63 protein-coding genes and 3 pseudogenes (2 of these 66 only partly in view) are annotated in these 54,791 nt (G+C 60.1%); 32 read left to right on the forward strand and 34 right to left on the reverse strand.

Annotated elements, in window-relative coordinates; genetic code table 11:
* A protein-coding gene (gene ureC, locus AMS69_RS08875) for an urease subunit alpha (protein ID WP_053967695.1) crosses the window boundary here: on the reverse strand, window positions 1–57 show its start. The gene continues 1,650 nt to the left of window position 1, outside the view; the window shows 57 of its 1,707 coding nt (coding positions 1–57); its start codon is at window positions 55–57; its stop codon lies off the left edge, out of view.
* The gene (locus tag AMS69_RS08880) at window positions 54–455 is read right to left on the reverse strand and encodes an urease subunit beta (RefSeq protein ID WP_053967696.1); all 402 of its coding nucleotides are present in this window, start codon (window positions 453–455) and stop codon (window positions 54–56) included. The genes ureC and AMS69_RS08880 overlap by 4 nt, the downstream gene beginning before the upstream one ends.
* Before the next feature lie 632 nt (window positions 456–1,087).
* Between AMS69_RS08880 and AMS69_RS08885 the strand changes: the two genes are divergently transcribed.
* The 6 genes from AMS69_RS08885 (at window position 1,088) to AMS69_RS08910 (ending at window position 7,584) form a co-directional block, all read left to right on the forward strand.
* The gene (locus AMS69_RS08885; protein WP_053967697.1) at window positions 1,088–2,395 is read left to right on the forward strand and encodes an urea ABC transporter substrate-binding protein; all 1,308 of its coding nucleotides are present in this window, start codon (window positions 1,088–1,090) and stop codon (window positions 2,393–2,395) included.
* A 2-nt stretch (window positions 2,396–2,397) separates the two neighbouring features.
* Window positions 2,398–3,336 (forward strand): urea ABC transporter, permease protein UrtB, encoded by a 939-nt coding sequence (gene urtB, locus AMS69_RS08890; RefSeq protein ID WP_053967698.1) that lies wholly within the window; start codon window positions 2,398–2,400, stop codon window positions 3,334–3,336.
* On the forward strand, window positions 3,337–4,491 hold the full coding sequence (gene urtC / locus AMS69_RS08895; RefSeq protein ID WP_053967699.1) for an urea ABC transporter, permease protein UrtC: 1,155 nt from the start codon (window positions 3,337–3,339) through the stop codon (window positions 4,489–4,491).
* Window positions 4,491–5,297, forward strand: a complete 807-nt coding sequence (locus tag AMS69_RS08900; RefSeq protein WP_053967700.1) for an ABC transporter ATP-binding protein — start codon at window positions 4,491–4,493, stop codon at window positions 5,295–5,297. Before urtC ends, AMS69_RS08900 begins: the two co-directional genes overlap by 1 nt.
* Window positions 5,297–5,995 carry an ABC transporter ATP-binding protein gene (locus AMS69_RS08905; protein ID WP_053967701.1) on the forward strand — a complete coding sequence of 233 codons (699 nt, stop codon included), beginning with the start codon at window positions 5,297–5,299 and terminating at the stop codon, window positions 5,993–5,995. Before AMS69_RS08900 ends, AMS69_RS08905 begins: the two co-directional genes overlap by 1 nt.
* Before the next feature lie 173 nt (window positions 5,996–6,168).
* Window positions 6,169–7,584, forward strand: a complete 1,416-nt coding sequence (locus AMS69_RS08910) for a sodium-dependent transporter (protein WP_053967702.1) — start codon at window positions 6,169–6,171, stop codon at window positions 7,582–7,584.
* A 342-nt stretch (window positions 7,585–7,926) separates the two neighbouring features.
* On the opposite strand, the gene AMS69_RS08915 is transcribed toward AMS69_RS08910, so the two are convergent.
* On the reverse strand, window positions 7,927–8,628 hold the full coding sequence (locus tag AMS69_RS08915; protein WP_053967703.1) for an endonuclease III domain-containing protein: 702 nt from the start codon (window positions 8,626–8,628) through the stop codon (window positions 7,927–7,929).
* Window positions 8,629–8,929: 301 nt separating this feature from the next.
* Here AMS69_RS08915 and AMS69_RS08920 point away from each other — a divergent pair, with 301 nt between their 5' ends.
* Window positions 8,930–9,694, forward strand: a complete 765-nt coding sequence (locus AMS69_RS08920) for a DUF7093 family protein (protein ID WP_053967704.1) — start codon at window positions 8,930–8,932, stop codon at window positions 9,692–9,694.
* Between the two features lie 68 nt (window positions 9,695–9,762).
* Here the strand turns inward: AMS69_RS08920 and AMS69_RS08925 are convergent, their stop codons facing one another.
* Complete coding sequence (locus AMS69_RS08925; protein ID WP_238378365.1) at window positions 9,763–10,452, reverse strand: hypothetical protein; 690 nt, start codon at window positions 10,450–10,452, stop codon at window positions 9,763–9,765.
* A 93-nt stretch (window positions 10,453–10,545) separates the two neighbouring features.
* Here AMS69_RS08925 and AMS69_RS08930 point away from each other — a divergent pair, with 93 nt between their 5' ends.
* Window positions 10,546–11,019, forward strand: coding sequence for a hypothetical protein (locus tag AMS69_RS08930; protein WP_053967706.1), 474 nt, complete (start codon window positions 10,546–10,548; stop codon window positions 11,017–11,019).
* A gap of 88 nt (window positions 11,020–11,107) precedes the next feature.
* Here AMS69_RS08930 and AMS69_RS08935 read toward each other — a convergent pair whose 3' ends face one another.
* The 3 genes from AMS69_RS08935 to AMS69_RS08945 all read right to left on the reverse strand — a co-directional run bounded on the left by AMS69_RS08935 (window position 11,108) and on the right by AMS69_RS08945 (window position 13,522).
* Window positions 11,108–12,136, reverse strand: coding sequence for a hypothetical protein (locus AMS69_RS08935; RefSeq protein ID WP_053967707.1), 1,029 nt, complete (start codon window positions 12,134–12,136; stop codon window positions 11,108–11,110).
* 166 nt (window positions 12,137–12,302) lie between these two features.
* Complete coding sequence (locus AMS69_RS08940; RefSeq protein WP_053967708.1) at window positions 12,303–13,211, reverse strand: DUF7139 domain-containing protein; 909 nt, start codon at window positions 13,209–13,211, stop codon at window positions 12,303–12,305.
* 92 nt (window positions 13,212–13,303) lie between these two features.
* Entirely contained in the window at window positions 13,304–13,522 is a 219-nt protein-coding gene (locus tag AMS69_RS08945) for a hypothetical protein (RefSeq protein WP_053967709.1), read from the reverse strand.
* A gap of 401 nt (window positions 13,523–13,923) precedes the next feature.
* Between AMS69_RS08945 and AMS69_RS08950 the strand changes: the two genes are divergently transcribed.
* On the forward strand, window positions 13,924–14,190 hold the full coding sequence (locus AMS69_RS08950) for a hypothetical protein (protein WP_053967710.1): 267 nt from the start codon (window positions 13,924–13,926) through the stop codon (window positions 14,188–14,190).
* Between the two features lie 245 nt (window positions 14,191–14,435).
* Here AMS69_RS08950 and AMS69_RS20840 read toward each other — a convergent pair.
* From AMS69_RS20840 to AMS69_RS20595, 8 genes and pseudogenes are all read right to left on the reverse strand, one after another.
* Window positions 14,436–14,615: pseudogene (locus tag AMS69_RS20840) on the reverse strand (RNA-guided endonuclease TnpB family protein); the annotation flags it as partial.
* A pseudogene (locus tag AMS69_RS21205) lies at window positions 14,615–14,742 on the reverse strand (ABC transporter permease); the annotation flags it as partial. The pseudogenes AMS69_RS20840 and AMS69_RS21205, both read right to left, overlap by 1 nt.
* Before the next feature lie 270 nt (window positions 14,743–15,012).
* A complete protein-coding gene (locus AMS69_RS08955; protein ID WP_053967711.1) occupies window positions 15,013–15,897 on the reverse strand; it encodes a DUF6498-containing protein in 885 nt (294 codons plus the stop codon).
* A 437-nt stretch (window positions 15,898–16,334) separates the two neighbouring features.
* Complete coding sequence (locus AMS69_RS08960) at window positions 16,335–17,171, reverse strand: DUF4870 domain-containing protein (protein WP_053967712.1); 837 nt, start codon at window positions 17,169–17,171, stop codon at window positions 16,335–16,337.
* 51 nt (window positions 17,172–17,222) lie between these two features.
* Window positions 17,223–17,813: a hypothetical protein gene (locus AMS69_RS08965; protein WP_053967866.1), complete on the reverse strand. Its 591-nt coding sequence runs from the start codon at window positions 17,811–17,813 to the stop codon at window positions 17,223–17,225.
* Window positions 17,814–18,573: 760 nt separating this feature from the next.
* On the reverse strand, window positions 18,574–18,861 hold the full coding sequence (locus AMS69_RS08970) for an amphi-Trp domain-containing protein (RefSeq protein WP_053967713.1): 288 nt from the start codon (window positions 18,859–18,861) through the stop codon (window positions 18,574–18,576).
* A 177-nt stretch (window positions 18,862–19,038) separates the two neighbouring features.
* Window positions 19,039–20,067 carry a sulfite exporter TauE/SafE family protein gene (locus AMS69_RS08975; RefSeq protein ID WP_053967714.1) on the reverse strand — a complete coding sequence of 343 codons (1,029 nt, stop codon included), beginning with the start codon at window positions 20,065–20,067 and terminating at the stop codon, window positions 19,039–19,041.
* A gap of 3 nt (window positions 20,068–20,070) precedes the next feature.
* Complete coding sequence (locus tag AMS69_RS20595) at window positions 20,071–20,232, reverse strand: DUF7512 family protein (protein ID WP_170084266.1); 162 nt, start codon at window positions 20,230–20,232, stop codon at window positions 20,071–20,073.
* A gap of 368 nt (window positions 20,233–20,600) precedes the next feature.
* Here AMS69_RS20595 and AMS69_RS08980 point away from each other — a divergent pair, with 368 nt between their 5' ends.
* Window positions 20,601–21,440 carry a universal stress protein gene (locus AMS69_RS08980; protein ID WP_053967715.1) on the forward strand — a complete coding sequence of 280 codons (840 nt, stop codon included), beginning with the start codon at window positions 20,601–20,603 and terminating at the stop codon, window positions 21,438–21,440.
* A 9-nt stretch (window positions 21,441–21,449) separates the two neighbouring features.
* Here AMS69_RS08980 and AMS69_RS08985 read toward each other — a convergent pair whose 3' ends face one another.
* The 4 genes from AMS69_RS08985 to AMS69_RS09000 are packed head-to-tail and all read right to left on the reverse strand — an operon-like array spanning window position 21,450 to window position 24,814.
* Window positions 21,450–22,631 carry an inorganic phosphate transporter gene (locus AMS69_RS08985; protein ID WP_053967716.1) on the reverse strand — a complete coding sequence of 394 codons (1,182 nt, stop codon included), beginning with the start codon at window positions 22,629–22,631 and terminating at the stop codon, window positions 21,450–21,452.
* 21 nt (window positions 22,632–22,652) lie between these two features.
* Window positions 22,653–23,090, reverse strand: coding sequence for a YeeE/YedE family protein (locus AMS69_RS08990; RefSeq protein ID WP_053967867.1), 438 nt, complete (start codon window positions 23,088–23,090; stop codon window positions 22,653–22,655).
* 32 nt (window positions 23,091–23,122) lie between these two features.
* Window positions 23,123–23,614, reverse strand: coding sequence for a YeeE/YedE family protein (locus AMS69_RS08995; RefSeq protein ID WP_053967717.1), 492 nt, complete (start codon window positions 23,612–23,614; stop codon window positions 23,123–23,125).
* 6 nt (window positions 23,615–23,620) lie between these two features.
* Window positions 23,621–24,814 carry an MBL fold metallo-hydrolase gene (locus AMS69_RS09000; protein WP_053967718.1) on the reverse strand — a complete coding sequence of 398 codons (1,194 nt, stop codon included), beginning with the start codon at window positions 24,812–24,814 and terminating at the stop codon, window positions 23,621–23,623.
* A gap of 248 nt (window positions 24,815–25,062) precedes the next feature.
* Between AMS69_RS09000 and AMS69_RS09005 the strand changes: the two genes are divergently transcribed.
* The 6 genes from AMS69_RS09005 (at window position 25,063) to AMS69_RS09030 (ending at window position 28,706) form a co-directional block, all read left to right on the forward strand.
* On the forward strand, window positions 25,063–25,308 hold the full coding sequence (locus AMS69_RS09005; RefSeq protein WP_053967719.1) for a sulfurtransferase TusA family protein: 246 nt from the start codon (window positions 25,063–25,065) through the stop codon (window positions 25,306–25,308).
* A 1-nt stretch (window position 25,309) separates the two neighbouring features.
* Window positions 25,310–25,882, forward strand: coding sequence for a DsrE/DsrF/DrsH-like family protein (locus AMS69_RS09010; protein ID WP_053967720.1), 573 nt, complete (start codon window positions 25,310–25,312; stop codon window positions 25,880–25,882).
* Window positions 25,883–25,924: 42 nt separating this feature from the next.
* Complete coding sequence (locus AMS69_RS09015) at window positions 25,925–26,635, forward strand: type 1 glutamine amidotransferase (protein WP_053967721.1); 711 nt, start codon at window positions 25,925–25,927, stop codon at window positions 26,633–26,635.
* A gap of 270 nt (window positions 26,636–26,905) precedes the next feature.
* Window positions 26,906–27,154: a sulfurtransferase TusA family protein gene (locus tag AMS69_RS09020; protein WP_053967722.1), complete on the forward strand. Its 249-nt coding sequence runs from the start codon at window positions 26,906–26,908 to the stop codon at window positions 27,152–27,154.
* Window positions 27,151–28,296, forward strand: coding sequence for an NAD(P)/FAD-dependent oxidoreductase (locus AMS69_RS09025; protein WP_053967723.1), 1,146 nt, complete (start codon window positions 27,151–27,153; stop codon window positions 28,294–28,296). The genes AMS69_RS09020 and AMS69_RS09025 overlap by 4 nt, the downstream gene beginning before the upstream one ends.
* 11 nt (window positions 28,297–28,307) lie before the next feature.
* Window positions 28,308–28,706, forward strand: coding sequence for a hypothetical protein (locus tag AMS69_RS09030; protein WP_053967724.1), 399 nt, complete (start codon window positions 28,308–28,310; stop codon window positions 28,704–28,706).
* Window positions 28,707–28,803: 97 nt separating this feature from the next.
* Here the strand turns inward: AMS69_RS09030 and AMS69_RS09035 are convergent, their stop codons facing one another.
* The 9 genes and pseudogenes from AMS69_RS09035 to AMS69_RS21075 form a co-directional block, all read right to left on the reverse strand.
* Complete coding sequence (locus tag AMS69_RS09035) at window positions 28,804–29,028, reverse strand: YgaP family membrane protein (RefSeq protein WP_053967725.1); 225 nt, start codon at window positions 29,026–29,028, stop codon at window positions 28,804–28,806.
* A gap of 217 nt (window positions 29,029–29,245) precedes the next feature.
* Window positions 29,246–29,656 (reverse strand): thioredoxin, encoded by a 411-nt coding sequence (gene trxA, locus AMS69_RS09040; RefSeq protein ID WP_053967726.1) that lies wholly within the window; start codon window positions 29,654–29,656, stop codon window positions 29,246–29,248.
* Between the two features lie 319 nt (window positions 29,657–29,975).
* Window positions 29,976–31,724 (reverse strand): b(o/a)3-type cytochrome-c oxidase subunit 1, encoded by a 1,749-nt coding sequence (locus AMS69_RS09045; protein ID WP_155119942.1) that lies wholly within the window; start codon window positions 31,722–31,724, stop codon window positions 29,976–29,978.
* Window position 31,725: 1 nt separating this feature from the next.
* Window positions 31,726–32,241, reverse strand: coding sequence for a cytochrome c oxidase subunit II (locus AMS69_RS09050; RefSeq protein ID WP_053967727.1), 516 nt, complete (start codon window positions 32,239–32,241; stop codon window positions 31,726–31,728).
* A 1-nt stretch (window position 32,242) separates the two neighbouring features.
* Window positions 32,243–32,413 (reverse strand): hypothetical protein, encoded by a 171-nt coding sequence (locus tag AMS69_RS20845; RefSeq protein WP_053967728.1) that lies wholly within the window; start codon window positions 32,411–32,413, stop codon window positions 32,243–32,245.
* 481 nt (window positions 32,414–32,894) lie between these two features.
* Window positions 32,895–33,674, reverse strand: a pseudogene (locus AMS69_RS09060) (sulfite exporter TauE/SafE family protein).
* Window positions 33,671–33,868, reverse strand: a complete 198-nt coding sequence (locus AMS69_RS09065) for a hypothetical protein (RefSeq protein ID WP_053967729.1) — start codon at window positions 33,866–33,868, stop codon at window positions 33,671–33,673. The pseudogene AMS69_RS09060 and the gene AMS69_RS09065 overlap by 4 nt, the downstream one beginning before the upstream one ends.
* A gap of 86 nt (window positions 33,869–33,954) precedes the next feature.
* Window positions 33,955–34,830, reverse strand: coding sequence for a sulfurtransferase (locus AMS69_RS09070; RefSeq protein WP_053967730.1), 876 nt, complete (start codon window positions 34,828–34,830; stop codon window positions 33,955–33,957).
* A gap of 144 nt (window positions 34,831–34,974) precedes the next feature.
* Entirely contained in the window at window positions 34,975–35,097 is a 123-nt protein-coding gene (locus tag AMS69_RS21075; RefSeq protein ID WP_255410218.1) for a hypothetical protein, read from the reverse strand.
* Window positions 35,098–35,258: 161 nt separating this feature from the next.
* On the opposite strand from AMS69_RS21075, the gene AMS69_RS09075 reads away from it, so the two are divergent.
* Together AMS69_RS09075 and AMS69_RS20130 are read left to right on the forward strand one after the other, a co-directional pair.
* Window positions 35,259–35,975 carry a helix-turn-helix domain-containing protein gene (locus tag AMS69_RS09075; RefSeq protein WP_053967731.1) on the forward strand — a complete coding sequence of 239 codons (717 nt, stop codon included), beginning with the start codon at window positions 35,259–35,261 and terminating at the stop codon, window positions 35,973–35,975.
* A 30-nt stretch (window positions 35,976–36,005) separates the two neighbouring features.
* Window positions 36,006–36,155, forward strand: coding sequence for a hypothetical protein (locus AMS69_RS20130; protein ID WP_155119943.1), 150 nt, complete (start codon window positions 36,006–36,008; stop codon window positions 36,153–36,155).
* 95 nt (window positions 36,156–36,250) lie between these two features.
* Here the strand turns inward: AMS69_RS20130 and AMS69_RS09085 are convergent, their stop codons facing one another.
* Window positions 36,251–36,784: a GNAT family N-acetyltransferase gene (locus tag AMS69_RS09085; RefSeq protein WP_053967733.1), complete on the reverse strand. Its 534-nt coding sequence runs from the start codon at window positions 36,782–36,784 to the stop codon at window positions 36,251–36,253.
* Between the two features lie 269 nt (window positions 36,785–37,053).
* Here AMS69_RS09085 and AMS69_RS09090 point away from each other — a divergent pair, with 269 nt between their 5' ends.
* From AMS69_RS09090 to AMS69_RS09125, 8 genes are all read left to right on the forward strand, one after another.
* Complete coding sequence (locus tag AMS69_RS09090) at window positions 37,054–37,548, forward strand: hypothetical protein (protein WP_053967734.1); 495 nt, start codon at window positions 37,054–37,056, stop codon at window positions 37,546–37,548.
* A 3-nt stretch (window positions 37,549–37,551) separates the two neighbouring features.
* Window positions 37,552–39,054 (forward strand): UbiD family decarboxylase, encoded by a 1,503-nt coding sequence (locus AMS69_RS09095; protein WP_053967735.1) that lies wholly within the window; start codon window positions 37,552–37,554, stop codon window positions 39,052–39,054.
* Complete coding sequence (locus tag AMS69_RS09100) at window positions 39,051–40,454, forward strand: UbiD family decarboxylase domain-containing protein (RefSeq protein ID WP_053967736.1); 1,404 nt, start codon at window positions 39,051–39,053, stop codon at window positions 40,452–40,454. Before AMS69_RS09095 ends, AMS69_RS09100 begins: the two co-directional genes overlap by 4 nt.
* Window positions 40,455–40,623: 169 nt before the next feature.
* On the forward strand, window positions 40,624–42,306 hold the full coding sequence (locus AMS69_RS09105) for an acyl-CoA synthetase (RefSeq protein ID WP_053967737.1): 1,683 nt from the start codon (window positions 40,624–40,626) through the stop codon (window positions 42,304–42,306).
* Window positions 42,307–42,352: 46 nt separating this feature from the next.
* Entirely contained in the window at window positions 42,353–43,519 is a 1,167-nt protein-coding gene (locus AMS69_RS09110; protein WP_053967738.1) for an acyl-CoA dehydrogenase family protein, read from the forward strand.
* Window positions 43,519–45,288 (forward strand): acetyl/propionyl/methylcrotonyl-CoA carboxylase subunit alpha, encoded by a 1,770-nt coding sequence (locus AMS69_RS09115; RefSeq protein WP_053967739.1) that lies wholly within the window; start codon window positions 43,519–43,521, stop codon window positions 45,286–45,288. The genes AMS69_RS09110 and AMS69_RS09115 overlap by 1 nt, the downstream gene beginning before the upstream one ends.
* 2 nt (window positions 45,289–45,290) lie before the next feature.
* On the forward strand, window positions 45,291–47,009 hold the full coding sequence (locus tag AMS69_RS09120) for an acyl-CoA carboxylase subunit beta (RefSeq protein WP_053967740.1): 1,719 nt from the start codon (window positions 45,291–45,293) through the stop codon (window positions 47,007–47,009).
* 3 nt (window positions 47,010–47,012) lie between these two features.
* Window positions 47,013–47,477, forward strand: coding sequence for a MaoC family dehydratase (locus AMS69_RS09125; protein ID WP_053967741.1), 465 nt, complete (start codon window positions 47,013–47,015; stop codon window positions 47,475–47,477).
* Window positions 47,478–47,518: 41 nt separating this feature from the next.
* On the opposite strand, the gene AMS69_RS09130 is transcribed toward AMS69_RS09125, so the two are convergent.
* A complete protein-coding gene (locus tag AMS69_RS09130; RefSeq protein ID WP_053967742.1) occupies window positions 47,519–48,241 on the reverse strand; it encodes a class I SAM-dependent methyltransferase in 723 nt (240 codons plus the stop codon).
* A gap of 42 nt (window positions 48,242–48,283) precedes the next feature.
* Complete coding sequence (locus AMS69_RS09135) at window positions 48,284–49,117, reverse strand: HpcH/HpaI aldolase/citrate lyase family protein (protein WP_053967743.1); 834 nt, start codon at window positions 49,115–49,117, stop codon at window positions 48,284–48,286.
* A 214-nt stretch (window positions 49,118–49,331) separates the two neighbouring features.
* Here AMS69_RS09135 and AMS69_RS09140 point away from each other — a divergent pair, with 214 nt between their 5' ends.
* On the forward strand, window positions 49,332–50,207 hold the full coding sequence (locus tag AMS69_RS09140; RefSeq protein ID WP_053967744.1) for an amidohydrolase family protein: 876 nt from the start codon (window positions 49,332–49,334) through the stop codon (window positions 50,205–50,207).
* Here AMS69_RS09140 and AMS69_RS09145 read toward each other — a convergent pair.
* The gene (locus tag AMS69_RS09145) at window positions 50,204–50,965 is read right to left on the reverse strand and encodes an enoyl-CoA hydratase/isomerase family protein (protein ID WP_053967745.1); all 762 of its coding nucleotides are present in this window, start codon (window positions 50,963–50,965) and stop codon (window positions 50,204–50,206) included. The two genes, AMS69_RS09140 and AMS69_RS09145, sit on opposite strands and share 4 nt — an antisense overlap.
* A gap of 26 nt (window positions 50,966–50,991) precedes the next feature.
* Complete coding sequence (locus AMS69_RS09150; RefSeq protein WP_080508820.1) at window positions 50,992–51,648, reverse strand: helix-turn-helix domain-containing protein; 657 nt, start codon at window positions 51,646–51,648, stop codon at window positions 50,992–50,994.
* A gap of 106 nt (window positions 51,649–51,754) precedes the next feature.
* Here AMS69_RS09150 and paaA point away from each other — a divergent pair, with 106 nt between their 5' ends.
* The 5 genes from paaA to paaE are packed head-to-tail and all read left to right on the forward strand — an operon-like array spanning window position 51,755 to window position 54,650.
* Window positions 51,755–52,696 (forward strand): 1,2-phenylacetyl-CoA epoxidase subunit PaaA, encoded by a 942-nt coding sequence (gene paaA, locus AMS69_RS09155; protein ID WP_053967747.1) that lies wholly within the window; start codon window positions 51,755–51,757, stop codon window positions 52,694–52,696.
* 5 nt (window positions 52,697–52,701) lie between these two features.
* Window positions 52,702–53,226, forward strand: a complete 525-nt coding sequence (locus AMS69_RS09160) for a PacF protein (protein ID WP_053967748.1) — start codon at window positions 52,702–52,704, stop codon at window positions 53,224–53,226.
* Window positions 53,226–54,059, forward strand: a complete 834-nt coding sequence (paaC, locus tag AMS69_RS09165; RefSeq protein WP_053967749.1) for a 1,2-phenylacetyl-CoA epoxidase subunit PaaC — start codon at window positions 53,226–53,228, stop codon at window positions 54,057–54,059. Before AMS69_RS09160 ends, paaC begins: the two co-directional genes overlap by 1 nt.
* Window positions 54,052–54,486, forward strand: coding sequence for a 1,2-phenylacetyl-CoA epoxidase subunit PaaD (paaD, locus tag AMS69_RS09170; protein WP_053967750.1), 435 nt, complete (start codon window positions 54,052–54,054; stop codon window positions 54,484–54,486). Before paaC ends, paaD begins: the two co-directional genes overlap by 8 nt.
* The gene (gene paaE / locus AMS69_RS20600; protein WP_202904528.1) at window positions 54,483–54,650 is read left to right on the forward strand and encodes a 1,2-phenylacetyl-CoA epoxidase subunit PaaE; all 168 of its coding nucleotides are present in this window, start codon (window positions 54,483–54,485) and stop codon (window positions 54,648–54,650) included. Before paaD ends, paaE begins: the two co-directional genes overlap by 4 nt.
* Before the next feature lie 109 nt (window positions 54,651–54,759).
* Here paaE and AMS69_RS09175 read toward each other — a convergent pair whose 3' ends face one another.
* On the reverse strand, window positions 54,760–54,791 hold the end of the coding sequence (locus AMS69_RS09175) for an aldehyde dehydrogenase family protein (RefSeq protein ID WP_053967751.1). Its footprint extends 1,420 nt past the window's final position; only the last 32 of its 1,452 coding nucleotides appear in the window; its start codon lies beyond the right edge, outside the window; the stop codon is at window positions 54,760–54,762.

The raw sequence follows: 54,791 nt of genomic DNA on the forward strand, positions 1-54,791 counted from the left end.
ACCCGTCGTCGGCCCATACAGTTCGGCGTAGTTCTCGCGGTCGATGTCGCGTGTCACTCCGCTCCCTCCTCATTGTCGGCCCCGGTGTCGCGGAATCCGGCCGCGCGCATCCACTCGACCGCGTCGCTCGTGTCGCCGTCGACGCTCCCGTTCACGAGGCCGTTCATCCCGTGGGCGCGGCGCTTCCCGCCGATTTCGACGAGTTCGACGGTCTGCTCCTCGCCGGGCTCGAACCGGACGGCCGTCCCGGCGGGGATGTTCAGCCGCATCCCCATTGCCGCCTCGCGGTCGAACTCCAGCGCGGCGTTGGCCTCGAAGAAGTGAAAATGCGACCCGACCTGCGAGGGCCGGTCGCCGGTGTTGCCGACGGTCACTTCCGTCGTTTCTCGGCCCTCGTTCAGCGTCACTGTTCCTTCACCTGGGATGACCTCGCCGGGTACAAGTCCATCACTCATCCCGCCACCGCCCCAGTGATTTCTGACTGTTTGTCTATCATCTGCCCCTCTCTTTGAATACACATACTAAAATGGTTGCTCTCTGCGCAAGTGACGCCTCTATATCGAGAATAGGGTTATATACTAAACTTCCAACTCAAAATAAAGGGGTTCGATTATCGAACCGTCCTACTTCCCAGCGCCAACACGACTCACGTCCAGTCTGGCATTAGCATTGGCGGGGAGTCGCTCCTGTGACGCGGGCCAGAATATGACAGGCGATCTCCGGACTGGGGACGCAAAACTGGCCGACAGCGGCGAACCAAACCGCTATGGCGAAAATATTGCCTCGATATCTTCTTTTTCAATATCGGCTAATTAGCGCCTAAAATACTGGAGAATTTCAAACATACTCTCCACTACTAGCTATTCGGGTGACTATCTGTCATATCCTTTGACGACCTTATACTGTCAAGACTGTGTGGTGGACAATATAAGATAAGAGTGGCAAACCTTATTTTCCCCCTCCCAGACGGCAACACTGTGAACGAAATCATGGACGAACGTTCGGATATCATGAGCAGAGAACGATATATTGCCAATGATGTTGGACATAATAGTACTAACAAAAACATCGTAGCGGGGGGAGACGCATGAATCGCTCGTCCGTCAGCCGACGCCAGTTCCTCGGCGCGAGCGGGGCCGCACTCGTCACCGGCCTTGCGGGCTGTTCTGCCGGTGAAGGTGGGACTTCCACGGACACCGCAAGCAGCACTGATACCCTCAAAATTGGCGTTCTGGAGGACCAGTCCGGGAACTTCGCCCTCGTCGGCGACCCGAAGGCCAAGGCGTCGATGCTCGCTATCGAAGAAATCAACGCCAACGGTGGTATCGACGGCAAGCAGATCGAGACGTTCCAGCGCGACCCTCAGTCTGATAACCAGCGGTATCAGGAGCTCACCCGCACGGCGATTAACGAGGAGAACGTCGACGCGCTGTGGGCCGGCTACTCCTCGGCGACCCGTGAGGCCATCCGTCCGATAATCGACCGCAACGAACAGCTCTACTTCTACACCACGCAGTACGAGGGCGGCGTCTGCGACGAGTTCACCTTCGCGGTCGGCCCCACCGCCCGCCAGCAGCTCGGCATCGTCCTCCCGTACCTGGTCGAGGAGTTCGGGCCGGACATCTACACTATCGCGGCCGACTACAACTTCGGCCAGCTCTCCGCTGACTGGGTCAAGGTGCTGGCGAACGAAAACGACGCGAACGTCCTCGGCGAGGAGTTCATCCCGCTCAGTGAGTCCTCGTTCGGCTCGACGATCAACCGGATTCAGGAGGCCGATCCGGACTTCGTCATGTCGATGCTCGTCGGGGCGAACCACACGTCGTTCTACGAGCAGAAGGCTTCGGCCGGCCTTGACGTGCCAATCGGCACCTCGACGGCGATGGCACAGGGGTACGAGCACCGACGGCTCGACGCCCCGGCGATGGCCAACATCTACGCCGGCGTCAACTACATGGAGGAAGTCCCGACCGACAGCAACACGGGTGACGGCGGCTTCGTCGACCGGTACTTCGAGATGTACCCCGACGCCCCCTACCTCAACGAGGAGGCCGAGACCAACTACTTCTCGACGTACATGTATAAGAAGGCCGTCGAGCAGGCCGGGACCACTGAACAGCCGGAAGTCATCGAGGCCCTGGAATCGGGCATCGAACTCGGCACCGAGGAGGCACCCGAAGCGCCGGAGGGAGAGACCATCAAGCTCGACGGCGCGACCCACCACGTCGACCATCACATGTGGATTATGCGCGCCGACGAGGAGCACAACATCGAAGCCGTCGAGAACCGCCAGATTCCCGAAACGTTCCTCTCGGAAACGGCCGGCTGTAACCTCCCCGAGAACCCGGAGCAGACCCAGTACACCCCGGTCGACTACTACGAGGAGGCCGAGTAGGGATGGTAAACGGGATCAACCTCGCGTTACAGTTCCTCGATAGCTTCGCGTTCATCGTGCTCGCCGCGGCGGGGTTGGCCATCATCTTCGGCATCATGGGCGTCATCAACCTGGCACACGGGGAGTTCATCCTTATCGGGGCCTACACTGCGACGCTGGCCGTGACGCAACTCGGCCTCCCGCTCGTCGTGGCGATGCTCGTCGGCGGTCTGGTCACCGGCCTCTTCGGGATTCTGACCGAGCGGGTCATTATCTCCGGAGCGTGGCCAAATTACATCAGTCAACGGACGCTGGGCCGCGATGTCATCGAACCGCTGTACGACCGGCTGGCCGATTCCATGGTCGCCACGTTCGGGCTCAGCCTGATACTGACGCAGGGCGCTCGGATCCGCTTCGGGAATTCCATCGACCAGATAGCCACGCCGTTCGGTGCGATATCGTACGGGGAGTTCTCGTACTCGTCGTATCGGATCGTCCTGGCTGGCGTCAGTATCGGCCTGCTTCTGGTCACCTACTACCTGTTCACTCGGACGGACTTCGGGATGCGAGCCCGGGCGACGATACAGGACAAGGAGACGGCACAGGCGATGGGCGTCAACACCGACCGGATGTACATGCTGACGTTCGGCTTCGGCTCGGCGCTGGCCGGACTGACCGGCGCGCTGTTCGCGCCAGTCATCTCGATGCAGCCGACGCTGGGCGACCAGTTCCTGGTCGAAGCGTTCGTCGCTGTCGTCGTCGGCGGCCCGAGCGTCGTCCTCGGGACCGCGCTATCGGGGGGTGTCCTTGGGGCGATTCTGGCCACGTTCTCGAATCTCTACGGGACGTTCATCGGCCGTATCGCGCTGCTCGTTGCTGCGCTCATCGCCCTCCGGTTCCTCCCCAACGGCATCACCGGCTTCATCGAACAACTGCGGAAACGGAGACAGGAGAGCGACTAGATGTCGAGAAACAGTGCAAACGGTGGGATGAACAGGTCGCTCCCGAGCCGGCTTCGCAGTCGGTTCGAGGGGCCAAACACCATCGGGGAGTCACGTGGGTTCTGGGTTGGCTTCGCCGCCGCCGTAGCGGCGCTCGCCATCTACCCGGCCTTCGGTGATGGCTCCCAGCTGTCGCTGTTCATGGTGCTGGCCCTCTTGGGGCTTTCCCTGTCAGTCGTCTGGGGCTACTCGGGCGTGTTGAGCTTCGGGCAGGTCGTCTTCTTCGGCATCGGAGCCTACACGTTCGGCGTCGTCTCGATCAACTTTGCGACCCCGGGTGGGATCACGGCTGCCGTCGTCGCCGGTATCGTCGGCGGCGGCCTCAGCGCCGCGATTCTGGGCTACTTCATGTTCTACGGCGGGGTGCGGGACGTCTACGTGACCATCATCACGCTCGTCTCGACCATCGTGATGCACACGTTCATGGCTCAGACCGCCGGGTCAGAGTGGGCCATCGGCGAGGCGGCGCTGGGCGGGTTCAACGGGATGCCGGACATCCCGCTGTTGACCCTCGGCGTCGGTGGGCTGTCGTACCAGTTCATCTACAACCCGTTCCCGATGCGGATACTCGGCATCGGAGCGTTTGAGATCAGTCCGTTCTACTATCTCGTGTTAGTGTTGCTGGTCGGGACGTACCTCGGACTGCGAGCCCTCGTCAACTCCGACTACGGCCGCGTGATGGTCGCCGTTCGCGAGGACGAGGACCGCACAGAGATGTTTGGCTACAACGTGACCCGCGTCAAGTTCGTCGTGTTCACGCTCGGAGGCGCGCTGGCGGGGTTGTCCGGCGTGCTGTACGCCGCACGGAACGTCTACATCGACCCGACCGTGTTCTCGCTGCTGTTTGCGACGCTGCCGGTCATCTGGGTGAGTATCGGCGGCCGAAAGAGTTTGCTCGGGGCCGTCGTCGCCACGCTCGCCGTCGAGTACCTTCGCATCTCGATGGCGGGTGAGCTGGCGCTGGTCCTGCTTGGCACCCTGTTGCTGGTGACGATTCTGGTGCTTCCGAGCGGCCTCGTTCCGTGGCTCCACGAACAGATCGTCGACACTCGACTCGGACCGGGTGAAGCCGGTGGAGCCGACACACCCGATGCGCCGAGTGAGGTGAGTGACTAATGAGTGATACTGAAACCGAATCCGATATCGACCCGCTTGGACCGAACGTCCGGCAAACCGCTGCGGAACTGGCAACGGGCGACAGAACCGAGACACTGCTGCAGACCGACGGCCTCGTCAAACAGTTCGGCGGGTTCACCGCCACCGACGACGTCGACTTCTCGGTCGCCGAGGGGGAGCTTCGCTGTCTCATCGGCCCCAACGGGGCCGGCAAGTCGACGCTGTTGAACTTGATTACTGGTACCTACGAGGCGAGTGACGGCAGCATCTACTACAACGGCCACGACATCACCGACCTCGACCCACACGAGCGGGTGTCACGCGGCATCAGCATGAAGTTCCAGGTTCCGTCCGTGTACGGTGATCTGAGCGTCAGAGAGAACGTCAGGCTCCCCGTCCAGCAGTTCGCCGATGGAGAGGAGCGGCGGCGGCTTGTCGCGGAGGCCATCGAGGCTGCTGGTCTTACCGGCTACGAGGACGTCGATGCGTCCCAGCTCTCACACGGCCAACAACAGCAACTGGAAATCGGGATGGCTGCCGCGCTCGAACCCGACCTGCTCTTGCTGGACGAGCCGGTTGCCGGCCTCGACGTGGCTGAGCGCGAAGCTATCGCCGAGCGGATCAGACGGCTCAACGAGGAGGCAGGGATCGCTTTCATCGTCATCGAACACGACACCGACTTCGTCGCAAGCATCGCCGAGGAAGTGACCGTCCTGCACAACGGCGAAGTGTTCCGCGAGGGACCAATTGCGGAAATCGAATCTGACCCGGAGGTCCAGCGGATCTATCTGGGGGGTGAGTCGTGATGCTCGAACTCGATGACGTTTCCGCTGCATACGACACGACGCCGATACTGCGGGACGTGGACCTCTCCGTCGAGGAGGGGGAAATCGTCGGCGTGATGGGGAAAAACGGCGTCGGCAAGACGACGCTCCTGAAGACGGTGATGGGGCTCTTAGAGCCCAGCGAGGGGACTATCAGCTACGACGGCACCGACGTGACCCACGCGAGCGCCGACGAGCGCGCCCGGGCCGGCGTCGGCTACATTCCGCAGGGCCGGGACGTGTTTCCCAAGCTAACCGTCGAACAGAACATCAAAATGGGTGAGACCATCCGGTCGGACAGCGATGAAACGCTGTACGACCAGATATACGACTACTTCCCCGTGCTGGAAGAGCGGGCCAGCCAGGAGGCCGGCACGCTCTCGGGCGGGCAACAGCAGATGCTCGCCATCGGCCGCGCACTGGTCTCGAACCCCGACCTGCTCTTGCTCGATGAACCGTCTGAGGGCATCCAGCCCTCTATCGTCGATCAGATCAGCCAGGATATGCAGACAATTAACGACGACCTCGGGACGACGATTCTGTTCGTCGAGCAGAACCTCGGGGTCATCCGTGAGATGGCCGACCGCTGTTACGCGATGGAGCGTGGCACGGTCGTCGACGAACTCGGCCCGTCGACGATCGCCGACGAGGACGCTATCGCGGAGTATCTCGCGGTCTGAGACGGGCTGTTGTCGCTGGTCCGGCCGCTGGCACCTTCGGGCGGTCGCCCGCGGAACGACCCATGGCGGTTCGGACGCGCGCTGTAATATTGCGTATCTAACTATTCCCTGATTACAGGCAAGCAACCGAATCAACAGGAACTTGAGTACCCATCGTACAGACGTGTACACGAATGTCCGATCGTGATTCATGGATCTCGAACCTCGGTTTCGTGCTTGCCGCTGTCGGCGGTGCAGCGGGCCTCGGGAACATCTGGCGGTTCCCCTGGCTGACCGCCGGAAACGGCGGCAGCGCGTTCCTCATCGTTTATCTGCTCGTCGTCGTCGGTATCGGCGTTCCGGGACTGCTCGCTGAGTTCGTCCTCGGACGCTGTGGGCGGCAGACGCCAACTGCGGCGTTGCGCTCACTCACCGGCTCCCGCTGGGGGTCGTGGCTGGGCGCGTTCAACGTCCTCACAACGCTCGTTATCCTCTCGTTCTACTCCGTCGTCGGCGGGTGGATCCTCCGCTACACGTTCGTCTCGCCGGTCGGGGCGTACTTCGGGCAGCCCCAGCAGTACTTCGGAGCGATGAGCTTCGGACTCGACGCGGTCGCCTTTCACCTGCTGTTTCTCGGTATCGTCGCTGCCATCGTCTTTTTCGGCGTGAGCAACGGTATCGAACGCGTCTCGAAGGTGATGCTCCCCGGCGTCGTGATTATCCTCCTCGGCCTCGCGGTGTGGACGGCCACCCAGCCGGGCACGGCCGCTGGTTACGCGTTCTATCTCAGTTTCGACGCCGAATACCTCGCAGCGAACTTCCTGAGCGTCATCGGACCGGCGGCGGGACAGGCGCTGTTCACTCTCTCGCTCGGTGCTGGCGTCATGTTGACCTACGCCTCGTATCTCGACGATAACGCATCGCTTCCGCGGGATACGCTCGTCATCGCGGTCTCAAACACGTTCATTGGAGTCCTCGCCGGGCTGGTCGTCATTCCGCTGCTGTTTTCTCAGGGCGTCGACCCCGGGCAGGGCGGCCCTGGTGCGCTGTTCGTCGCGCTCGCGACGGCGTTTGCGACGCTTCCGGGCGGTGAACTCGTCGCGACTGCGTTCTTCGCGACCGTGCTGATGGCCGCGGTGACCAGCGGTATCAGCCTGCTTGAGACACCGGTAGCAACGCTCGTCGACAGCTTCGGCGTCCCGCGACGCCGGGCGACGGTACTGGTATCGATCCTGCTTGCGGCCACCGGGAGCGGACTGTCACTCACAAGCTCGGTATTCCAGTTCGTCTCCGGCACGCTCGCCGACCTCCTCTTGACTGTCGGGCTGTTCGCGTTCACTGTCATCGTCGGCTGGCTGCTGCGCGAGGACGCGGTCGCGGAGTTCCGCGCCGGAACCGACCGCTTCGAGTGGCTGGCCGAGCCGTGGCTCCTGACCGTTAGCTGGGTGCTCCCCGTTGTTGTACTGTTCCTGCTGACGAACACGCTCGCGTCGCTCGCCGGGATGTCGCTGGGACTTGGCGGCCGAGCGCTTATCGCTGTCGTCGGCACTGTCGCCCTGGCTGTCATCGTTCGAAACGGAAGCCGAAGCGACCTGTTGAGTTCGCACTAAGACGGCTGTCTTGACTCGCCCCTGCTCTGGAACCCGGCAATGTCGCGGGGACCGTACTTTCGATTGTAGCTTCCCGCACACTGTTCGCTAACGGCTCTTGTACGCGGCGGGGCAGAAAAGGCACACACCGCATCCAACCCTCCCCTCTCAATATTGCGACCGGGAATCCGTCTCATCGGCGTCATCGTTCAGTGTGGTCACGGACCCTTACCCCTCGAATGGCCTGACCTGACACGGTAGTCAAATTATTCACTGCTCATTCCTCGTGTCACCTGCGCACCGTTGAAAACCAGCGATGGCTTAATGGAATATGTTTCGGCAGTTCGCGGCCGTCATCTGGCGCTAACACGCCTCGCAGCTGCAGTAGCGCTCGCAGACGGGGTTCGTACAGTCGGGACTACGCGCTGAGCAGAACTCCCTGCCGTGGGTAATAAGCAGGACGTGCAGCGGATAGGTCAGTTCGTCGGGAATGAGCGCGTCTAACTCGTCGTGGGCACGCTTGTTCGTTGCCGACTCGGTCACTAGCCCGAACCGCTTGGAGACCCGCTCGACGTGGGTGTCGACAGCCATCGTTGGCTTCCCGAAGTGGAAGTTCAGGACGACGCTGGCGGTCTTTGGGCCGACGCCCTTGATGTCGGTGAGCCAGCCTTTCGCCTCGTCAGCAGGCATGGCGTCGAGGAAGGCAAGAGAGTAGGCACCGCCGGTTTCCTCGCGGATGGCTGTAAGCGCCCGCTGAATACGGGCAGCCTTCTGATCGGGGAGCCCTGCAACGCGGATGGTGTCGGCCAGCTTTCCGTGGTCTGCGGTCTCAATGGCTGCGAAGTCGTCATACGCTGTGAACAGCGCCTCGGTGGCTCGGCGCGTGTTTTCGTCGGCGACGTTCTGTGAGAGAATCGTCGTCACCAGCTGTCGAACCCCTTCACCAGGGTCGGCGTTGGCATCGGCACCGTGATCGCTCGTGCGTTCGACTGGCCCATGCAGCGAGACGAGGTCATCGTGGAGGTCACGAACATCGGCGGTGTCCCACTCCTCAATCGTCGACATATTGTTCGACACGGACTGGACCGACTTCAAGACACTGACGCCTCGTTCGGTTTCGATCCACGACGCCCCTACACCGTGGCAGATCCGATTTTCGACGGAGCCATACCACTCACCGTGTGACTGCCAGGCGGCAGCAGCGAGATCGGAATTGAGGCAGTCTACTGGAGTACGTCCCTCTCAGTATCCAATGGTATTTCGCGATGGGCGGGGGTAGTCACAGACGCCTTCGCCCGGGTATGACGAGATATAGTTGTCACTGATTGTGAATACCTTCTTAGCTATGCGAAGTAAATGGCCGTGCATGGGGATGCGCTGTGAACTATTCGGACATGACTTCGGAGCCTCGAAAATAGAGGAGTCCTATGATGAAGGCGAGCGCGGCACTGTTCTAACCGTTCGGGAATATCGGTCTTGCCAGCGATGTGGCCACATCCGCAATATCTCCGAGAACCGGGGCTTGATATCCACGACAGAGGAATCGAAAGCAAACGATGGCCCGCCGGACAAGGCCGAATACAGCGCCGAGACTCGGCAGCCAGCGGAACGGCAAGAGAGGGTAGCAGACGAGACTGAAGCGACAGATACGGCACAGGCGTCGGAAACGGATCCGACTGAGTCTCCCGAATCAGCGACGACCACGCCGGAAACGGTCGGAGACCAATCCCCGGATGCGGAAGTGAGTGATGCGTCTATGACGGAGATTTCATCGACACCACCAGAGAAGACTGACGATGCTGTAATCCTGTCGGAATCAGAGCCACAGGAGCCAGCTGACGCCAGCACCCCGCCGCTGAACAACGACGATGCAGTCATCATCGATGCTGCTACAGATACTGCACACTCACCGTCTGAAACATCCGACGGGCCAGATAGTAGAAACGACCGGGACCGGAGCCCACCCACAGCGGATGACGGAGAGAATACTTCAGCCGACTCGGAGCCCAGTTATACGTGCCCGAGGTGTGCGTTCGAACTCCCTGCGAGTGAATCGTCGTTCTTTGCCGGTGATGTCTGTCCGCAGTGCCGAGTCGGCTACCTTGAGGATACAGCAGACAGCGAATCGTGAGCCGTCGACGAAACGTGGCCCCATAGAGAGTGTCGGCGGGAGATTATCGTTCCCCGGTGAGTCTCCGATCAATAGTTTTGGAACAGCAGTTTTCGCACGTCGTCTTTTGTCCGTGCGCTCACCGTCGACCCATCGGGGAGCGTGACTTCGTAGGGTTCGTCGTTTTCGTCAGACCGAGTCCACTTTTCGTCATGTTCGGTCAGTAAACGGTTCGCGACGGAAAGGGTGTCTCCCGGAGTGTTGTTGGCCGACTCGTCTGGTTCGGCTGCGTCATCGGTTTCGACGGTAGCGGATGCTGGACCAGTCTGTGCCGGCGCACCGCCTTGTGCTCCACCGTGTCCGTTGCTCGGCGTCTCTCCTGACTCATCTGGACCAGTACCCCTCTCCTCAGTACCTTCGCTCGCGCTCGTGTCGGATTCGATGTCTGCAAGGCGCGTCGCGAGTTCACTCGTCCCAAGCGCCGAGAGCAGTTTCCCTCGCATCTCGTCGGCTTCAATACCGCTCCCGGGAACCTCCGGCACGTTGGACGCGATGCGCTGGAGTTCCGGATACTCAGCTGCGGCGATTCGCTCGTAGTCGGGACGACTCAGGCCTTGCTCGTCTTCGAGGCGGTCCGGCGGTGTGTATGTATCGAGGAGGTAGGCAACAACATCTTGCGTACGAATATGACCGTACGTCTCGATGAACGCGTCTTCAAGATCCTCCCGCACCGATGTTAAATCCGCCTGTTGTGTGTCCGTAATCTCGATTTCTGGCATCGCTTCCAACATTGGTCGCCCATCTCATAACTCGTTCCCTGGACGGCGAAAACTGACGGAACCATTGTATAGCAGAGACACGCATACTCTGGTATGTGGTGTCCCCGCTGCGATTCCGACCTCAGCACATATACGCTTGCGACCGCTGATCAGACAGCTATCGTCTGTGAATCGTGCGGCTTCGCAGGCATCCCTGCGTCACATCACACCGAGGCGACCCCTCCAGAGTCCTGGGAATTCGCATTTTCACGGTTCAACCAGCATCCTGACTCTAACCTCGGTAACCCCGAACATACTGACAGAATACCCAGCGTCCCGATTCCGGAAGGTGACGAGTCCACAGACCGACCAGAGTTCTCGCTTGAACAGGCTGGTGTCTCGGTCGGCATCTCTCTGGGGTCAGATGCGAACATACTCCAACAGGACGCTGCTGACGAATTGAACCGTGTTATCGACGAGAGTGACCGCGAACGGAGTGGCGAATCCACAGCCAACTTTGAGGAGAGCGATGGGACCGATCAAAACGCAGAAAGTGATGTCGTCGAAAACGGGGACGAAACTGCGTAACGCCCGCTGTCGGGTGTATCGCTTGGAGCGAGGCAGGAGCAGATCCCGACTGACTCAGGCGAGCGGCGCTGTTATCCGCGAGTGCCCGTTACTCGGCGGTGGTATCCGGCTCTTCGGCCTGCTCGGCTTGCCCTTCCCGCTCTTCTTCCGACCGCGCTGCGACGAGCGCCCCCTGTGCGACACTATACAGTGGGTTCTCGGCCTGGCGGACGTCGCTAATCGAGAACGGGATCTCAGAGTCGTTTATCCGTTCGGCGAACAGTTCTTCAAAGCCGTCAGGACTGGATGTCCCGCCAGTCACGACGACCGGGACATCCAGTCCCTCCTCGACGTCCTCTTCATCAACTTCACTGATGATGTTCTCGATGACGTAGTCGAGGAGATTATCGTAATAAATGCTCAGTGCACCCTCAATACCACCGACATCCGTCTCGAAGTTTAGTGCGAAGTCTTCCTCTTTTACCGAGGTAACCTTATCCACGGGCGTGCCAGTCGCCTGTGCAGCTTGCTCGTCGATCCAGTCACCACCGCGTGCGATAGAGAACTTCATCACGGGGACTGCATAGTACGACAAGCAGACGTTTGTCATCCCAGCGCCGAAGCTGATTCCGAGGCCGGTGAACTCCCGATTTGCTAACTCGGAATAAATAACGGCCATCCCCTCATTGATCGGCTCTGGGCTGTATCCCATATCAGTAAGCAGTGACTCGATCGTCTTTTGATGATACAGCGTCGAGACATCGGCGTCGATAGGATCCGCAGGAACAGAGAAAAACAGCCGCTCGTTCGGATACTCCGGCTGTCCGACTACCTGTTCAGTAATGAGCTTAATCATCGGAATGGCTGATTGCTCGTCGCTTGAGAGAATCCCAGCCTGCATCGGTCGGCGTGTCTCCTCACTGAAGATGTTCGCGAAATTCAGGGCGTCATCACCGACGATATAGACCCGATCATCCTTGCGGATGTGGAGAACGTCACTTCGCGACAGCATCTGCTCGGCCATGTCGCTGTAGTCAATTTCAACAAAGGAGTTCCGCTGCTGCACGAACACTGTTTCGTTACCATCTTGACGTGCAGACAGGAGGTTCATCGTACCGACATCGAGACCTTGGGGCATACAGCTGTATTCCTCCCACCAAGTTGAAAAAACTAGCCTATAATATAGAACCAGTTACAGCTTACGTACCAACACTACACCGAGGGGTGCGTAGGAGTCTACTACCACGCTAAAACCCACGCAACGTGACTGGCACCGTAGAAGGCATGTGGTCCGATCAGACGGGTTAGTCGAACAATAATGACCGAAGACGGCTCATAACTCCCTTCTCCTCTCCGACACCAGTTTCTACATCATCGTCTGCACCCTGCTTATTCCGGAACTCGGTAAGCGCGTTGACCTGCGCTTCGGTGCCAGTACTTCGGTCCGTTTTTGATTGGCCACCCTGCAGCTGCCTGAGTCCATCTACTGCGTCGTCAACGTCGTTACTGTCAGCCCGTGTCGTGGTCGCCTCGGAGTTCTCGATAGCTGTCCGGTCGAGGTCCGAGTCTGTGTCCGGCATATCCAGATTCAGCCGTTTGGTCTTTGGCTGTTGTTCGACGCCACCCCACGACAGTTCCGCCCCGTCCAGAGCCTGCTCTATGTCGTTGTCAACATCTGCCTTGCTGACCGACGCTGACTCACTCTCGGCTGACTCAACCGAGTCGGCCGATTCGCCCGGGGCTGTCGCCTGCTCAAGGTAATGTGCGACCAGTGCCGCTCCTGTCGAAGCTGCAAGCGTAACTAGACCAGTAGCGTAGACGCTAATCGTCCAGACGCTACCGTTGATACCCTCGTTGGTTGTCCATTCGTACGGGAAGACATCAACCAAAATTACGGTTGCAGCGAGACAGAATACTGCGCCAACGGCACTGACAAGTCGGGTCTTGAGACCCACGGGGAGGAGCACGACGACGCTCAATAGCACGGAGGGAAGCCCGATGAACCCGACGACGAGTGCGACCTCCCGGATCTGCCAGTACAGCGTACTCCCGGATTCAAGCACGTTACTGTACAAAAAGAGGCAGAATCCGACAACGGCAAGCGTGACTCCAGCGAAAAAGAGGCCAAACCCGATATAGATGTCTCGCTCTTTCGCCGGTTCGCCGATATAATCGTGATAGGCCGACCTGAGCGTGTCGCGATAGCCCGACACAGGATCGGAAGATTCGGAGGACCTGTTCGATGTAGATGCAGGGCTCATTCAATTTGTCATTTCGTTCGGATGGGTGTTAAAGATGAGCTTACTCAATTCTCCCGACGATAATCCAAGATCATAATCCCACGATTCACGGCGTACATAGTGCCGACAAGCGTGGTTTCACCTCGTTCCTGTACCACCGCTGGCTGTTTACCACGGTCGATCTTGTCCCTGTACTGCTGGGAGACGTCCCAGATGGCGACGGTGCCGACGGTGACGGGAATCACCCATATCGCTGGCAGGAGAACGACCGAGACAGCCCTCACATTTGTCGAAACATGCTGGATGTGCTCGAAAAACCACGTTCGGGGTTGGAGGTCAGTGGCGCGAAACTGGCAGATATCGCTCACAGTGTGGTGAGTGTGATGCCACCGAAGGCGAGCATGATGTTCCGAACTGGTTCCCGTAGCTGCGGAACCACGTGCCCATGGCGACGAGGCCGACGCCAGATGCACCGAAGAGTCCGATGGCCACCCAGTCGACGGTGCCAGAAGTGCCTCCGTCGGCGGAGCAAATACAGTAGCCATTGAGACTCGATGCACACCCGAGTGCACGACTGCAGTGTGATCGGCGTGTAAATCGTTTCAATTGTTACTATAGATATGCCAGCCACCCACAGAGTGACTTTATCTGTCGCCTACAGCTACAGTCTGCCACTTGACGAACGATGAGTACCGACCAATCGCTCGAAATTCTTGTCGTGGCCATTCTCTACATGTGCATGTTTCTGATGGTCATCGGACCGGCTCTTGAGTCGGTTACCGGCCTGCAAGCGCTCTCAGTGGACGGTGTGAGAGGTATCGAACGCACATGGGAGTTAGTCTCAAATCCACAGGGCTGGGTACTCTGTCTTGGCTACGTCCCTGTCCATTACACGTACCTGTTCGTCCGCGCACGACTCGCTGGTGAATCGATTGCTGCCTACTGGGAGTAGTCCAACGCTCGTAGAACTGTATACAGGAGAATAAAACGGGACTCTGTGATGTCTTGCAGTGGAAAGAACTAGTCGTACCTACTCACAGTCGGCAGTGGTCATTTCACATCTGACCTCGAAGCGCGGGAGAGCCGGTAGACCGCGATGCCGCCAACACGATGTCGTGTCCATTGACCTCCTCCCGCGCCTGAAGACGCGGGAATCCCGCCACGGGATTTCAGGCCGAGTGCAACGACCCTGTGGTTTCAAGACGCATACGTTCCAAGCGTCTCCTGCTGGATTTCATCATCGGCTTGGCTGTCTTGTGGCGCGGTCAAACGCGCCCCATCCTCAGCCGAGTCATCGTCGTTCTTGTGTTCTCTGGAGCGACTCTCTCCGCTGAGGTAGCAGTCTGCGATATTTATCGCCCCGTTCACATCGGCTTGACGGGATTAAAGCGGGCGAACGTCAGTATCCATCCGGGGAGTGCCGAAAGCGGGAGGAACGCGCTTGACAGGAAAACAGCGGGAACTGCAACAAGTTAGCCCCGATGACCGTCGATTCCCGGTGACGATTGCTACTGCGTTTGAGAGCGCGATGAGCAGCGGTCCACACCCCTATCCGACTCAGAACTGATCAGTGTCATCGTCTGGAGCGATGACAGCGAGATTCAGGACACGAACAACGCCGTCGACGTTGCAACGCACTTGGAGGACCGAGAGAGTCACATGGCTGTCTACCGGCGGCGTACTTGTCTCAAATGCCGCTCACGTCACGCGGGGCTGTCCGAGTAATTGTCTCCGTGGAAAGACAGGGCGGGCAATTTCATGAGCGGTTGATAATTCAGTGCCGCTCTTGCTCCCACTCACGTACGTGTGGGTTCTCCGGAGTGAACCAGCCTGCAAGGCCGTCCGCATCGGTTCGTATGCCGACGGCCCGCCGTGACCAGTCGACTACGGCTTTCCCCGCTGAAAAAACGACCACAGGAGCGAAAACCGATAGATCCACTCCGGCTGCCCCACCCGCAGCGGCAGGAATGACGAGTCCACCGAAAACCAGATCGAGTATGAATCCGAATACCAACAGACCGATAATCGTCACCGGAACCACGACAATCGCCAGCATAATATAAAAGGCCACGACCCGCTGTGCCGCCTCAACTGTCATATATGCCGACCAGTCTTCGTATGTCCTCGGTGCGAAATACTCCCGTCGGAGTTCAGCGAGTTGCGACGTACAGACTATCAGGGACCCGAGTATGACAGTCGGTGACCGAAGAGCGGTCACCGGATTCGACAGGGTGTTAGTTAGATAGCCCCACAGTATGGCGAGAAACAGCACGACAGCTAGCGACCGTCCGACGACAGGGAGGTTCCGTCGGTACATCGGAGGGAGGCGTGACTCGACTGCCTCCGGAAGCACGCTTTTGAACCAGTTTATCGGTTCGGGCTCGCCGCTCCAGGTGTCCTCGTCGACCTCCTCGCGTCTCCCGTAGCCAACGATATAGAACTCGCGGTCTTTTAAGACGACTGGCTGTTTCGCGAACAATGCTGCCACGCTGTAGGCAGCCACCATCACGACGACTTCGATCCAGTAGAGGACCAGAAGTTCGGCTGCACGCCATCCCAGAACCACGACTCCTGCCACCGGAAGTGAATTCGAGACGAGAACAAGAGTCAGTGTGAGCCACTGCTGGTCAGCACGTCGCTGGAGGGCTGCTGAAGACATCCAGAAGGGGTGTCAGTACGGCCGAGATATCTGTGTTTCTATATTCCGAGACAGCGAAAGGAAGGTACTCACAGGCGATAGCTCCTCGTATCGGTGTCCCCCTCGGTTCGTGTCCCATTGTGGGGCCGCAGTGCCGACAGTGGCACTCGACTCTACCTGTCTCCGAGTTGGGTATCGCGTGCTGGCGCCGGAACTCTGAGCGGTCGATGACTTGCGACCTGCCCCCGGGATGAATTTCTGGCCGGAGATCGAACTCGTCGCAGTCGGGCTGCTCGTCGCCTGGCCCCAGAACGTCTGTCCGCGTTCCTCATCTTCAATAGCTACAATTGAGCGCCCCTCAAGTCCGTTTGGGGGGAGCTACTTGGGTATCGGGCTACCACACGAAAGAATACTACAGCCTTGGCTGGGTCTAGCAGATCCGAGCGGACAGAACTGAACTATTGTGACGGTCTCGTCCACCACCGAAGCAAGTAGACGATTGCGGATATCCAGAATGCCGCAAGGAAGACATACATCGCATCGCCTTGCGGGTATATTGACTGTGTGAACTCCAGTGAAACTGCATAGCCGATAGCAGCGACAAAGATGGGGACGCCGACGTGTGCGAGAACATATGACTGTTGGGTGGTATCCTGCAGCCAATCTCCCTGGCTATGAAGATACATCGCGACCACTGTTAGCGGGGTCAAAACCAGTATCAAGCCGATAAGTCCGAACGCAGCAAGAATCGACACGAGAGCAGTTGTTGAAGCGAAGAAAACGGCCCAGATGACGAGTGGTGACAAGACAACGTAGCCGAATATAATAAGCGGCCATCCTCCGGGGAGATCGATACGTGATTCAAACTGCTCGACGAGAGCTAACGAGAACGGATACCGCCATGCTGTCCCGAAGATAGCTTTTACCATCGCAATGAGTCCGACAGCGAATGTCCAGAGCGTGACACCGAACCAAAGGACAAAAAGTCCGGAGATAGCGACACCGGCGACCGTCGACACGGACGACGGAAGAACAGAAACCTCGGTAATGCCCTGCCCAGTAAGTTCGGTATAAGTGAGGAAAGAGCCGAGCGTGATGGCTGTTATCAGTAACACGGTGAGGTGCCAGTCAAGCGCATTACGGGCGTTTCGCTTCGTGAACTCGTCAGTGGCGAGGAGGTACAGGAGTCCAGCTCCGACGACCCCGGTTGGAATCGCGAAGAAATGGATGAGGATGCCACTGAGCGAGCGTTCATCGAGCAGTTTGGGTCCGGGCGTGGGTGGTGTGGAGGACATGGGTTGAGTGGCAGGCTTCGAAGTGTGTTACTGATCTCTGATTCGTTTTGCTTACGTGGACGGCAGCAGGTTCAGTGGGCCATATCTGTCACGAACCCACCGAACAGTCCGTTCGGTGACGAGCAACAGGATGCTCACGAATACCAAGTCAAAGGCGGTGCCCCAGAGAACGATGTCACTTTGGGTACCGCGTACGTCACCTCCAATGACTGTGAGGACGCCACCGAGTGCGAACAGGACGAGGCTCAACTGGAACCCAGCGAGCACAAGCGTGCGGATTCCGGCCGTGTCCGAGAGGGTAAGGAATCCGCGAGTGGAGAGCCGATCCAGCGGGGTGTTTGCGTTCAGCGCATGCTTGCCCTCGGGCGACACCGGCCAGTCCGATTCCGGATGGTTGATGTAGTACAGGCTGATCGAGTCAGGATACGTTTCAGTTGCGACAACGTCGATCTCCTGCAGTTCCTGGAGCCGGTTCCGAACCGTGGCCCGACTAACGTCAGGCTTGATGCGCGCATGCAGTTGACGGATCGAAAAGAACGGTCGATCGGACGCAAGCATCGTCTCGACGACGTGTTCCTGTGTGAGTGTGTTGTCGAGGTTCCGGTCAATCCGTTCATCGATCCAGGTTGGAATCGCGGACACGGTACCGTCGGATAGTTGACGGGGATAATTAAAACAGGACGAGGATTTCATCCCCTTGAACTGCAATTTGACGGCCGTGAAACGGAGATCGACCATCTTCAAAAGCTGAGAAACCACCGTACGGCGCCGAACTGGGATGCAGCCTCTGAAAAAACAAACCGACGGAGGTTCTGACCCGTGTACTCCCACCAGTGTGCGGGATCAAGAACAGTGATACCCTCAACGAGCGCGACTGCGTTGAGAACCCACCGTTCTCAACGACCCACAGCCGAGACAGTTCGTGTTGGTCTGTATCGCCGACGAAGCGACGGAGCTGTTCCCCCCTGTTGATGACACATCTTTCCGTTGAAAATAGAGTAATCGTAGACTTCGAGTATCGCTTCAGGAACCGGCCGTAGAGTTCGTCCTCGATTGCCCAGTGGTGGAGGTGCGCAAACACGGGAAACAGCGATTCCGCCTTTTCATCGGTGTGTACTCCACGCGGGGCGGGACTGAGCTATCTTGCTTGGTTTGCTCGTCGAGCGGCCAGTTCTAAGACGGGAGCGGACTCGCTTTTCCAGAGCAGAGCGTATTGACGGAAATACATCAGTACGCCAGTGAATTGGCAAAGCGCGGCATGTGGGCGCAACGGTCGCATATATCAGCCGCACTGTTTACTCACTACTCTCTGCCGTATCGAGGCTGCAAGAGGTAGCGACAGGGAGGGTGAATGTGACCAGCATCTTGACCATGCCGGACAGTATTTCCGTGTGTGGGGATATTACTCGATTTCTAACTGCCCACTTCCACCGCCGTCCTCAGCATCGCTCTCGTCCCATTCGAGTTCGAACTCGACACTCAGCTCAGTCATGTTACCGGCCGGCCCTTCACGTTCGGCCTTGACTTCGAAGGTCGGCCGAGCAGGGGGAGACAGTGTTACGGTCTCTGAGCCTGCTTTCAGGGTGATGTCAGTCCCGCCGTCGAGATTGTCCGCGACTGTCCGGAGGTACGATGCGATCTCTTCTCGACTCTGGTCACTTTCCGATTTGAACAGCACTTCTTCTGGCATACGGGAAGTAGTACACGGGCTGGCCCAATAAACCCGCCCTCCGGACGACTACATCATGAACAGGGTTCGGTCTATCCGTTCGAAAAAATCTCGCTCTATTCCCAGCGCGGGACAGGTATCGTCTCACTGGGTGTACTAACTCCGATGTTCAAACGACGACAAATGTCGATAATACGTTCAGACGGGCGATGACGACTGACTCTCTTCCCGGAGCGCAGTGATGCTGCTGTAGACGACAGCACCGCTGACCAGCAGCGCGGAACCGAGGATGAGAACCAGACTGACTGTATTCAAGGCGTCGATGCCGGAGACGTTGCCGATCTCACGGACTGCGACGGCGAGGGCCCCACCGAGCAACATGAGCCCGAAGTACACCTTGATCTCATCCTCGTCGACGATGCTCGTCGCAGCAGAACCTACGCGGGCTCCAAAGGCGCTTCCAGCCAGCAGCGGGAGCACGATACCGAGGTCGACACCGCCGTCCAGCGCGTACAGGAAGCTCCCGAGCCCGCCGGAGAAGACGATCTCGAAGAGGTCAGTCCCGACAGCGATGGGGACGGGAACTCCGATGAGATAGAACAGCGCGGGCATACGGATGAAGCCGCCGCCGACACCGAGGAATCCTGAAAGCAGTCCGGTGACGAACGCAACGCCAAGTATCATCCAGAGGGAGACGCTGACGCCGCCACGGAGCGATATCATCGGCGGGATGCGGTACGATTGAATCTTCTTTGCGATATCCGGGATGTCGTCGGCGTCGACGTCGCCCTCCGCGGCATCGTGGGCAATTCCATCACCGCTGTCGCCACCCCGAAGTGCCTCGTAGGTGACGAACGCGCCGATACCGCCCAGCAAGACGACGTACGTGACGCTGATGATACTGCCAGCCAGTCCGAGCGCCTCCAGATGGAGGACAATCTCTTTCCCGGCTTCGATGCCGGCGGTCGTCCCGGCGATCATCAACACCCCAAGTTTGTAATCGACCTGCCCCATATCTCGGTGCTTCAGTGTGGCAATGACCGATGTCCCGAAAACAAACGCGAGCCCGCTCCCGACGGCGACTCGGGTGGGATACCCCATCACTAGGAGCGCCGGGGTGACGAGGAACGACCCACCCATCCCGAAGAAGCCAAAGAGGACGCCGATGAGCAGGCCGAACCCGACAAACAACACCACCATCGCCAGGCTGAGTCCAAGTATCTCCATCGGTCACTCCCCTCGCAACCGTTCGACGACACGTTGTCCGAATACCTCTTCCACTGCGCCGTACCCGACGTAGAGGATGGCCGCCTCCAGGAGTACCGCGCCGATGAGCATCGCCGCGTCGATGCCGCCTGCGCCCATTGATGTGAAGGCCGCGAGGTCTACCATGGAAGTTCGCCTCCGATGTTGTGCTGTCGTGAATATATCATACTTTTCTACTCGACCCATTCTAAACGGAGGGTACTGATAACAGTTTTGGGAGTAGTGGACAATATTATCGACAAGTATCACACCGCTATCCCACGGAGATATCTGTATACGTTATGTGGATATCGGCCACGTCTGGAAAGGCTTCAAACGCCTATATTTTGCCCGTAATAAATTTTTGCGCGCTACTCTGTTCGTTGTCCGAAGTGCGGGTCAGTTCCCTAGACCGACTGGATGTCAGGTGAGATTACAGCTTTGGTTTCCAATACACTCTTCAGTTATATTGCACAATCAAAACAATATTAATGGCCGGTCGCGTACCGTCTGGTATGAGAGCCATCTATGCGACAGACCTCTCGGCGGCGAGCGAAGCGGCGATACAGAACGAGACGTGTCTCGAGTGTCTCAGCCGGATCGGTGTCGATACGATTCACCTCGTCACAGTCATCCCATCAAATGTTCACGCGGGGATGCCGGGAATGAATTTCAGCAAGCGACGCGAACAAGGACTCACGCGGTACCAGAACGTGATGGAAGCCGCCGGGTTCGAGATCGAGACGCACGTCGTGCGTGGGACCCCCCATCGCCGTATCAATGGTATCGCGGAGGCAGAGAAAGCCGACATGACAATAATCGGGTCGAGAGGGCAGAGTCCACTGGACAACCGCGTCATCGGCTCCACGGCCCGGAACCTCGCCCGGACCACGGTGGTGCCGCTGCTGGTCAATCGCATCGAACGCAGCACCGACGAGCCGGACGTGCTCAGGGAGCACCTGTTTCAGCGGGTACTCTACGCGACTGACTTCTCCGAGAACGCGGCGCGTGCCTTCGACGCGTTTCAGTATCTTCGTCACGCGACGCAGGAAGCGACGCTCGTCCACGTCGAATCACCGAAAGATACGCCAACCGAGGAGGAGCCGTCCGAACGCCTTGGCGCACTCGCGGACACGCTGTCACAGTGGGACATCGAAACGACTGTCGAGGTCCGCCGCGGTGACCCCGCCGAGGAGATTCTTGATGTCGAAGCGTCCGCGACGCCAACGACGATGCTCGTCGGCTCCCGCGGCCGGAGTCGGATGCGTCGGCTGTTGCTCGGCAGCGTTTCCGAAGATATCGTTGCCAAAGCGGACGGGAATGTCTTTCTTGTCCCGCCCCCGAGAACCGCCTGAAACCGGCGTTTAAAACGTACTCATTACGGTCATAGATCCGAAGCCGACGGCCAGTGCAAGCGTGAACGACCCGGCCCACGCACCCACAGTGACCAGAATCTTCCGTGGGTCAACCGCCTCGCTGCCGCCGACTGCGGCACCGCTTCCGATGATAGCGCTGACGATAATCTCGTTGAACGACACCGGCACACCGAGGAAGACGGCGAGCTGGGCAATGAGAAACGAGGGGACGAGCGCGGCGATAGAGCGCCGCGGCCCCAGCGAGGAGTAGTCCTGCGCGAGCGATTTTATCATCCGTGGCGCGCCGGTCCAGGACCCGACCAGAATTCCGAGGCCACCCCCCAGCAGAACGACCGCCGGCGAGAGTACACCGACATCGTCCAGCAGCGGGAGCAACGGACCGACCGCCAGGCCGACTTGGCTCCCACCGGCTGAGAAGGCGACCAGTGACCCGAGCGCCAGCAGGACGCGCCTGAGTCCGACCGCCTCGTCGTGGCGTATGTCTCGGTAGACCGTGGTCCACACCACGGCTGCAACAGTGCCGGAGAGAACGACTGTCGCCACGCCGCCATCAATGCCGAGCAATCGCTGGCCGAGGCTCGTCAGCGAGCCGGGACCGCCGCCGGGCCCGAGAAACGCGAACTCGACGTTGGCCAGTACGACGCCGACCAGCGCCGCGAGCGTCGGAATCGTGGCCGCCTCCGGGACATCAGACCGCGGCAACACACTCGCGATGGCGTAGGCGAACCCGCCGCCGACAACCGGTGTCAGGACCCAGACGGCACCGATCTGCTGGTACTTCCCCCAGACGGGGGTGCCACCGAGGGCCATCCCGACACCGATGATTGCGCCGGTCACAGTAAACGCAGTGGCAATGGGGTAGCCGGTGTAGATGCCGACGGCCATGAGTCCAGCGCCGGCCAGCAGCGCAACGATGACCCCCGTAGCGGGGAGAGTGACGCCGCCGACGAGGCCGCGTCCGACCGCTTCAGAGACGTTCGACCCTTGTGTTACCGCCCCTGCCAGCCCGAAGATGCCGACAACAAACGCCGCCCGCATCGTCGAGATGGCGTTGGCACCGACAGCGGGCGCGAAGGGTGTTGCGCCGCTAGAACCGGCCCCGATGACCCACGACATGAACAGGCTCGCGAGACCGGCAATCAAGAAGAGCGCGAGAAGCTGGAGTTCCATTGTCAAACCCGTAGGTGAGATTCAGTCCGCTCCCGTGGGAGACGGGTCGACGTCATCGGTCGCACGGCTTCGCCACCAGCCCTGCAGGTACGCACCGATAAACATCCCCGCGAGCGCCCACAGGATGGTCACGTTGCCGATACCGAGGCTGGCGTATGCGGCACCCGGACAGATCCCGGAGAGCCCCCAGCCGACGCCGAATATCGCACCACCGACTAGCACGTTCCGATCGAAAGACTTCAACCGACGTTCGAACGGGTCGCCGGTCAGCGGCGCCCGGTCCAGCACGCGCGGCATGACGAAGAACACGATTCCCGTCACGGCCGCGCCGCCGAACATCACGAACAGCAGGCCGAAGTCCTCGAACTGGAGGAAGTTCAGCACAACCTCGGGGCGGGCCATGTGGCTGTAGCCGAGGCCGAAGCCGAAGATGAGCCCGCCGACCAGCACGAGTGGCATGAACAGCGGATGTCGGTCCGTCGCTGTCGCCACTACGGCGTCACCCCCAGTGCAGCAACGACCTGTGCAGTCAGTATCGCGACCAGCAGGAAGGCGAGCACACCCGCCAGGGACGTTTTCGAGGCCGACCCCACACCACAGACGCCGTGGCCCGAGGTGCAGCCTTTCCCGACGCGGGTCCCGACACCGACGAAGATGCCACCGAGCAACAGCCGCCACCAGGCGACATCCGTCGTCCACGCGCCGCCCTGATAGGCGACTGCGTACACGGCCGCGCCGAGGATGATGCCGAGAGTGAACACGAGCCGCCAGTCACGAGAGGCGACGTACTGCTGGAAGCGTGACTGACCGGATACGTACGACAACGTCGATTCGAGGAACGTGCTCGCGCCGGCACTGATGCCGGTGCCCACGTAAATAACCGCCGCGCCGAGACCGACGAAGAGGCCGCCGACAGCGTACCGGCTGATACCGTTGGGGAACAGCTCGGCGGCCAGTTGCAGCGGGACAGGGTCAGCTACCATCGACGGTTAGTCACCCGCGAGCGATTCCTGGCTCGCCGCGCAGTTGTTCGGCCCCAGTTCCAGCGTGAACGCCTCCTCGTCGTCGACGGCGTTCTGCCCGAGGTTCGTCGCGATGATGTCCTCGTAGTTCGCCGGTCGCGGCGGCATATCGGCCAGAATCGTCTCGACGAAGTCGTCCTCGTCCATACTCAGTGCGTCCATCTCTTCGACGAGCTGGCCGATGGGTGCGGTGTAGGAGCCGTCGGAGGCCGGCTCGGCCGCGTCGCTGAAGTGCGCGCCGCCGATGAGCGTATCATCGGGCAGTGTCAGCACGCGCTCCTGCAGTGACTCGTAGAGCATCCGGGCCGCATCGGGCGCACCCTCGTCGCCCTCTTCGAGGTCCGGCCGGGCGACACTCTCGATGAAGAGCCCGTCACCGGTGGCGAGCAGGCTGTCGTCGATAAGATACGAGGTCATGCCTGTAGTGTGGCCAGGGGTCGCGACGGTCTCGATCGTGACGTCGCCGACCTCGAAGGTGTCGCCGTCCTCGGCAGTCGTCAGGTCGTCGGCGTAGGTGACCCCGCGGTCCACGGCGGCTGCGGGGATGACGCCCTCGACACCCGCCGCATCGAGGTCCCGGACCCCCGAAATGTGGTCTGCATGGATGTGCGTGTCGAGCGCGTAATTCAGGTCGACATCCAGCTCGTCAGCATCGTCGAGATAGCGGTCGGTGAACGCACGTAGCGGGTCGATGATGGCGGCTTCGCCCTCGTCGTAGACGAGATACCCGAGACAGCCAGAGGACGGGCGCTGGTACTGCAACAGTGTGCCGGCCCCGTCGTAGCCGGTGACTTCGACGGTTTCGTAGATGCGCGCCCAGCCGTTCATACCGTCTTCGAGGTGGTGCACGTCGTAGCCGCGTTCCGCAAGCGTGCCCGCGACGTACTCGCTAGCACCGCCTTTTGCACAGAGAACCGTGACCTCGCGGTCGTCCGGAACGTCCGCGATGATGTCCGCATCCAGCTCGTCTTCCAGGAAGTGGAAGTACGGGACGTTGATGGATTCGACGTTCTCCCCGTCGATGTGCCACTCCTCGTAGTCCCCAGACATACGCGCGTCGAGTATCGTGACCGACCCTCCGTCGTCGATGCGCGATTTCAGCGTTTCAGGCGTGACCGATTCGACGTCTGCGTCCGGCGTCGGGAAGTCTTCAGCGTTCATGTAGTACACTCACTGCTACAGGGTTGAGGCATAAAAGGGTTTGTATAGGAATTCCTAATACGCACAATACTAGGGTAGCAACTATTCGGAGAAATGTATGAGATAGTGGTCACAGACGCTCTGTATAGCTTATGGCGACGTTCAGTTAAGATTAGTCATGCTAGAATTGTGCAATAATCGAAAGTGCTTTAACTGTCGGACTGATATTGTGCAATAGCTCCAATACAGTAGATGGAGTCCTTCCAACAATGAGTGAAGCATTCGACATCGCGGAGACGCTCGACGTGAAAGGTGCATCGTGCCCAATGCCGGTCGTCAAGACGAAACAGGCGATAGACGACCTCACAGAGGGGTCAGTACTGGAGGTCATCGCGACCGACAGCGGCAGTATGAGTGACATCAAAGGATGGGCCGAGGGAACGAACGGCGTGGCACTGCTCGAACAGGTTGATGAGGGCGACGTGTACAAACACTACGTCGAGAAGACGGCCTAAGATGAGCACGGACACACCATTGGCCGGCGACGGCGATTCGATGACCGAGGCGGAGCTGCAAGCTCGCATCGAAGAGCTCGAAGAGACTGTCGCCGACCTGGAAGCTGACGACGACCAAAAGAAGATGACCATCGTGGCGACGCAAGGCTCGTTCGATATGGCGTATCCGCCGCTCATTCTCGCCAGCACCGCGGCCGCGTTCGGCTGGGATGTAGTCGTGTTCCACACGTTCTGGGGACTGGATATCCTCCACGAGGAGAAGTCCGGGAACCTCCAGCTATCGGCCGTCGGTAACCCGAACATGCCGATGCCGAACGCGCTCGCGGCGCTGCCTGGCATGGACCGCATGGCGACGCGGATGATGGAAAAGCGCATCGACGACAACGGGACGGCAACGATCGACGAACTCATCGAGCTGTCGCTAGATCAGGGCGTCGAACTGCAGGCCTGTCAGATGACCATCGAGCTGATGGACTACGACGAGGACGACTTCCACGACGATGTCACTGTCGGCGTCGGCGCGGCTACCGCGCTCCAGCACATGGCCGAGTCCGACATCCAACTGCTCGTTTGAGCGAGGACAGCCACCGAGCGGCTTTGCACGGACCCCCCAAACATGAACCAGAGAATCGCAATCGTCGATGCGTCAGTCGGTGAGACGCCCGCCGAACGAAACCTGACCCGGTCGCTCGACGCCGAAACGACAGTGTACAAAGTCAGCGACAGCCAACTCCCACCGGTGCCGGCGGGCGTCGACCCGCGATACGACGGCGTGGTCATCAGCGGGTCACAGACGTCGGTGTACGACGACCGCGGCTGGATTCACGACCTCACGTCGTGGGTCCGGGCTGTCCACCAAGCAGACGTACCGACACTGGGGATTTGCTGGGGCCACCAGTTCCTCGCACAGTCTCTTGGCGGACGCGTGGTCGACATGGGCGAACACGAACTCGGATACCGAACAGTCCACCGGCGAGGCGAGGACACGCTGTTTGCCGACATGTCGTCGTCGTTCACCGCGTTCCAGACACACTCCGACCGCGTCGCCGAACTGCCCGCGGGCGCGGTGGAACTGGCGCGAAACGAGTACGGCATACAGGCGTTTCGACTCGGTACACGCTACGGCGTCCAGTTCCACCCAGAGTACGACCGCGAGACAGCCGAGTGGGTCATCGGCAACAAAGACCTCACCGACGAACGGCGGGAGGCAGTAACGGCGACGATGACCGGCGAGTCGGTCACGGCCGCCCAAGAGGCGACGACGGTGTTCGATAACTTCCTCGAACTGGTCGCCACCCACCAGCAGCGACCGGGTCGGTTCGAATAATTCGGTATTGACCACATACACCGACGCCCGAACCGCTGATAGCTTGGGCAACGAGCGGACTTGGCTGCCCTCATCGGCCGGCAGTGCGACAGTCTCCACTGGACACTCGATATCCTCTCGTGGCTGGGTGTCCATACTACTACACAATTTACGATACGCTGGTGTGGGACCGCCAGAGCGTAATTGTGCACGGGTGAATCGATTTCCCATAGTATTGGAATCACCATACACTATTAAATGCATAGCTTGCCTACGTACAGACGAGAAGGTATGACCACCAGTCAAAATCACACTGAGGCAGACACGACCGTCGACGCTCGGGGCGCGACCTGTCCAGGTCCGCTGATGGACCTCATCTCTGAGATTCGGGCCGTTGACACCGGCACTGTCATCGCTCTGTTGAGCGATGCCGAGAAGTCGCCGACGGAGGTTCAGGAGTGGGCCGACGAGTCCGGCAACGAAGTCCTCGACATTGCCGATAAAGGCGACCACTACAGGATTCACGTGACGAAACGATGACCGAACACATCGCAATCGTCGGTGGTGGTACCGGTGGTACCGTACTGGCGAACACTCTCGCGGAGAAACTCGACGCGGAGCTAGCCGCCGGGGAGGTCGAGATCACGCTGTTCAACGACGATGAAGACCACGTCTACAAGCCGGTGTGGCTCTACGTCGCTTTCGGACAGCGCGAACCCGCGGACGGCCGTCGGCCCCTTCGAGAGGTCGTCGACGACCGCGTCACCATACGGCAGGATTACGTCGTCGATGTCGACTACGAGCGAAAGAAACTCGAACTCGTCGACGCCATCGACCCCGCGCCGTACGACAAACTCGTCGTCGCGACGGGGGCACAGCTCGAACCGGAGCGGGTTCCGGGCCTCGCTGAAGCCGGGCACCACTTCTACAGCGAGGAGGGTGCGCAAGCTCTCCGTGACGGACTCCTTGGGATGGACGGCGGCCACATCGTCCTGAGTGTCGTCGGGACACCACACATGTGTCCGGCCGCGCCGCTCGAGTTCACGTTCATGATCGACGACTGGCTCCGAGAACGCGGCCGTCGAGAGGCGTTCGACATCACATACACCTACCCCATCATGCGGGTCCACGGGAACGAACACATTGCGGAATGGGCCGACCCGCGCCTCCGGGAGCGCGACATCGGCATCGAGACGATGTTCAACGCCGAGGCGGTCGACCCCGAGGCACAGACGATCACGTCGATGGAGGGGACAGAGTTGGACTATGACCTCCTCGTCGCCATCCCGCCACACACCGGTAGCGATTTCATTGAGTCGGCTGGACTCGGCGACGGAGGGTGGGTGGATGTCGACAAGCACACGCTTGAGGCGGTCGGCTTCGACGACGTCTACGCCATCGGCGACGCTGCCAAGACCGGGGTTCCAAAGGCCGGGAGTGCGGCGCACTATCAGGCCAACGTCGTCGCTCAGCGGCTTGCAAGCGAGCTCCGAGGCCAGCCAGCGACGGCCGTCTACGGCGGTAAGACAATCTGCTTCATCGAGACCGGGATGGACAACGCCACGTTCGTTGAGTTCGATTACGAACGCCCGCCGGAACCGAGTGAGCCGACCCGGGCCATGCATTGGTCGAAGCTTGCCTACAACGAGTCTTACTGGCTTACAGCGCGGGGGCTGCTCTGAGGTGACCACTAATGAGTGACCAACAACCATCAGCCGACGAACTGACAGCGGAACTGACCGCCGCCATCGAGGAGAACCCTGAGGCATTCGCCACGTTCGTCCGCAACCTCGATACGATCAACGAACTGGTCGAAGTAGCCGAACTCGGGACTGCTGCGATGGACGACGAGATGATCACATCTCTCGCCGGGACCGGGGCCTCGCTCGGCGAACTCGCGGATACGGCCGCCAGCGACGACACCCGGGGAGCGCTACAGACTGTGCTCGGTGCGCTCGGCGAGGCCAACTCCAGTGGGCCAGCCGACCTGCATGACGTCTGGGATGGGATTCGAAGCGGCGAGTTTCTCGCCGGCATCCGATACTTGCTCGCTGTCGTCCGGTCTCTCGGCCGCGCCGTTCAAAACCAGTGAAAGCCGGCTTTTTTCCTCACGCGTGCGATCAAGAGGAGACATCTATGTTCCGAAGAATCAGCCCCTGGCTGCTGTGAAACCGGTAGGTCCCGACTGTTCACCGGGTGTCGACAGAACAGGTGTCGATACCCAAGAGTCCGTACAGCCCGCAGAATCCGGTGACCCCGGTGACGAGCAGCAACACCGAGGCAAACCCGAGCACAGGCGCGAGTATCGCCGGCAGCGGAACGGCGCTGGCGAGGATCCCGAGCGATAGCAACCCCGCGAGGGCACCGATGAGAATTCTGGCAGTCTTGTCTGTCGAACCGACGTTTCGCTCCATACAACATAGTTAGTCGTCCGAAGATAATAGCGTTTCGATTGTACAATATAAACAATAGCAGCTCTGGAAGCACGGGTCACCACCAGCGTTCAGCAGCTATACTGTCTACCCCCTCGTTCCGGTTCGCAGTCTTTTGCTGGCGATCGCAGCGTGGATATATCAGCCCACGCGATGTGGTCCCACCGCGGTATCGAACGGGGATGACACAGCCGAAGAATCAGGCGTAGCTCTCGACGAGCGACCGGAGCTGTGGCTCCTGTTGCATCCCAACCATGCGCTCGACCGGCTCCCCGTCGGTGAACAGCATCAGCGTCGGCACGCTACGGACGCCGTACTTGGCTGCTAACTGCTGGTTCGCGTCGATATCGACCTTCGCCACGGTCGCAACAGTGTCAGCGGCGATACGTTCGACGACGGGTTCGAGCTGCTTGCACGGCCCACACCAGTCGGCGTAGAAGTCTACGAGGACGACCCCATCGCCGACAGTGTCCTGTAGTTCCCGAGCTCCGTGGACGTGGACGGGTTCGGCCGGCGACTCGTTGTTCCGGTTCTCAGCGGCGGTCCCTCGCTCTCCGTTTCGAAGTTCTTCGAGCTTCTTCTGTCGAATTTCTGTTAGCTCGTCGGTCATCACCGTTTAGTATGCACTCGGTGCGTTTATTTGTTTTGCAGCTTTTGCACAATACTATCTGTTACACCTGGAAGTTCACGTCTCGAATTCGGGCCAATGTGCCAGCTTACTACAGCACGCTCTCAGTGAGGAGGCATATCCTCAGGGACTGGACTTGAATTTCACCGCAGCACCTCACAATTCGTGGCTAACTAACACGATTCTATGCGACTCGACGAAGGCGTCGCAGGTCTGTGTGCGCGTTCGGGTGTTCCAGACTGAAGAGTAAACGCCGGTCGGCGCGTGACACGTCGGAGCGGTCTGTGATCCCGTCCGATGTTCAGACCGGGAACGGCGGTGCCGCGGGGTTCAGCGCGCCGTCAGCGACCATCGAGTAGATTGGGAATCCGTAGGCGATGACAACGAGCACGACAGCGATGACGAACCAGAGCCTGACGTTGTCGAGCACCCGCGGACTGTCGGACGGTCCGGAGATAGGTTCGGGGAGGTGGCTGTCGACGCGCAGCCGACCGCGACCCCGCTCAGCCAGCCAAGTTCCGGCCATCACAAGCACGAACATGACCGCCCCGAGCGTCAGCAGCGACCCACCGATAGCAATCTGTAGACGCATCTCTAGCATCGACCCCAGCACCGGCATAAAGTCGAACTGCTGGTACTGGGGTTCTGCGGTCCGCCGGGGGACACCGGCGAGTCCTGCGCGGTGCATCGCATTCGACATCAGCCCCATCCCGATGAACCAGACGTAGGGCTGTACCTGCGCGATGCCGTAGAACTGGAGCCGTTTCCCGGTGATCTGCGGGTAGAGCCAGTAGCTTATCGCCATCATGGTCAGGGCGCTGGCCGTCCCGACGGTGAGGTGGAAGTGGCCGGGAACCCACAGTGTGTTGTGGATGAGGGAGTTGATGTTCATTCCGGCGTTGATGATGCCGGAAAAGCCGCCGGCGGCGAACATGATGCCGGCGAGTGCACAGCCGGCAAAGGCCGGGTTCCCCCACGGAAGCGCCTTCAGCCAGCCCAGATAGCCGGTCCCGCCACGCTGGCGAGCGCCGTACTCCATGCTCGCGACGACGGTGAACGCGGTGAGGAAGCTCGGCAGCAACAGGAACATCGTGTTGGTCATGGCGATGAACTTGAACCCCTCTGGCACGCCGGGGTCAGCGTACTGATGGTGGAAGCCGACCGGCGTCGAGAGGATGAGAAAGAGGATGAACACGACTCGTGCGAGCGGGTCACTGAACAGCCGCCCGCCGGAGAGCTTCGGGAGGACGGTGTACCACGCGAAGTACGCCGGCATCAGCCAGAAGTAGACGACAGGGTGGCCGAAAAACCAGAACAGTGTCCGCGTCAACAGCGGGTCCACGCTCTCGATGAGGCCGAGCGAGAGCGGGAGGAGGAAGAACACCACTTCGACGGCGACGCCGAGAGTGGCAATGTACCACATCAGCATCGTCGTCAGTATCATGAACATCTGGAGCGGAATACGCTCCCCGGGGTTGTCCTGCCGCCAGTGGTAGTAGGCACGTATCCAGTCGGCTCCAGCGAGCCACGTCCCAACGAGCCAGGCCGCCAACCCGGCATAAAACAGCGGGTGAGCTTGTAGCGGCGCGTAGAACGTGTACAACACGTCCGCGGAAAACGGGATCTGGCCGACCAGTCCCCCGAAGATGGCCGTTGCCGTCATCACTGCTCCGGAGAGCATGAGCAGGAACCACACCAGGGAAAACCGCGGCGAGGGCAGCTCTCTGCCGAGGCTCCGGCTCGTGCCCCATGTGAAGATGCCTGTCAGGAAGAAGATAGTGAAAAACAGCGCGAGCAAGACGCCGTGGCCTGTCAGCACGGAGTAATAATCGGCCGAGCTGATCACGCCCCGAAAGACGTTCGTTCGGTGGAGCGCCTGAACGATACCCAAGAGCGCACCGATAGTCAGTGCGGTAAACGAAACCCCCATCGAGAGGCGAGTGATTCGCGCAGCGCTGGGGAACTTGTCGACAAAGGCGAGGCGGTCCGACAGTTGTGCCGTGTCGCTCTCGTAGGCCTGTGGCTGTTCTGATTTGTGTGGGTGTGCCATCTCAGTTCACCTCGGTCTGATTAAATTGCGCGGCCGGAACGACGTGCAACGACCCTGCCATCGTGTGATGGCCGCTTCCGCAGTACTCGTTACAGACGAGTCCGTACTCGTCTGGTTCATCGAACTCGACAGTCACCGTCGCTACCTGTCCGGGCACGGCCATCGTGTTGATGTTCGTGCCGACGACCTCGAAGCCGTGGACTACATCCGTGCTTGTCACGTGGAACGTGACGGTGCTGTTTGCCGGGACTCGGACCGGGTCGCTCGTCCCGGGGACGAACAGGAACTGCTTCGCTTCGATATACACGTCGTAGTGGCCCGGTTCGCTGCCGTTGTACACACCCGGCTCTCGGAAGTTCTCGCTGGCCGTCGCGTCTGTTGGGTCGACCTGGCCACCGGTGTCATCAACCATCCCGTAGCCGGCGCCGACAGCGCCGTAGGTCACAGTGCCGATGAACAGGACAATCATCGCGAGCGCGGCCACCAGCCACAGCCGTTCGAACCTGTGGACGTGCATGTTATCCCACCACCGATGGCCCGTTACCGAGGAATTCGATGAAGTACATGAACAGCCACAGCAGCGAAATGACCACGAAGTACAGCACGAGTAGCAGTCCGGTCCCGACGGGGTCGAACGCGTCGTGGTCGACCGACTCTGTCTCGCGTTCTGGGACTTCGGACTCGAACATCTGACCAGTGTGTGGACTGGCGACTCGCTCGTTGGTTGGCGAAGCGGGAGAAAACGACGGCTCCGGTCTATCTCGCCAGCTCAGTAGATATATCGCGCCGATAGTGAGCCCTGTAAGCCCCAGTGCCACTACCGTGACGAAGAGCCCGGACTCGCTACCCCCGCTTGTGGTGCCAGCACCCGCCTCTTGTGCGCTTGCAGCGCCGACAGACGCGAGTGCGGCCGCTGACGATGCCCCTCGGAAGACCACTCTACGGATGCGTCGACAGCTATGCAATCGGTCGCAGCCGGATTGCGGCCTCGCGGTCCCTGATCGGTTTGCTGTAGTACCCATACTGTTTCGTCTTCTTCGACCCGATGGAATTGTAACCTCCCTTGTCACAGGACAAGTCCGCAACACCTGACGGCTGCCCTCGGCGCTGGGCTATCGTCGGAGCGACGGTGCTGATGAACTGAGCGCGGCGACCCACTCGCTCGGCGGGTTAGCCTAGCGGCTGGTAGATGGGAACCGATGGATGTGGAACCGTCAGACCGAAAATCAGCAGTCCATGCGACAGCGGTAGATACCCCAAAACGAGAAACACTGCCCCGAGCGCACGATGTAGGTGTGACTGAAATCGTGGTGAAATCGAGTTGAACGCGACACCGTACCCAAACACCGCAGGGACGGTTCCGAGTCCAAGCACGGACAGTGCAAGCGCACCATATGCTGGTGACCCAGTAGTGAAGGCGTACAGAAACGCCGGATAGAGGAGTGGGCACGGGAGAATACCGTGAACCGCACCTAGGGCGATGATACGCGGACCGCCGACCCACTGGTCGACGTGCTGGTGCAATCGCGTGCTGAAGCGCCACAGCAGTGATCCGGCCCCGAAACTCGCACTAGCACCCGTCGCCGTCCCTGTCCGGAGGTACAGCCCCCCGGTCACCATGATGAACCCCCCAAGAGCGATTCCGGCGACCGCCCGAAAACTATCTGCCAGCGCAACGACTGCTGCCGTGTCATAGACGACGGTCCCGAGCAGCCCCATGAGTGCGCCGAGAAACGCGTAGCTCACCGTTCGTCCGAAATTGAACAGGAGGTGCTGGCGGACCTCTGCTCAGGCGACTGAGCCGTCGTCTCCTAACCGGTCGGCGTACAGGGTAACGAGCGGTCCGCACATCCCCAGACAGTGCGCACCGCCGAGGAGTCCAATCAAGGCGAAGACGACGAGGCCGATGTCTCCACTTACCGCCACTGTACCGTGACCACCGGACATCATCGTAGTCGGCTCACCGCACGCTCAAGAGCGGTGAGATCACCCGCGCCGAACATGACCCGAACAGCGACGACGATAAGGACCGTACTTATGACTGCCAGGAACGCAACTGGTTCGAGGACGACCACGAACGCGGCCACGAACGGAATTGCGAGCAGCCCGATGAGTGGCAACCGGGAAACAGGCATCGAAGACATACCAGGCAGTCACGGCTTCCGTGAGTTAGTCTTCCGCTTGGCCTGTGACAACTCGGAGCAGCAACAGAGGTATCGGTGTATCCCCGCTATGGCCGGCCAGTTGCCACGGGAACAGCAACGAGGTTCCCCCACTCAGTCCACGCCCCGTCGTAGTTCCTGACCGAGGAATAACCGAGTAGTTCAGATAACACGAACCACGTCAACGACGACCGCTCGCCGATCCGGCAGTAGACGATTACGTCGCGGTCGCTGTCGATATCATACTCGCGGTAGACCCGACGGAGTGCTTCGAGAGACTTGAATCGACCGTCAGAGCGGAGGTTCTTGGACCAGACGATGTTCGCTGCGCCGGGAATATGCCCACCTCGCTGTGCGGATTCCGTCATCCCCGGCGGTGCGAGGATAGTCCCGTCGTACTCTTCGGGAAGCCGGACATCGACGAGCGCGGTCGGCTTGGACAGTGCTCGTTGAACGTCGTGACGATACGCTCTCACGCGCTCGCACGGGCCGCGCGGCCGATACGACCGAGAGGTGTACGACGGAACGCTATCGCTCGTCGGTCGCCCTGACTCTATCCAGTGTCTCCGGCCCCCGTCGAGGAGAGACACGTCCTCGTGGCCGTAGTACTGAAGCATCCAGTAGAGATGCGCCGCAAACCAGTTCGAGCTGTCCCCGTAGAGAACAAGCGTCGACTGCTCCGTGATGCCGCGTGTGCCAAGGCGGTCTGAGAGCGCCGCTTTCGATGGGATGTCGCGTCGTGTCTCGTGCTGGAGGTGTTGTCGCCAATCGATAGAAACCGCCCCGGGGATGTGCGCTTCAGCATAGAAATCGGTGCTCAGATCAACTTCGACGAGTCGCAGGTCCGGCGAATCAGATGCGACGGTATCGAGTCGACGTTCAAGCCACTCAGGCGTGACCAGCGCGTCCTTGACCCGTTGTGGCTGATTCGGTTGGCCACTCATTGTAGATCCCAGTTCGGTCGGTCGTAGTGCTGTCGTGTCTACTGCTACTTAACATAAACACATAGTTCTACCTTTGACGACTGACAACCGCGCGAAGATTGCAGTGGCCGGTGGACGGTTTCAGACTGGAACCGACAGACACCGCTACCAGGCTGCGGCGAACGTTAGCAGATCGATACCAATGATGAAGAGTATTATCAACAGCGCTATCGCAATAACAACTTTGACGAACCACGGAAGGGAGTCATCAGCGGCAGTGTTGCTCATATGATTGCGTTGTGACCCTGAACGCCTGTATTTTACCTTGTCCTGCGACAAGCGCGTAGAGGGACGGTGACAGTTCAGCATAGACGCCGTCTGGGTACCACCCTGCAAACGAACAGCCAGAACCGAAATTGACTGTACTGTCCACACGCAAAGCAGAATAGATGCGGGAGTTTGTCTTCGAGATCCGGTACGACGACGGCGTCGACGAGCTAATGGATCTGTTCATTGAGACACCAGAAGCCCGTTCGACGACGTTTCTCTGTTCGATGGGGAACGCGCAACTCTGGCGGCTGGATCGAATAACGGGTCCTACTTCTGTCGTGGAAGACGCGACAGCGCTGTTGACGGGCTCGACGTACAATCAATTGAGCATCAGCGCCCGCCCCTGCGGCGGCCGCCACTACAGTGACGTGCTCGAAAACGGCTCCCAGCGCAGTCTCGTCTACAGCTACTTCGAGGATCTCGTCCACTGCGACTCGGTGCCAACAATCACGAACCGGTATATTAACGGCGCACTCCTCTTCGAGATCACCCGGCAAGAGAACACCGAGCGCTGGCGCATCCTCATGGAGGATGACAAGAAAGTCGGCATGCTGTACGATACACTGGGTGGCGTCCTTCAGGACGGGCTCTCTTTTCACTTCGACCACGTGAGCGACGCGGCTGGCCCGTTGCTCACCCTGTTTGATTCAGTTTCCGTTCGGCCGGAACAGAGCCGGGTGCTCGAACTAGCTGCGGAAAAGGGATACTACGAGACGCCACGCGAGACGACCCTCGACGATATCGCAACGGAACTCGGCTGGCCGCGCTCGACGGTCTCGTACAGGCTGCGCCAAGCCGAGGCGGCACTCGTCGAAGCGTACATCACGACGATATGACGGCGTGAGTGATACGCCGGTGCCGCTCCTATGCCGATCCGTATATCGAGAGGTATCTTACCGATATTTATCTTCGCCGGACAGTTCGGTGCGTGGCATGGTCTCGGAGATCACGTACTCGAAGCGGCGCGCCTGTTCGACTATCAGCGCGTTGCCGATGTTATCAACGATCAGGTCTGAGACGAAGTGCTCGTCCTGTGTCGGGACCCGAGCCGCTTCCGAGACAGCGAAACTAGAAGCAGTTTCTCTGTGGGCTTGTTTCCGACGGACTGTGATCACTCTCGGTCTGTCGGGTCGTCTACGCTAGCCACCATTTGATACTTCGTCCGCTTGAATCCGTGCTTCTCGTAGAACGCGTTGGCTCGGTCGTTGTCGACGTGCGGATCGAGACTGAACTCCTCGCACCCGGCGTCGTGTGCCCAGTCCCTGAGGCGGTCGATCAGGTCATCTGCCAGTCCAGTGCCGCGATACGATTCGCCGACGTAGATATCACAGATTACCAGTCGGTCGGGGCGGTCAAAGACGCTCGGTGTCTCGTCGACTTCGGCTGCGACATATCCGGCAAACTCACCGTCGACATCGGCGAGGGGAGTCCCATCAGTGGATCCATCGACGGCGATCCACGTTCGATAGTCCGCCGAGTCGATGCGGTCGACGCGGAACGGAAGCTCCTCCGCGACGAGGTCGACATCGTCAGCGAGTGCGAATGCATCGACGGTCGCTTCGAGTTCGCGGTAGTACGGGAGCCAGAGCGCCTCAATAAAGCGACGGACTGCAGCCTCTTCTGCCGGGAGTTCCACAATGTCCATACCTGTCTGGATCAGCCTTTGGCACTTGTTTCTGGTACTTCTGGACTCGACTATGGCTCTGAGAGCAAGAAGCTGCTAGCTCCCGGTCAAACAGCGGACCCAGTGGGGTGGAGGTGTAACGCAACTCCGCCTGCAGATGGTGGGACCACGATTCACCTTCTCACGTTACTCAGTCCGTGACCGGGACAACAATGGCTCCACGACGGTAGATATTTGCCACTGGGACAAGAGGTTGCTAAGAACATCAGCAATCCAACTGAGGGCAGGTAATGTCGAGCCACTACATCACGTCAGCGGACCATCTTCCCGAGGACGCACAGACCGAAACCACACTGCAGATCACGGATGCGCAGACGAAGCGAATTTTCGAAGCGCGCGTTCGGATTGCCAGGGACCCTGCTGAACTCACTGACCCGGAACCCCTAACAATCGTCGCCGGACCGCACGAGAGTGTCAGTGAGACCAGATACGTTGAATTACTTGACGAGACTGACGAGACCGGTATCGATCACGAGCTAGTCGCTCATCTGGCAGCTGAACAGGAGACGGCGTCGAATATCCTCAATACCCGCTCTGACGATCTGAAAGTACTCTTGCAGTATCTCGTCGAGACCGGCGAGTACGAGTCGACGTCCGATGCGCTTCGGGAAATCGCGTTCGACCACCTCGCCACGGAACGACCGGCACTGCTTGACGCTTACGCAGAGGTCCGTCGCGAATTTGATGACGACCCGCTCAGGCGCGTCCTGGAAAAACAGGAGTGACAGATGCCCGTTAATTCCCTCCGTGAGTACCTCGATTTGCTCGACACGACCGGCTGGCTCCGTCCGTTCGACCAGCCAGTGTCGTGGGATCTTGAAGCGAGTGCAGCCACGATGCTTGCCAATATCCGTGACGGACCGATTCCTGTCTTCGAGTCTATCACAGGGATAGAGACGGAGTCGAAACTGGTTGGGGACCCGTACCGCGGCCCTCAGGCTCGCCCCTGGAATCACTTCGCACAAGCACTGGATCTCCCAGACGGTCTTTCGGGCCGTACGTACTACGACCGAGTGATTGATCGCCTCAACGCACCGACAGCGCCTCGAACTGTCGCGAGCCACGAGGCCCCCTGCAAGGAAACAGTGCGGACGGGAAACGAGGTTGACCTTCTGTCGTTCCCGTGGCCGTATATTCACGAGGGTGACGGGGGACGGTACTCGAATCACCACACCATCGTCGCACCGGACCCCGACACGGAGTGGGGGACTTGGTCGAGCCATCGCATGATGATCCACGACAGCTCCCGGGCCAGTCTGCTGTTACTGGCCGGTGAGCAGGTTCCCAACCGCTACTACTACGACTACGAGCCGCGTGGCGAACCGATGCCAGTCGCGGTCGTCATCGGTTCGGAACCCACCGTTGAGAGTACTGCAGATATGTGGATCCCGACGGGACGGAGCGAAGCGGCCTTCGCGGGCGGTCTGAAAGACGCGCCTGTGGACCTCGTCCAGTGCGAAACCAATGACCTGTACGTCCCGGCGACGGCCGAGCTAGTTCTCGAAGGACACGTTCGACCCGACGACCGACTCGACGAGGGACCGTTCGGAGACTACTTCGGCTACATGAACGGCCCGCGGCGCTCTATGCCGGTGTTCGAGGTCGATGCGATCACTCACCGGGACGAACCGCGCATACCGTTTTGCGTCGAGGGGAGCGGCGTCGGATACGGGCAGAACTCGACCAGCACGCTCCGACTCGTCGCAGCCGGCCCTGATGCGACTGTCGGGCTCCGAGCCGCTGGATTCGACGTTGCGATGGCGGTCCCGTGGCGGTTCACGTCCCGCACCGTCTGGGTTATTGCGACGGACCGACCGTATCCGGGCTATCTCCACGAACTGGCGAACTTTATTTTCACGACGTGGGGGATGCTCCACATCGACTTTTTCGTATTTGTCGATGCTGCTGTCGACCCGCTTGACCCGCGGGCAGTGTTGACAGCTATTGCGCTTGAGGCCGACCCAGACGCTGACTTCCACCAGTTCGGCGTCGAGCGGATGCCGAAAGTACCGCTCAATATCTACCAGACGCCCGACGAAAAGGGCAGTGCGGACGTCGGGACCTCGAAGGCCAAGACAGCGAAAGCATACATCGACGCGACGACTGACGGTGAGACGACGGAGACGACGACCACAGAAACTCGGAAGCGAGCGCAGGAACGGCTGGTCGAAGCGGGACTGGACGCTGCGCGATTCGACCGACTCGATGAGCGGGAGGCGAAATCACAGTGATCCCGTTCACGCAGTACGTTCGTGGACTGGCCGGCGACGACGACCTCGTTCGACTCGACGGCCCATTCGAGATCCCGGTTGACGCGCTTGCGGCGGAGGCGCTCCGAGCGAGTGGGCCGGCGCTTCGGTTCCAGCGGTCCACGGGTACAGACCTAGTTAGCGGTGTGTTCAGCGGTCCGGACCAGACACAGCACCGCGAGGCGCGGCCGTGGTCGCGGCTGTCGCTGGGTCTCGGCCTTGACCCGGAAGCCGCGCTCGTTGACCTATTAGAGACAATCGGCGACCTCGGTCCCGCCGGCGAGAACCCGGAGCCGACATACACAGGTCAGGCAGCCTCAGGGACAGATATCGAATTACAGGACCTGCAGTTCCCGCAGGGCGAAACTGAGACATGGCCAGCGGTGACCCTGGGTGTTGCATCGGTCTCGACCGCTGACGGCACACACTGGGCGCCGGTCCACGGCTCGGTTGTGGGTGGCGACACGCTCAGAGTTCGCGTCCCGGACGCGCTGTCGTCGCTTGTTGCTGCGGGGACGACGATGGCGATCGCGCTCGGTGTGCCGCCGGCCGCGATCACGACGGCATACGTGCTTGCTGTCACCGGACAAACTGCCACACCGATCCAGTCCTGCGGAGTGACCGGAACCGTCCCGCTCGTCCCGACCAACGGCGGACTCGTCCCGAGCGCGACGGAGGCCGTCATAGAGACGACGGTTGCGGACCGCCAGCCTGACTTCCGCTCCGACCGCCGAGAGGGCTGGGAGCATGTGGTTGCGAGCGGGCCGCTCTCACTGTCGGTCGAGTCCGTGCGCACTACTGAAAACCCCGTTATTCCCATCTCTCCGGTCGGCTGCCCGCTCGCAGATGATCTCCAGCTCACAGGGCTTGCGACCGCGGCAACGCTTTATGACCGGCTCAACAACTACTGGGGAATATCGCCAGTGGAATGGGTTATGCTGCCGGCAGAGGCCGAACTCGGTATCTGCTTCGTGGCTAGTGACATACTTTACGGCGGGTTCGAGTGGCAACTCGCGAACATTCTCTTTTCGTTCTCGTCGCTTTTCGACACAGTGGTTATTGTCGACGAAGACGTTCCGCCACAGGACTTCGGCCGTGTTCTGGCTGATTTCTGGCTGAAATCTCATCCGGCACGGGACTGGATGTTCAGCGAACCGGACGCACCGGCGGCGACTCGGCCACACTATCGACGGGACAACGAAACCGGGTCACGTCTGTACGTAAATGCAGCGTGGGACCCACGCTGGAAAGAAACGTATATCGCCCCGCGAGTCACGTTCGAGAACTCGTTCCCAAGTAGTGTCCGCGACGTGGCTCGTGTCCTGTGGAACGAATCCGATATCGCTCCCGGAGTGATGACTGAAAACGAATCGCCCCACTGAACTTGTTTCTGGAGTGTATATATCTTTGAATATGTTGTAATCGGTCCTGTTTACGCAATACGGCAAGCATATAATTCCTTTGTAGGAGGAAAAGGAAAATATATTCAACACATTAATTGCAAAAACCAACCGGTACAGTTATACCGGAAACCGGTATTCCGAGCGGTGTATGGCGACCAGCCACAACCTCCCCGACTACGACGCAGCACGGCAAGAGTTCACTTGGGACGAGATATACGCGGAAGCGGACTGGGACGCACCGGATAGCTTGAACATCGGGCACGAAGTCGCTGACCGACACGCGACAGACCGGGGCCAGGTCGCACTCTATCAGGTCGGGACCGACGGAGACCTCTCGAAAATGACGTTCTGGGAGCTTGCTGACCGCTCAAGCCAGTTTGCCAACGTCCTCGACGACCTCGGGGTGGCGCAGGGTGACCGGGTCTTCTCGTATATGCCCCGAATCCCGGAGCACTACGTGGCGCTGGTCGGAACGCTCAAACACGGCGCTGTCTGGGGAAGCGTCAACGAGCGGTTCGGCCCCGACGGCATCTCGTACCGTCTGGACGACTGTGACGCGAAAGTCGTCGTCACCACGACTGACAACCGGGACACGGTCGAAGACGCACTGGACGATGCGCCCGCGGTCGAACACGTAATCACTGTTGACCGCGGGGGTGGGGCACCCGCTGATGACGTTGTTTTCAATACCGCGCTGGACGGCGCGAGTACGGCCTATGAGGTCGCAGAGACCAGCGGGGAAGACGACGCACTGCTGTACTACACCTCAGGGACGACAGGGCTGGCCAAGGGCGTCCTCCACAAGCAGCGCTGGATCGCCGGGGTCGCTGCAACGCAGAAATACGCCGTTGATCTTCAGGACGGCGATCTGTACTGGTCGACCGGCGACCTCGGCTGGCTGACTGGTGCAATCAACACACTCGGTGCCTGGTTCTGGGGTGCGTCGCTGTTCACGTACGAGGGCGAGTTCGACACCGACGAGTGGGCTGACCTGCTCGATGAGTACCCGATCAGCGTTCTGTTCTCAGTCCCGACGGCGTACCGGATGCTCCGTGAGAACGACGAGGTGCTTGCCGATGTCGACCTTGATTTGCGTCATGCTCTCTCTATCGGCGAACCGCTCAGTGCCGGCGTCGTCGAGTGGGGGGAAGACGAACTCGGCGTCACGATTCTCGATACATACGGGCAGACCGAGACCGGGAACATGATTATCAACAACTATCCAACGATGGAACTCCGGCCCGGGTCGATGGGGAAACCGCTCCCCGGGATCGAAGCCGATATCGTCGACCCGCAGAGTGGTGACGTTCTGGACCCCGGCGAGACGGGCGAGATAGCGCAGCGGGGCGACTACCCGTGTTTCTTCGCTGAGTTCTGGAACAAGCCCGAGAAGACACAGCGGGCGTTCATCGACGGTCCAGACGGGAGGTGGTATCTCTCGGGCGATCTGGCCCACAAAGACGAGGACGGCTACTTCTGGTTCGAGGGGCGTGCAGACGACGTGATCCTTTCTTCCGGCTACCGAATCGGGCCATTCGAAGTCGAAAGTTCGCTGGGCGAACACGACGCGGTCGCTGAGGCGGCCGTCGTCCCCAAACCACACGAAGCGCGGGGGAACATCGTCAAGGCCTACGTTGTGCCGAGCGAGGACGCGGAGCCGTCCGACCCCCTCAAAGAAGACATTCAGGGCTACGTGAAAGAAGAGCTCTCAGCACACGAATACCCACGCGAAATCGAGTTCCGCGAAGAACTGCCAAAGACTGTGACTGGGAAGATTCGTCGGACCGAACTTCACGACGACGCTGAAGCAGAAGCTGAAGTCGAATCCTGACATAGGGTATCAAGCATCAAGAGCGATAACACAGACACGACTACCAATGAATTTCGAAGATACAGAGGAACGCTCGATGATTCGGTCGACCGCAGCGGACGTGGCGGCCGAGTACGGACCGGAGTACTGGCGCGAGAAAGAGGAGGCAGGCGAGTTCGGACAGGAATTCTGGGACGAACTGGCCGCGGCCGGCTTCCACGGCCTACTGGTCCCACAGGAGTACGAAGGGGCCGGGATGGGAATACAGGAGATGGGACTGGTCATGGAGACGCTCTGTGCCGAGGGCTGTGGCATGGCGGGCACGTGGTATCTCGTGCTTACCGCCGGCATGGCCGCTGTCGGTATCAGTGAGAACGGGACAGAAGCGCAGAAACAGACCTATCTGCCCGACATCGCCAACGGCAAGCGAAACTTCTCCATCGGGATTACAGAGCCCGAAGCCGGAACGAACACGCTGAACGTCGCGACCCGCGCTGAGAAAGACGGTGACGAGTACGTGCTGAACGGGAACAAGGCGTGGATTACCTTCGCGGACCGGGCCGACAATATGATTCTCGTCACGCGAACGACTCCACGTGACGAGGTCGAGCGCGGAACTGACGGCATAAGTCTGTTTATCGTCGATATGGACGATCCCGGCATCGACGTGTCGCCGATCCCCAAACACGGTATCAACTACTCGAAGTCCTGTGAGGTCTTCATCGAGGACGTGCGGGTCCCCGAGGAGAACTTGCTGGGCGAGGAAGACGATGGCTGGTGGACCTTGGTCGATATGCTGAATCCGGAACGGATCGGCTTTGCGGCCGCCGGGACCGGCATCGGCAAGCTAGCCGCCGACACTGCTATCGAGTACGCCAGCGACCGGGAGGTGTTCGATGCGCCTATCGGGACCCATCAGGCGGTTTCGTTCCCGATCACCAAGGCGTACGCCCGCATGGAAACGGCGGCGCTCATGCGTGAGAAGGCGTCTTGGCTCTACGATCAGGGCGAGGAGTGTGGGTACGAGACAAACGTCGCGAAGGCGACGGCCGTCAGTGCTGGCATCGAAGCGGTCAAGCAATCGATGCAGGCCTTTGGCGGCTGGGGCTACGCGAAGGAGTACGACATCGAGCGGTGGTGGCGTGAAATCAACCTGACGCGGCTGGCCCCGGTCTCCCAGCAGATGGCGTACAACCATATCGGGCAACACCTCGGCTTCCCACGATCCTACTAATGTTCGAGAAAGTCCTTGTCGCAAACCGCGGCGAAATCGCGGTTCGTGTGATGGCTGCGTGTGAAGAACTGGGTATCGAAACGGTTGCCGTCTACAGCGACGCCGACCGCAACGCCGGCCACGTCGAGTACGCTGACGACGCATACAACGTCGGCCCGGCACCTGCAAGCGAGTCGTATCTCGACCAGACAGCGATACTCGATGTCGCTGAGCGGGCTGGAGCCGATGCAATCCATCCCGGCTACGGCTTCCTCGCCGAAAACGCAGAGTTCGCTAGCCGCGTCGAGGCTACCGACGGCCTCACGTGGGTCGGCCCGCCGAGTGACGCGATGGAGACGCTGGGGGAAAAGACGAAAGCCCGGACGGTGATGCAGGAGGCTGGCGTCCCAGTCGTCCCCGGCACGACGGATCTGGTCGACGACCCAGACGAAGTACGGGAACTGGGCGCGGAGTACGGCTACCCCATCGCGATCAAGGCTGAAGGCGGCGGTGGCGGTCGCGGCATGAAGATTGTCCGGAGCGAGGCCGAGGTTGCGGAGGCGCTGAAAAGCGCACAGCGCGAGGGAGAAGCCTACTTCGGCAATGACTCGGTGTACGTCGAAAAGTACCTCGAAGCCCCGAAACACGTCGAGGTGCAGGTGCTTGCGGACGAACACGGCACCGTCCGCCACCTCGGTGAGCGCGACTGCTCGCTCCAGCGCCGCCACCAGAAGGTCATCGAGGAAGCCCCGAGTCCGGCGCTCGATGCCGAACTGCGTACGGAGATCGGTGCAGCAGCCAGACGCGGTGTCAGTGAAGCCGGCTATACGAACGCCGGGACAGTGGAGTTCCTCGTCGAAGACGGGGAGTTCTACTTCATGGAGGTAAACACCCGAATCCAGGTCGAACACACCGTCACCGAAGCGGTGACCGGGATTGACATCGTTCGCTGGCAGCTCCGGGTCGCTGCGGGCGAGCGACTGGACTTTACACAGGACGACGTGTCGATAGACGGGCACGCCGTCGAGTACCGAATCAACGCGGAGAACCCGGCAGAGGACTTCGCCCCGACGCCGGGGCCGCTGACGACCTACGCGCCGCCAAGCAGTATCGGTGTGCGGCTCGACCACGCGGTCTCGCAGGGCGACGATATCGGGGGCGATTACGACTCGATGATCGCGAAGCTCATCGTCGCCGGCGAGGACCGGGGCCACTGTCTGGACCGGTCGAGGCGTGCCCTCGACCATTTCACCGTCGAGGGGGTCCACACCACCATCCCGTTCCATCGACTGATGCTGGACGACGACACGTTCCGTGCCGGGACGCACACGACGAAATACCTCGATCAGGAACTCGCCGATGATGCTCTCGATGCGGCCGTCGCGCGGTGGGGTACCGACGAGGTCAGCGGCGACACCTCGGCGGCGTCGACGGATGAAATCGCTGTCGAGGTCGACGGAAGGCGCTTCGATGTCGTCGTTACGGATGGACTGCCTCGCGTAGCCCGTGATGGGACCGCCAGTAGCGCTTCGGGCGGAAATTCATCCGGCGGCGGTACGGTGGATGTGACCACGTCGGGTGCGATTACGGCCGAGATGCAGGGCACTATCCTCTCGACCGAAGTCGCGCCCGGTGACGATATCGCAGCGGGCGATGTCGTCTGCGTACTCGAGGCGATGAAAATGGAAAACGACGTGGTGGCATCCACGGGCGGCACTGTCGCGTCCGTCCCGATTACGGAGGGCGATTCCGTAGACATGGGTGACACCCTGGTCGTACTGGAGGAGTAAGCATGCAAGTCAGAATTTCGGACGACGCGACCGAATCGGAAGCACAGGCCATAGCCGAGGCGCTGTCGACACACTTCGAGGACGATATTACCCTCGTCATCGACAGCGGCGAAACGGTCGCCAGTGCCACGTACGACGGCACTCCGGGAGATGGAGCCACGGAACAGGTCGACGACGACCTCGGGCCGACCGAACGCGAGGAGAATCTGCGCGAGGAGATCGAAGAGATCCACGAAGGCGGGCCGGAAAAGTATAAAAAGCAGTTGCCCGAGGAGGGCAAGCTGTTCGTTCGTGACCGTATCGATCTGTGGTTCGGCGACGATTTCCTCTTCGAGGACGGAACGTTCGCGGAGTTCGACGCCGACGACCAGCTCCCGGCTGACGGACTCATCACGGGGGCCGCGGAGTTCGAAGGCCGTGACCTACATTTCATGGCCAACGATTACACGGTCAAACGTGGCAGCATGGCCGCAAAAGGTGTCGAGAAGTTCCTCCGGATGCAACAGCGGGCGCTGAAAACCGGGCGACCGGTGCTGTATCTGATGGATTCCTCGGGCGGTCGTATCGACCAGCAGACGGGCTTTTTCGCCAACCGAGAGGGGATTGGGAAGTTCTACTACAACCATTCGATGCTCTCTGGGCGGGTCCCCCAGATCTGTGTGCTGTACGGTCCCTGTATCGCTGGCGCGGCCTACACGCCAGTGTTCGCGGATTTCACCGTCATGGTTCGGGACATGAGCGCAATGGCGATCGCCAGCCCCCGGATGGTCGAGATGGTCACCGGCGAAAAAATCAGCCTCGAAGATCTCGGCGGGCCTGACGTCCACGCACAGCACTCCGGGAGTGCGGATCTCATCGCCGACGACGAGGAACACGCCCGGGAACTCGTCGCACAACTCATGAGCTATCTGCCCGACAACGCCGATGAAGACCCGCCACAGACAAGTGGGACCGCTCCAAAGCGCTCGCCGGAGGGTATTGACGCCGTTGTTCCGGACAAGCCCAACAAGGGCTACGATATGTTCGACGTGATAGAGCGGGTCGTCGACGCCGGGTCGACCCTCGAACTCCGGCCAGAGTACGGCAAGGAGATTATCACGTCGTTTGCCCGGATCGACGGCCGGCCGGTCGGAGTCATCGCCAATCAGCCAGCCCAGCGTGCGGGAGCCATCTTCCCGGACGCGGCGGAGAAAGCCGCACAGTTCATCTGGACCTGTGACGCCTACAACATCCCGCTGTTGTACCTCTGTGATACGCCGGGGTTCATGGCCGGGTCAGGCGTCGAGAAAGAGGGCATCCTCGAACAGGGCAAGAAGATGATCTACGCCACGTCTTCGGCGACAGTGCCCAAGCAGTCCGTCGTGGTGCGGAAAGCATACGGCGCGGGCATCTACGCGATGTCCGGTCCCGCGTACGACCCCGAGTCGACAATCGGCCTTCCAAGCGGCGAAATCGCAATTATGGGGCCGGAAGCGGCTATCAATGCCGTCTACGCCCGCAAGCTTTCCGAGATCGATGACGAGGACGAACGACAGCAAAAGGAACAGGAGCTCCGCGAGGCCTACCGCGAGGATATCGACATTCATCGAATGGCCAGTGAAGTTGTCGTTGACGACATCGTCCCGCCCAGCGACCTCAGAACGGAACTGACGAACCGCTTTGCGTTCTACGAGACCGTCGAGAAAGACCTCCCGGACAAGAAACACGGAACCATCCTCTGAGCTATGACAGGACTATACTACGAAGAGTTCGAGGTCGGCGAGACCATCGAACACGAGAAGCGCCGCACGATCAGCGAGCGCGACAATCAGCAGTTCTGCGATATGACGATGAACCAGCAGCCGCTCCATCTCGATGCCGAGTTCGCGGCCGAGACGGAGTTCGGCGAGCGACTGGTTAACGGCCTCTACACGATGAGCTTGGCGGTTGGACTGACCATCCCGGAGACGACTGATGGCACTATCGTCGCGAACCTCTCCTACGACAATGTCGAGCATCCGAACCCGGTGTTTCACGGCGACACGATACGCGTGCAGTCGACCGTGACCGACAAACGCGAGACCAGCGACGGTGGCCGCGGCGTCGTCACGATGCACGTCGAGGTGTTCAAACTCACAGATTCGGACGATCTCCTCGTCTGTGAGTTCGACCGCACCGTGCTGTCACTGAGACGCGACCACGCCGAGTAACGCGAGGACCGCTATACCGACGCGCTCTAACTCCCAAACGCCTATTCTGGGACACCGATGACCCACCGCCATCGTTGTTCGAACGTCCCGTCCAGAGGGCCGAGGAGTTCGTGGGCCTGAAGCACCCGTTCTTCGGTGTCGAGCTTCGGATAGAGCCGTGCAGCCATCGCTGGAATCGCGTGGAACAGCCGGATGTTTTCGGCAGTCGTCGAAAACTTCCATGTGCCTGTTGTCGTCGAGAACTCGCTCGCTAGAGCGTCTTCGAGAGCCGACGTATCAGCCGGAGAGCGCGACTCGCGCTCGAACTGTTCGAACACGTCCGTGCCGTCGGGACAGAACCACCCCAGCGGTGCGACAGCGCCGACCACGCCGTCCGGGCGGAGGACTCTGGCGGCTTCCCGTACCGCGGCCGCCGGGTCAGGGACCAGAAAGAGCGAGGCGGTAAAGGCCACGCCATCGACCGACTGGTCACTGAGCGGAAGATGGTCGAAATCGGCCTGTAACCGGGCAGCGGAGTCGATTTCGCGTAGCATCTCGCGACTGATATCGAGCGCAATAGTATCCGCTGCCGTCTCGGTGAATACGCGCGTGCTTACGCCTGTTCCAGCGCCCGCATCGAGCACTCTGCCGAGTCCGCCGTCAGTACGAGCGCTCATCTCGGCAGCGAGCAGACGAGCGAGGGACGTGAAGCGATTGGTCCGCCGCTCGTAGGTCGTGTAGGCGTCGACGCTGGCATCGAAATTCCGCCGGACGACGTCTTTCATACGCGACAGCACAGCCAGGTCCCCGATAGGTGTTACCGTTGGCTACCGCTGGCCGGCTTCGCGAGCGCGTTCGAGGACGCGCTCTGCCTGTGCAATAAGCGGTGCGTCAATCATCTCCCCGTCGACTTCGAAAACCCCAGCATCGGTCTCGTTGTCGGCCGTGACGACCCGTTCGGCCCATGCTATCGCCTCGTCACTGGGTGTGAACGCGTCGTTGATGACCGCGACCTGATCCGGATGGATCGCCATCTTCCCATCGTATCCGAGCTGGGCCGCGCACTCCGTCGCTTCGCGGAGCCCATCCAGATCGCCGTAATCGGGGTATATCGTATCAATCGCGTCGATTCCAGCGGCGCTTGCCGCAACGACGACTCGCTGGCGTGCATAGAGTACCTCCCGCCCGTCGCTGGTCCGACTCGCACCGATGTCGGCCGCGAGGTCCTCGGCTCCGAACAGGAGGGCATCGGTCGGGTCGGTGGCTGCGATCTCCGCCGCGTTGAGGACGCCGGCGGCCGATTCGACCAGTGCCAGTACCGGGAGGTCCACACTGTACTCTCCGAGGAGCCGTTCCAGTGCCGATATGTCGTCGGCAGAACCGGCCTTGGGGAGCATCACACTGTCGGGACTGGTATCCGTCAGTATTGCCGAAAGGTCGGCTGTGGCGCTGACTCCCACGGGATTGATGCGAACGCAGATGTGGCTGTCTGAACTGACAGTGGCTAGGACCGATTGAACAGATTCACGGGCCCGTTCTTTGTCAGCCGGTGCAACCGCATCTTCGAGATCAAAGACGACAACATCAGCGTCGCCACCGGCCGCCTTCCGCATCAACTCTGCGTTGTCACCCGGTGCAAACAGGACACTGCGACGAACCATGGCCGTCCCTTCGCCCCCCAGCAGTAAGATGGTAGGGGATAAGCGCCCGGCTATGCACGGGGTGACCGTGCGCTTGGGACCCGTTGCCTGTCACAGGGAGGACCACCGCTGCTTCAATCAGCTACCGGTGGCACGACTGCCGTGGCACTCCAGTGTGGCTGCTGGATAGCAGAAACAGCATGGATTTTTATGACACTGGGTAAAATTGCCCTCTGTGACAACCGACCTCCCTGGTGTCGACGACAGACAACTGTTCGACACGCACGCCCACCAACCGACAAGTGAGTTCCTCCACGACGCCGGCGGCGAAATGATGCAAGACGCCGCCGACCGCTTTGGTACTGATCTGGAGACGTGGGACTACGACGAAATGCTCGCGGAGTACCACGAGGCGGGCGTCGGTGGCGCTGTCCTGCTTGGCTGGGATGCGGAGACGAACACCGGGAACCCACCCGTCCCGAACGACTACGTCGCCGAGGTCCGGGACGAGTACCCCGATTTCTTCGTCGGGTTCGGGAGCGTCGACCCACTGAAAGACGACTGCGTGCAGGAGGCGATCCGGTGCGTCGAGGATCTGGATCTCTCGGGGTTCAAGTTCCAGCAGATCGCACAGGGCTTTGACCCCTCGGACGAACGCCACGACCATCTGTGGAGTACCATCGAAGACCTCGGCGTTCCCGTTGTCTTCCACGGCGGGAACTCGACACTGGGAGCCTGCAGCGCTGGCGGCCGCGGCCTGAAAATCAAGTACGGCAACCCGATGCTTATCGACGACGTGGCTGCTGCACATCCGGACCTGGATATCCTCATCGCTCACCCCGCCTTCCCATGGGAGAAAGAGCAACTGGCGATATGCCAGCAGAAGGGCAACGTGTACATGGACCTCTCCGGATGGGTGCCGAAGTATATCGACGAGCAGGTGCTCCATTACGCCGGGACAGTGCTCAAAGACAAGGTGATGTTCGGGACCGATTATCCGATGATCGACCCCGACACGTGGCTCGAATCGTTCGCTCGCGACACTGACTTCGACACGGATGTCCAGCGGAAGATTCTGTTCGAAAACGCCCAGGAATTTTTCGACCGCTAGTCGAAGTCTGGGGTCCGCCCGTCCAGAAACGCCTCGACGCCATGTGCGTGTGCCGGCGTATCGTACGCCAGTGACTGGATGCGTGCTTCCCGACGCAGCCCGGTTTCTAAGGGCTGGCCGAGATTATCGTGGATCGCCTCCTTCGCCAGCCCGAGGTTCGCTGTCGGCTGTGCCCGAAGCGTTTCGAGCAGGTCGGCTGTCCGCCCATCGAGTTCGGCCGGGTCGACCGCCTCGTTGATCAGATCCATGTCGGCGGCGCTCTCGGCGTCGATCAGTGTCCCGGTGAACGCGAGTTCCTTCGTTTTCCTGAGCCCGATGAGCCGAGGCAGTATAGCGGTTGCGCCCATGTCCGGGACGAGGCCGACACTGATGAACGACGCACCGAACCGCGCGGACGTGGCGGCGTAGGCGAGATCGGCGACAGCCACGAGCGACAGCCCGGCACCGACCGCGTCGCCGTTGACTTTCGCGACGACAGGCACCGGAGCTGAGAGGATGTTGCTGGCAACCCGGCTCAGCGTTGTCCGGACTCGTTCGTAGGCTTCCGTTGTCGATTCCTCGCGCTCGCTCATCGCCTCGATATCCCCACCGGCACTGAACGAATCACCGTCGCCGGTGAGGAGAACGGCGTCGTGCGTCGCCGGGTCGAGATCAGCAAGCGCATCAGCTAGCTCAGTAGCGACCGCTTCTGTCATTGCGTTTTTCGCATCTGGACGGTCGAATACGATTCGTCGAACAGCGCCGTCTTCAACGCGCATGGTCGTATTCAAGATGCCCGGGCACTTTACTGTCCGTCGTCGTCCGGACGGCTGTTGTCGGCAGCGCCGAACAGCTGTGTGAACAACGAGTGCTGTGCGCGGTGGAGTCGTTCGAGGAACGCGGACTTACTGATCCCGAGTTCGGCAGCGACTTCACTAGCTGTCGTCTGTCGTGGAACGACAAAGTAGCCCATCTCGACTGCGTACCGGAGACTCTCCGCCTGTGCCGGGGTCAGGTCCCACTGCTGTGCGATAGACGCGTCCTCTGTTGCACGCAGCGCGTACACCCGCTGTAGTTTCACGCCGACAGTTTCACCGGCCGTCTCCATGACGGTTTGGAGAATCTCGTGGCCCACCACAGCGCCAGTTAAAATCGCGTTGCCGTTCCGATACGTCAGCGATTCCACCATGAAGCCCGCACTGATGAGCTTATGCACAACACACTGCTGCAGCGACAGACATCGGTAATTATAGCGCCCGTCGGTAACTGACTGATAGAGATAGCGGATTCGGTCGTCACCATCGAGGTAGTCGATAAGATCATCACTCGCCTGTGCGCTGAACCGCAGCAACACGTTACGGTCATCCCGGAGGAGCGGCGGGGCCGCCTCGATGGATGTCCCGGTGGCACTGCTCGCATCTGCCAGCGGGCAGTCGTCGCCCTCGATGCGAAACTCGACCATGAGACACTCCTCTATCATTACCTCGTCTATGTGCGGAAATGCATATAAAACCCGTCTATATAGGGGCAAATTAGTAAGAATATTCCTCACGATTTTTGCGATAGATATGAACGTCGACGAAGTCAAAGACCGCGCTGGACCCCGAGAATTCAGCCCGAAAGACGACCTTCCCGAAGAGTATCGGAAGGCAGCCACACGGATGCTCGAGTTCCACGCCAACAGCGAGATTATGGGGGCGTTCCTCGAACGGCCCTTCATCAGAAAAGCACCGAGTATTGAGCGAAAGATGGCCTTCAGCGCGAAGGTGCAGGACGAAATCGGTCACGGCCAGATGCTCTACCGAGCGGCGGAGTCGCTTGGTATCAAGACCCGCGACGAGATGCTCGACGACTTGGCGAACGGGGATGGAAAGTTCCTGAACTGCTTCCATTACCCGATGGAGAGCTACGTCGAGACACCGATGATCGCCTTCTTCGTCGACGGGGCTGCGATGCGCCGCCAGGCGACTCTGAAAAAGTCCAGTTGGGAACCGTACGCCCACGCGATGGACAAGATCTGCTTCGAAGAGGGGATGCACGTCAAACACGGCGAGTCAATCCTCCGCGAACTGATGAACGGCTCCCGGAGGGAACAGCGCATGACTCAGGACGCCTTCGAAGAGTGGTGGCCGCGAATCCTGCAGTTCTTCGGCCCGACCGACGACCAGAGTACTCATCACGATTTCGCCGCGGAAGTCGGGCTGAAGACGTGTACGAACGACGAACTTCGGAACGCGTTCCTGAACACGTACATCCCGAAGGCCAAGAAATACGGGCTGGAGATGCCCGATGAGCCACGCATCCGGGACAACGGTGACGGGACCTACGAGGTCGTCGAAGACGACCTCGACTGGGACGAGTTCTTCACCGTATCGCAGAACGAATACGACGGCAGTATCGAGCAGATCACGGGTCGCCGACAGGCTCAGGAAGCGGTTCAGTGGGTCCGTGACATGATGGACGACCAGACGACGACGAACAGCGGCCCGCAGTCACAGGCGGCGGACTGAGAACAATGATCTGGGAAGTATTCCGACAACAGAGTGCGGACGCGGCTTTCGTTCACTGCCGAGACGTCCACGCACCCGACCGAGAGATGGCAAAGCAGTTCGCAGTCATCCAGCACGGACGCCGAAAACCAACCCATGCGCTCTGGGTTGCCCCGCAAGAGAAAATCACGCAGGTCGACCCTGGCGCAGAGAGCCGCGAGGCTGGTGACGGCGCTGAGAAACCGTGGGCTGTCTTCCGGCAGGACAAGCCCGGGGGGTATCACACACACTGTGGTGATGTCGAAGCTCCCAGCGCCGCCGACGCAGAACAGGCGGCGATTGCGGCGTTCACTGACGACGATCCGAACAGTCTCTGGGTCGTCCAGCACCAGTACATCGGCGAAGTCACAGAGGACGACGTCAGCTTCGGTGGCACGACCAACAAGTCATACCGGTTCGCACAGACGTACAACGTCGACCCGGCTGCTGAGGAGGTCGAAGCCTCCGAATCTGAGCAGATCGAAGCGGAGAAACAGCGAGGTGAAATCTAATGGCGACAACAGAATCCGACCTCGGCGGTCCAACTGACCTTTCCGAAGAAGCACAGCGCGCAGTCGAGGCACAGCTGCTCCGGCTCGCTGACGATGAGCTGATTCAGGCCGAACGCTACACGTTCTGGCAGGTGCGTGCGCCGACGCTGGAATCGGACCTCTCCATCTCGAACAACGCACAGGACGAGCTGGGTCACGCACGACTGTGGTACGATGCAGTGCAGCAACTCGGCTACTCCGAGGAATCGCTCATTTACGAGAGTGACCCCAGCGACTTCCAGCACAGTACGTTCGTCGAGCTGCCGTTTGCGGAAGGCGACTGGGCCGACGCCATCGTCAGGGCGTACCTCTATGACGTTGCTGAAGACATCCGCCTCTCGGCGCTTGAGGACTCATCGTACGAGACAATCCGAAACCGAACGAGTCGCATCCAGGGCGAGGAAGGCTATCATCTCGAACACGCCGAGAGCTGGCTGGACCGGATGGCACTGGATGAGGAAGCCAGCGAACGCGTTCAGGCGGCAATCGATAACCTCTATCCGTACGCCCTCACGCTGTTCGAACCCGTCGGCGACGTGGAAGCAGACATCGAACGGCTGGGCATCCGAACGATGACCCTCGACGAGATGCGTACCGAGTGGGAGACTCGCGTCGAATCGTTCCTGACCGAACTGGGATTCGACGTACCGACCGATGCGGCCCCCGCAACGCCGACGGGCCGGGACAACGAACACACTGACCACTGGCACGACCTGCACGAACAGATGACGTCCAGCTACCGGAATCTGGGACGCGACAAAGCGACGCTGATAATGGCGGCCGACGATGAGTAGCGACTACGACCGGCCACGCGCGGACGCTGATGCGACCGCGTGTTCGTACACCGACTACGAGACCAAAGACCACGCGGCGGACGACGTGCCAGCCACGGGCGAAGACGCCGACGGCATCGAACGCGATGTGTGGGCGGCCCTGTATCAGGTCGAGGACCCGGAGATGCCAGTTAGCATTGTCGACCTGGGCCTTATATATGGGCTCGATGTGTCCGACGGTGAGGCCACAGTCGACATGACCCTCACCTACAGCGGCTGTCCGGCACGCGAGATTATACTTGACGAGGTCGAAGAAGCCGCCAAGAGTGTCGATGGAATCGAGACCGCGTCGGTCCGACTGGTCTGGGCCCCGGACTGGTCGATCGACCTGGTCACCGAACAGGGGAAAGAAGCGTTGCGTGACTTCGGGATGAGTTTCGACGGATGAGCGAACCCGATCCCAGCGTCACGACCAGCGGCGAACAGACGGGCGCTGAGTGCCCGTACTGCGGCGCAACTGACACTGAGCGAAAACACCCACGCGGACCGTCACGCTGTCAGTCGATTCATTACTGTAACGAGTGCCTCCAGCAGTTCAAGAAGTTCGAGTAAGCCGCTATTACTTCCGAGTATTACCTTCGGAGTTTCACACTGCGAAACAGAGCGGTGGTGCCATTGATAACGCCGACTGGGGTATGACGCCGATTTGTCGAATTGAACCTCAGCCGAGGTTGATGTGGACGTTTTTCACCT

It is taken from the genome of Haloarcula rubripromontorii, assembly GCF_001280425.1.
Lineage (GTDB): Archaea > Halobacteriota > Halobacteria > Halobacteriales > Haloarculaceae > Haloarcula > Haloarcula rubripromontorii.

Bases quoted from the DNA above. Each gene is read 5' to 3' on its own strand.
- AMS69_RS08880 (WP_053967696.1), bottom strand. From the start codon at position 455: ATGAGTGATGGACTTGTACCCGGCGAGGTCATCCCAGGTGAAGGAACA.
- AMS69_RS08885 (WP_053967697.1), top strand. From the start codon at position 1,088: ATGAATCGCTCGTCCGTCAGCCGACGCCAGTTCCTCGGCGCGAGCGGG.
- urtB (WP_053967698.1), top strand. From the start codon at position 2,398: ATGGTAAACGGGATCAACCTCGCGTTACAGTTCCTCGATAGCTTCGCG.
- urtC (WP_053967699.1), top strand. From the start codon at position 3,337: ATGTCGAGAAACAGTGCAAACGGTGGGATGAACAGGTCGCTCCCGAGC.
- AMS69_RS08900 (WP_053967700.1), top strand. From the start codon at position 4,491: ATGAGTGATACTGAAACCGAATCCGATATCGACCCGCTTGGACCGAAC.
- AMS69_RS08905 (WP_053967701.1), top strand. From the start codon at position 5,297: ATGCTCGAACTCGATGACGTTTCCGCTGCATACGACACGACGCCGATA.
- AMS69_RS08910 (WP_053967702.1), top strand. From the start codon at position 6,169: ATGTCCGATCGTGATTCATGGATCTCGAACCTCGGTTTCGTGCTTGCC.
- AMS69_RS08915 (WP_053967703.1), bottom strand. From the start codon at position 8,628: ATGTCGACGATTGAGGAGTGGGACACCGCCGATGTTCGTGACCTCCAC.
- AMS69_RS08920 (WP_053967704.1), top strand. From the start codon at position 8,930: ATGGGGATGCGCTGTGAACTATTCGGACATGACTTCGGAGCCTCGAAA.
- AMS69_RS08925 (WP_238378365.1), bottom strand. From the start codon at position 10,452: ATGCCAGAAATCGAGATTACGGACACACAACAGGCGGATTTAACATCG.
- AMS69_RS08930 (WP_053967706.1), top strand. From the start codon at position 10,546: ATGTGGTGTCCCCGCTGCGATTCCGACCTCAGCACATATACGCTTGCG.
- AMS69_RS08935 (WP_053967707.1), bottom strand. From the start codon at position 12,136: ATGCCCCAAGGTCTCGATGTCGGTACGATGAACCTCCTGTCTGCACGT.
- AMS69_RS08950 (WP_053967710.1), top strand. From the start codon at position 13,924: ATGAGTACCGACCAATCGCTCGAAATTCTTGTCGTGGCCATTCTCTAC.
- AMS69_RS08955 (WP_053967711.1), bottom strand. From the start codon at position 15,897: ATGTCTTCAGCAGCCCTCCAGCGACGTGCTGACCAGCAGTGGCTCACA.
- AMS69_RS08960 (WP_053967712.1), bottom strand. From the start codon at position 17,171: ATGTCCTCCACACCACCCACGCCCGGACCCAAACTGCTCGATGAACGC.
- AMS69_RS08970 (WP_053967713.1), bottom strand. From the start codon at position 18,861: ATGCCAGAAGAAGTGCTGTTCAAATCGGAAAGTGACCAGAGTCGAGAA.
- AMS69_RS08975 (WP_053967714.1), bottom strand. From the start codon at position 20,067: ATGGAGATACTTGGACTCAGCCTGGCGATGGTGGTGTTGTTTGTCGGG.
- AMS69_RS20595 (WP_170084266.1), bottom strand. From the start codon at position 20,232: ATGGTAGACCTCGCGGCCTTCACATCAATGGGCGCAGGCGGCATCGAC.
- AMS69_RS08980 (WP_053967715.1), top strand. From the start codon at position 20,601: ATGAGAGCCATCTATGCGACAGACCTCTCGGCGGCGAGCGAAGCGGCG.
- AMS69_RS08985 (WP_053967716.1), bottom strand. From the start codon at position 22,631: ATGGAACTCCAGCTTCTCGCGCTCTTCTTGATTGCCGGTCTCGCGAGC.
- AMS69_RS08990 (WP_053967867.1), bottom strand. From the start codon at position 23,090: ATGCCACTCGTGCTGGTCGGCGGGCTCATCTTCGGCTTCGGCCTCGGC.
- AMS69_RS08995 (WP_053967717.1), bottom strand. From the start codon at position 23,614: ATGGTAGCTGACCCTGTCCCGCTGCAACTGGCCGCCGAGCTGTTCCCC.
- AMS69_RS09000 (WP_053967718.1), bottom strand. From the start codon at position 24,814: ATGAACGCTGAAGACTTCCCGACGCCGGACGCAGACGTCGAATCGGTC.
- AMS69_RS09005 (WP_053967719.1), top strand. From the start codon at position 25,063: ATGAGTGAAGCATTCGACATCGCGGAGACGCTCGACGTGAAAGGTGCA.
- AMS69_RS09010 (WP_053967720.1), top strand. From the start codon at position 25,310: ATGAGCACGGACACACCATTGGCCGGCGACGGCGATTCGATGACCGAG.
- AMS69_RS09015 (WP_053967721.1), top strand. From the start codon at position 25,925: ATGAACCAGAGAATCGCAATCGTCGATGCGTCAGTCGGTGAGACGCCC.
- AMS69_RS09020 (WP_053967722.1), top strand. From the start codon at position 26,906: ATGACCACCAGTCAAAATCACACTGAGGCAGACACGACCGTCGACGCT.
- AMS69_RS09025 (WP_053967723.1), top strand. From the start codon at position 27,151: ATGACCGAACACATCGCAATCGTCGGTGGTGGTACCGGTGGTACCGTA.
- AMS69_RS09030 (WP_053967724.1), top strand. From the start codon at position 28,308: ATGAGTGACCAACAACCATCAGCCGACGAACTGACAGCGGAACTGACC.
- AMS69_RS09035 (WP_053967725.1), bottom strand. From the start codon at position 29,028: ATGGAGCGAAACGTCGGTTCGACAGACAAGACTGCCAGAATTCTCATC.
- trxA (WP_053967726.1), bottom strand. From the start codon at position 29,656: ATGACCGACGAGCTAACAGAAATTCGACAGAAGAAGCTCGAAGAACTT.
- AMS69_RS09045 (WP_155119942.1), bottom strand. From the start codon at position 31,724: ATGGCACACCCACACAAATCAGAACAGCCACAGGCCTACGAGAGCGAC.
- AMS69_RS09050 (WP_053967727.1), bottom strand. From the start codon at position 32,241: ATGCACGTCCACAGGTTCGAACGGCTGTGGCTGGTGGCCGCGCTCGCG.
- AMS69_RS20845 (WP_053967728.1), bottom strand. From the start codon at position 32,413: ATGTTCGAGTCCGAAGTCCCAGAACGCGAGACAGAGTCGGTCGACCAC.
- AMS69_RS09065 (WP_053967729.1), bottom strand. From the start codon at position 33,868: ATGTCTTCGATGCCTGTTTCCCGGTTGCCACTCATCGGGCTGCTCGCA.
- AMS69_RS09070 (WP_053967730.1), bottom strand. From the start codon at position 34,830: ATGAGTGGCCAACCGAATCAGCCACAACGGGTCAAGGACGCGCTGGTC.
- AMS69_RS21075 (WP_255410218.1), bottom strand. From the start codon at position 35,097: ATGAGCAACACTGCCGCTGATGACTCCCTTCCGTGGTTCGTCAAAGTT.
- AMS69_RS09075 (WP_053967731.1), top strand. From the start codon at position 35,259: ATGCGGGAGTTTGTCTTCGAGATCCGGTACGACGACGGCGTCGACGAG.
- AMS69_RS20130 (WP_155119943.1), top strand. From the start codon at position 36,006: ATGCCGATCCGTATATCGAGAGGTATCTTACCGATATTTATCTTCGCC.
- AMS69_RS09085 (WP_053967733.1), bottom strand. From the start codon at position 36,784: ATGGACATTGTGGAACTCCCGGCAGAAGAGGCTGCAGTCCGTCGCTTT.
- AMS69_RS09090 (WP_053967734.1), top strand. From the start codon at position 37,054: ATGTCGAGCCACTACATCACGTCAGCGGACCATCTTCCCGAGGACGCA.
- AMS69_RS09095 (WP_053967735.1), top strand. From the start codon at position 37,552: ATGCCCGTTAATTCCCTCCGTGAGTACCTCGATTTGCTCGACACGACC.
- AMS69_RS09105 (WP_053967737.1), top strand. From the start codon at position 40,624: ATGGCGACCAGCCACAACCTCCCCGACTACGACGCAGCACGGCAAGAG.
- AMS69_RS09110 (WP_053967738.1), top strand. From the start codon at position 42,353: ATGAATTTCGAAGATACAGAGGAACGCTCGATGATTCGGTCGACCGCA.
- AMS69_RS09115 (WP_053967739.1), top strand. From the start codon at position 43,519: ATGTTCGAGAAAGTCCTTGTCGCAAACCGCGGCGAAATCGCGGTTCGT.
- AMS69_RS09120 (WP_053967740.1), top strand. From the start codon at position 45,291: ATGCAAGTCAGAATTTCGGACGACGCGACCGAATCGGAAGCACAGGCC.
- AMS69_RS09125 (WP_053967741.1), top strand. From the start codon at position 47,013: ATGACAGGACTATACTACGAAGAGTTCGAGGTCGGCGAGACCATCGAA.
- AMS69_RS09130 (WP_053967742.1), bottom strand. From the start codon at position 48,241: ATGAAAGACGTCGTCCGGCGGAATTTCGATGCCAGCGTCGACGCCTAC.
- AMS69_RS09135 (WP_053967743.1), bottom strand. From the start codon at position 49,117: ATGGTTCGTCGCAGTGTCCTGTTTGCACCGGGTGACAACGCAGAGTTG.
- AMS69_RS09145 (WP_053967745.1), bottom strand. From the start codon at position 50,965: ATGCGCGTTGAAGACGGCGCTGTTCGACGAATCGTATTCGACCGTCCA.
- AMS69_RS09150 (WP_080508820.1), bottom strand. From the start codon at position 51,648: ATGGTCGAGTTTCGCATCGAGGGCGACGACTGCCCGCTGGCAGATGCG.
- paaA (WP_053967747.1), top strand. From the start codon at position 51,755: ATGAACGTCGACGAAGTCAAAGACCGCGCTGGACCCCGAGAATTCAGC.
- AMS69_RS09160 (WP_053967748.1), top strand. From the start codon at position 52,702: ATGATCTGGGAAGTATTCCGACAACAGAGTGCGGACGCGGCTTTCGTT.
- paaC (WP_053967749.1), top strand. From the start codon at position 53,226: ATGGCGACAACAGAATCCGACCTCGGCGGTCCAACTGACCTTTCCGAA.
- paaD (WP_053967750.1), top strand. From the start codon at position 54,052: ATGAGTAGCGACTACGACCGGCCACGCGCGGACGCTGATGCGACCGCG.
- paaE (WP_202904528.1), top strand. From the start codon at position 54,483: ATGAGCGAACCCGATCCCAGCGTCACGACCAGCGGCGAACAGACGGGC.